Origin of the sequence: Paenibacillus sp. IHBB 3054 (assembly GCF_051594305.1) — a bacterium.
In the GTDB taxonomy this organism is placed as follows: Bacteria; Bacillota; Bacilli; order Paenibacillales; family Paenibacillaceae; genus Paenibacillus_AQ.
The window spans coordinates 56754-114424 of the sequence record NZ_JBOFBG010000007.1; the positions used below are offsets into that span (position 1 = coordinate 56754).

A 57671-nucleotide genomic window follows, 5' to 3' on the forward strand; every position below is an offset into this window, starting at 1 on the left:
CTGGTAATCCGGGAAGGGAGAGAAGATAACAATGACCAAACGAACCAAAGGAGATCTGGTGCTCGATATCTCCGTGTATGTCTTCCTGATCGCCCTGGGGATTATTATGCTTCTGCCGCTACTGAACGTGTTATCCAAATCGGTCAGTGAAGAATGGGCAATCACTTCCGGCAAGGTGGGCATCCTGCCTGTGGGATTCCAGCTTGACACTTTGAAGGAGGTTATTTCCTCCTCGATGTTCATACGCGCATTCTGTGTATCCATCGGTGTCACTGTAGTAGGAACGGCTATTTCGATTCTGATGACTGCACTTACCGCGTACCCGTTATCCAAGCGCAATCTGCCGGGGATATCCTTCATTATGGTGCTGTTCATCTTCACTATGCTATTCAACGGAGGACTGATTCCCAATTATCTGCTGATGCGCCAGCTGCATTTGATCAACAATCTGTGGGTGCTGATTCTGCCCGGGATGATCAGTGTCTTTAATATGCTGGTTATCAAGAGTTATTATGAGAGTCTTCCCGAAGCACTGGAGGAATCGGCACGGATTGACGGTGCCAAGACGTACACTATCCTGTTCCGGATCATCCTGCCGCTCAGCATGCCGGTTATCGCCACCATTGCCCTGTTCTATGCCGTGGGCTTCTGGAATGATTACTTTGGCCCGATGATCTATATCAACGATACCGCGCTTAAGACTTTGCAGCTGTATCTGCAGGATGTTGTAATGGATGCCAGTGCGGCCAATGCCGTGAACAAAAGCGTGGACGATCTCATGAATATGTCACCGGAAGGCATACGCGCAGCGACTGTGGTAGCTTCCACTGTCCCGATCCTGTTTGTGTATCCGTTTCTGCAGAAGTATTTTATCAAAGGGGTGCTGATCGGCTCTGTAAAAGGCTGAGCTTTGTCCCCGCAGCTTACGCTATGAAGCCGCTCTTTGACAGAGCGTTTCATATACAGCATCACCCCATATCATTGGAGGAGGGTTATAAGGATGAAATATAGAAAAGGATTGTCTCTCATGATGTGCACTGGGCTGCTGCTTGCAGCAACGGCCTGCGGTTCATCGGGCAACAATGGCAACAACGGCAACAATGAGAGCAAGGGAACAGAGGCTGGGGCAAAAGCTCCGGCGGCTACAACCGCTGCAGTAACTGAAAACGATTCCAAGCCTGAGCTGAAATCGCTCAATCTGTGGTCAAAGGATGATTACAATACTTATCCGCTTGCCAAGGTCATTGAAGAACAGACCGGCTACAAGGTGAAATACGAAATGCTTCCGGCGGACAAAGCGATGGATAAGCTTAACCTGCTGATTTCCTCCGGCGAGCCTTATGACATCATTACCATTTCCGGTGAAAAAGCTGTGTATACCGATTATGCCAAAATGGGTGCCCTGGTGGATCTGGGACCGCTAATTGATGAGTTTGGTCCCAATATTAAAGCATCCATCTCGGAGGCGTCCTTTGATGCCATGAAGGTAGAAGGCAAAATCTACGCTATTCCGAACAGTTCTTCGCAGTTTGCCGGGGCTGATCTGATGATCCGCCAGGATTGGCTCGACAAGCTGGGACTTAAGATGCCGACGACGCTGGATGAATTTACGGCAGTGCTCAAGGCGTTCAAGGAAAAAGATCCCGGCGGCAACGGCAGCAACGGCGCACCGATGTCAATTGACGGTGCGCTCGCAACAACAGCCAATATTACCGGTGCCTTCGGGATTGGCACAAGCTGGAACCAGGTCGACGGCAAGCTGGTGCCGACACCGCTGCACCCGGGATTCAAGGAATATTTAACTTATATGTCCGGTTTGTATAAGCAGGGTCTTCTGGACAAGGAATTTGCAGTAAACAAGGATGCTACCCTGAAGGAGAAGTTCACCAGCGGCAAGGTGGGTGTGATTCAGCTTCCCTGGTATGACATTCCGGGCATTGCCGATGCACTGGCTGCAAATTTCCCGGATGCCAAGTTTGCTTACCTTCCTGCCTTAAAAGGGAAAGACGGGCAAATGGGACTCGGGATGAGCGGCGGGTTCGACCGCATTACCTTTATTCCGAAATCTGCCAAACATCCGGAAGATGCGATTAAATGGATCAATGCCAAGCTGGAGAAAGAAACGTTCAAGCTGATCGCCATCGGAGAGGAAGGCAAACATCATACGTTTAAAGATGGCGTGTACAGCCCGATTCTGCCGCTGTTCACGGATGAACGGGGCAATGCCAGCAACTATCTGACCGGTATCGACGAAAAGCTGTATCCCATCTATTGGCAGGCCCGTGTCCAGAAGGATGCACGTCTGTTTGCCGGCTTCTCCTTCCTTAACAATGAGCTGCCAGCAGAGGCCAGAATTTCCGATCCGCTTGCGCTTGCTCCGTCCCTGCCGGAATATTCCAAGAGCAATGCTTCACTGGGTCAGATGATCAATGATTTTGCCGTCAAGGTAATCGTAGGTGAGGAGTCCCCTGATGCGGTAACAACATTTGTTGAAAAGTACAATGCAGCTGGCGGAGAAGCGAGTGTCAAAGAAGTTAATGACTGGTATGCGGCATCCGCTAAATAAAAGGCTGAGTATTTGGAGGAAACAGAATGAAAACCTACAGGATGCGGAGCAATGAAGTTCCGCTCCAGGACAATTGGGATGTGATCGTTGTGGGCGGCGGCCCTGCGGGCTGCACGGCCGCCGCTGCCGCCGCGCGTGAAGGGGCAAGAACACTGCTGATTGAAGCGACGGGAAGCCTTGGCGGAATGGGAACCTCGGGACTGGTGCCGGCATGGTGTCCATTCTCCGACATGGAGACCATCATCTATAGAGGGCTGGCGATGAAAGTATTTGAAGCCCTGAAAGCTCAGATGCCGCATGTTGACAAGGATGCGATGGACTGGGTGCCGATTGAACCGGAGAAGCTGAAGGTCATCTATGATGAGCTGGTTCAAGAAGCCGGTGTAACTGTATTGTTCCAGACCCTGCTTGGCTCTGTGGAAACCGGTGAAGACGGCAGAGTGGAAACACTGATTACAGCCAGCAAAAACGGCCTGCAGGCTATGCAGGCCAAGGTATATATCGACTGTACAGGAGATGCCGATGTTGCGGCTTGGGCAGGGGCGGAATACCTCAAGGGCGATACCGAAACCGGTGACCTCATGCCGGCCACGCATTGCTTCAACCTCGGGAATGTGGATGAATATGCTTATCTGAACGGACCGCTGCTGCATGGCAATAATAAAACCAGTCCGATCTATGACATTCTGCGGTCCGGCAAATATCCGTTGATCCCGGATTCGCATATCTGCAACAATATGATTGCTCCCCGTACGGTAGGCTTCAACGCCGGCCATTTATGGGAAGTGGACAACACGGATGCCTTTTCGGTATCGGCTGCCCTGATGCAGGGAAGGAAACTTGCCGCAGTTTACAGGGATGCGCTTGCCGAGTTTATGCCGGCTTCCTTCGGCAGCTCTTTTGTAGCCAGTACAGGTTCATTAATGGGAGTGCGGGAGACAAGAAGAATTACCGGGGATTACGTACTGAGTGTGGATGATTATGTGAACCGCCGCAGCTTCGCGGATGAAATCTGCCGCAACAGCTATTTCATTGATATCCATGGGACGGAAAAGGAAGAGAAGCAGGCTGGAGGCAAGCAGGAAGTCATTAAACGTTACGGTCCGGGCGAATCGCATGGCATTCCTTACCGTTGTTTGACCCCGCGGACGTTGAGAAACGTCCTGGTCGCCGGGCGTTCCATCTCCTGTGTGCGCGAGGTCCAAGGCAGTGTCAGAGTGATGCCGGTCTGTCTGGCCATGGGCGAAGCCGCCGGGATTGCCGCAGCACTGGCAGTGAAGCTTCCTGACAATGACGTGCATGCCGTGGATATCCCTACCTTGCGCAGACGTCTGCAAGAAGAAGGAGCATACCTGCCGGAGATAGCCGGGGCAGACGCCGTCAAACCGCACGATGAAGCGAAGAATGGTGTAGTTTAAAATGCCTCAGCCTCACCGAAATCTATTTGCGGATGGGCCTGCGATTGAACAGGAGCGCATTGATCTCGCCGCCGACCAGTATAATGATTGAACTGATGTACAGCCAGATCAGCAGGATCATGACGCCTCCGAGACTTCCGTAGGTTTTGGTGAAATCGCTGAACTGGTTGACGTAAATGGAGAAGAGAATGGAGGTTATGATCCAGCCGATGGTGGAGAACATCGCGCCGGGCATGACCTCTTTTAGCGTAAGCCTCCGGCTGGGTGCAATCCAGTAGAGCAGAGTGAACACGACGAACAGCACGAACAGCGGTACGATATATTGCAGCAGATCCCATACCTTCTGTAGCCCGTAGGGCAGATCAGCGAGCAGAAAAATCTGTGTCTTCAGCCAGCTCCCCAGTACGAGCAGCAGAATGCTGAGCAGAACAACAACACCGATGATCATGGTGGCCAGGAAAGCAATCCCCCGTATTTTCCAGAACACCCTGCTCTCATCAATATCGTAGGCGCGGTTAAGCCCTTTGATGATAGCGTTGATGCCCTTGGAGGCAGCCCACAGTGTGGCCAGCATCCCGAAGGACAGCAGGGCCTCACTCCGTCCCTCGGATACATCCTGCAGAATCTCTTCAATAATAGAGACGGCTTCGGCAGGCATGATCTGCTGCAGCTCCGCAATCCTGTCCTCGATAGAAATATGGGCGTAACCGATCAGCGTCATAATAAAGATCAGGAAAGGAAACAGGGAGAGAATCAGATAGTAAGTCAACTGCGCACTGATACCCTGCACATCGTCGAGTTTGATTTTTTGGAACAGCTGCTTCATAAAAGAGAACACACCTGCGGCATCCTTAGTCTTGTTCATAGTTCACTCCTCTACCCGCTTTTTCTTTTATGTTATGCATGTACATATTTTTAATATTAACATAACCGCAAATTTTCCAACGGTATGCCCATGGGTGGAGGGCTGAACCAAAGCGGAAACTCCAGATTGTGGATTAGACAAGAGGTGGAGCACAGTCTGCGGCGGCTGCAAACCGATTATATCAACCAGTACCAGCTGCACTGTCCAGACCCGCAGACTTCAGTGGAAGAGACGCTTGGCGTATTAACCGACCTTATTCGGGAGGGGGGATTCTCTTCTGCTCTTAATAACGGCAGGAATTTTCATGAAGCACTGACCTCCAAGAAATGGTTATCGCTCAATAGCTTATTTTACCCGTTACCATTATTTTGTTCGACTCCTTATCCCAGTAAATAGACTTTTCTAATGCCAGAATTGCATCCCGTAGTGGGAGGAGCGTTTCTCCATCTTTTGAAACAATCGTTTGATGTTTCATTGTAATGCTCTTAATAATTTCTTCCTCAGCTTGCTTTGATTGTATTTCAACTTTCTTCGAGTTAAAAAACCAGGCGTAAAATTCATCGGATGCTCCCTTTTCGGAAAAATGCGTAACAAAACTAACTGATTTTTCATCCTTAAATACCCAAGAATTCAATGCGTCCATCATACTTGAAAGGGTTTCAATACTGCAATAGACATGATTTTCCCTAATAATAAATTGAGATGCAGAATAATCAACTGAATTCGCCACGATATGGAGCGGAGTGGCCGCATAGATATTTGTTGTGGAAAACGGTAATACAAGTAGCAAGGATATAGCCGTTATCAACTTCTTAAACATCGTGTCACCTCACAAGTGTAATATCAATGTTTCCTCTAGGACTCAGAGATAGAGATTGTACGTCATTTTAAAAATAATGAGTGATGTCATAGCTATTTACATAGCGGGTTTTGTTTAATACAAGTATATACTTTAGCTCCAAAGACTTACAGACCGATCTAATTACAGGAAGGAGAATCATAATGAGTTTGCCGCTTACGGATTACAACAGAATTCGCAGCTGGTTTTACCGCAATGCCCGCCCTTTGGATCTCGCCAGATGGAGGTTCCATTTCGAAGAAGGGCCTTTGTCCGCAGTGTTGGAGGCCTTAGCTGCTTATCAGAATGAAGACGGCGGTTTTGGACATGCGCTTGAAGCCGACTCATGGAATCCAAACTCCACACCGATTCAGACAGCGACAGCGGTAGAGAAGTTACTGGAAGTTCATTTTGATGACCGGACCCATCCGATCGTTCAAGGGATGATGAGGTATCTGGACAGTGGAGCCGAGATGGATGAAGGTATCTGGAGGAATGTAGTGGACTCCAATAATGATTACCCTCATGCACCATGGTGGCATACGGATTCGAACAGCACTGCCCGCAGTATGTATAATCCGACAGCGATTCTGGCCGGGGCAATCCTCAAATTTGCCGACAGAGACAGCCGGCTCTATAAACAAGGCATGCAAATTGCCAAAGATTTGGCAGGCAGGTTTCTGGAGCATCCCGATATAGAGATGCATCCGCTGAAATGTGTGCTCACAATGCTGGAGTGTATCTCTGCCGCTAAGGTCGAGGAGCATTTCGCTTATCCGCAGCTAATAGTAGCTGCCAGAGCCCAAATCGCAGTGCTGCTGGCACGCGGAGCCGGGGATTGGAACGGATACAGCTGCAGACCTTCTGCATTTATCAAAACTCCGGATAGTTTGGGTGCGGCGGATCACGCAGCGTTGGTTCAACAAGAGCTGGACTACATATTGAGCACCCGAACTCCGGAGGGAGTTTGGAATTTGACTTGGAGCTGGGCTGCTTATGAGAAAGAATTTGCGGTCGCCGAAAACTGGTGGAAAGCGAGTATTGCGATTGAAAATTTGCTGCTTCTGCGCGATTTTGGTAGATTGGGCGGCTAAAAGGATTGTGATGAGGATATGGTGAAATCAGTCGAACTGACCTCCTAAAATGAAAAATGCAATAATTTTAGGAGGTCAGAATATATGAATTTCAATCACATTGTCATGGATAACTGGAGTAGAAAACCCTATTTTGAACATTATTTAAACAATGTCAGATGCACCTATAGCATGACGTCAAATATTGACATAACCCGTCTACTGTCAGAACTTAAGAGTAAGGGGATTAAGCTGTACCCGGTACTAATTCACATGATAACTACGGTGGTAAACCGCCATAGTGAGTTTCGCACATGTTTTGATTCTGAAGGCCGGTTAGGTTATTGGGACAGCCTGTCTCCTAGCTTTACAATCTTCCATGATGATGATAAGACTTTTTCAAGCATCTGGACTTTGTACGGTGAAGATTTTGGTGATTTCTACAGCCGCTATCTTGATGATATGAAGATGTACGGAAGTGTTAAACAATTTGCCGCTAAAGCGAACGAACCACCTAACACCTTCCCCATTTCTAGCATTCCGTGGGTCAGCTTCACGGGCTTTAACCTGAACGTGTATAACGAGGGAACCTATTTGCTGCCCATCTTTACAATGGGGAAATATTTTCAGCATGACAAAAAAATACTGTTGCCATTATCGGTACAATTCCATCATGCCGTTTGTGACGGCTACCACGCCAGTATGCTGTATAATGAACTGCAATTACGCGCAGATACCTATAAGGATTGGTTGCACAACAATTAAATTGCCATCATTTCCGCTAACGGGGATCGATAGTTAAAAATAAAGGGCTCCACATATTATTTCATAATATGAGGAACCCTTTATTTTTTTCAACACATCCTAGCCTGTACAGTTCATTATCAAGAGTTGCTGTAGGCAGGAACATACTCATGTTCATAAATGGCCTGCACTTTTTCCAGAACCTTGCGGCTCTCGGAGGCGAACTTCAGGTTGCTCACCTCGTCTTTGACGAGAAATACTCCGGGCACATGGCTGTGCTTGCCGAAAGCTGCTTTGTACAGAAGACCGGCCCCGTAGCTGGGATGGGGGAAGAACAGCTTGATAATCGGCTTCAGATAAAAAGGTAAACCCGATTTTTTGCCGCTGCGGATCGTATTATTGCCCCCCGGGTCTGCGCTGCGGATCATTATTCCTTCAGCGTCTAGCTGTGTGGAGATTTCTTTGGTCCAGAGTGAAAGCGCCATTTTGGAAGTAGCGTAGGGGCCGAACAGTTTTTTGAAGGATGACGGACGCTCCAGGGTATCCGGATTAAATTCCTTCAGTGTCAGAACCGCATTGGATGCAGTATTGATCACCGTTTTATGAGTTCCTTTCAGGAGCAGTCCTTTTAGTTCCATCATTATAATGTACGGGACCACTGTTTGCAGCTCAAAGTGCAGCTCCCGCCCCTGCTTGGAATAACTCAATTCCGCAAAGCTGCCGCCGGCGTTGTTGAACAGCAGATCGATCCGGAATTCAGCCGTGACAATCTCCCCGAGCGCTTTACCCAGACTATGAAAATCTGAAAGGTCCGCCTTATAAATCCGCAGCCGCTTGCTGCTTAGTGCTTCAAGGATAGGGGCATCATCTTCGGGAAATCCTGAGCGGATAAGTGCGATCACCTCCCAGCCTTCACCCAGCAGTTTGCGGGTCAGCTCCAGGCCAATTCCGTTGTTGGCTCCTGTAATCAGCGCGGTTCCGTGCTGTGTTTGTGTTGTCATAGCAATCTCTCCTCATAGTGCAGTAATAGTGGCCTTAGGCCTGACGGTGGATGATGCGCTCATTGTATAACTTGGAGCCGGCTCCAAGTCAAGGAGAGATGGGCAATTGAATAGATTAGGGGATTAGAAAAATGCAGAGGATGTCTGCTTTGTCCTTGCCGGGCGGCGGGTTCTTCCTTAGACTGATAAGGATTGGAAAAAGGAGGAACCTTAAATGAATCAAGTCATCTATTCCCCGTCAAAATATATTCAAGGCGGCGGTGAAATCTCGAAGCTGGGCGCTTATTGCAGACAAATGGGAGCCACAGGGGCTTATGCCATTGTAGATCCTTACATCCTCTCTACCTACGGAAATGATATCGTCAGCAGCTTTGACGCTGAGTCCATGCCGCTTGTTCAGCGTGAGTTCAAGGGAGAATGTTGTCTAAAGCTGGTGGAGCAAATTGTTGCGGAGCTGGACTTGGACGCGACAGGTGTAATTCTGGGCATCGGCGGCGGCAAAACACTGGACACGGCCAAAGCCGTAAGCCGTTATACCGGATTGCCGGTGGTCATTGTTCCGACAGTGGCTTCTACGGATGCGCCCTGCAGCGCCTTGTCGGTACTTTATTCGGAGGAGGGCGAATTTTACCGCTATCTCCCTCTGCTGCAAAGTCCCAATGCCGTAATCGTCGACGTAGATATTATTGCTAAAGCCCCTCCGAGATTGTTGGCGGCAGGAATGGGCGATGCGTTGTCCACTTTTTTTGAAGCGAGGGCTTGCCGTAATTCCGGCGCTGTGACCCATGCAGGGGGACAGAGCTCAATCGCCGCATTTGCGCTGGCGCGTGCTTGTCTGGATACGCTTCTCGCTGAAGGAGCTATGGCATTGGAGGATGCCCGCAAAGGAATAGCCTCGGCGGCTGTCGGCCATATCGTGGAAGCGAATATTTACCTTAGCGGCATCGGCTTTGAAAGCGGCGGACTTGCCGCCGCCCATGCCATTCATAACGGCCTGACTGTGCTTGAGGAATGCCGGCATATGCTTCACGGGGAAAAGGTGGCGTTCGCCACGCTGGCGCAGCTGATGCTGGAGCATGCAGCGGAGGAGGAGATCGCTGCCGTCGTTGCTTTCTGCCGGGAGGTCGGCCTGCCTGTAACGCTTAAGGAAATGGGCCTTTCTGGAATGGAGCCGGGGAAACTTATGACTGCGGCCCAAGCCAGCTGTGAGGCGGACAGCCCGATGGCAAATATGCCGTTTGAGGTATCCCCGCAGGATGTATATGATGCAATCATTGCCGCTGACCGCCGGGGGCAGCAGGCCGGATAACGATTGTTAATTATTGCGTACCTGTCCCGTACATATTTCTCCTTCAGGTTCCAAACAATGAGAACAATGGCACCATAGCATCGAAGGAGGAGATCCTCTTGAAAAAGAGCAATCATACGGGCAAACGCACCATTCTGTATCCATTCATTACTGTTGTCGCATTGATGACGGCGCTGGTTCCGGCCGCTGCAACTGCGTACGGAACATCTGCTGATTCAGTTTCACATCACGCCAGGGTAGCCATCATTGTCGATGATTTCGGCAATGACATGCGTGGTACGGAGGAAATGTTCAAATTGCCGGTTAAGATCACAGTTGCCGTAATGCCGTTTCTATCGACTACAGAGAAGGATGCACGGCGCGCACATGAGCTGGGCTTCGATGTGCTGGTGCATTTGCCGATGGAACCGAAGCAAGGCAAACCCGAGTGGCTGGGTCCGGGTGCGGTTCTGACCCGGATGAGCGATGCCGAGGTACGCAAGCAGGTCGAGGCTGCACTGGACAATGTTCCTTTTGCCGTGGGAATCAACAATCACATGGGCTCCAAGGTGACCGGTGATGAGCGGGTGATGGGCATTGTGCTGGCGGTATGCAAGGAACGCGGATTATTTTTTGTGGACAGCCATACGAATTACCGTTCGGTAGCCGGCAGAATGGCCCGGGAGATCGGATTGCCGCCCGTGGAGAATCATATCTTTCTGGACGATGTTCATACGGCAAGCCATGTCGTGAAACAAATGCGGCTGGTGCAGGAAAGGGCTCTGAACCAGAACTATTGTATAACGATCGGCCATGTTGGCATCCAGGGCAAAGAGACCGCTGCGGGCATCCGCAGCGGCATTGGCGAAATAAAGGACAGTGTCGAGTTTGTAGGCATTTCCGAACTGGTCCGGGACGAATGGCAATGGAACTCGAAGCCTACACTTCCATAAGATACCCGGCAATACCGTTAGCAATCGCTTCAGCAATTTCCTCTTGGCCCTGCGGACTGCAAAGCTTCTCGCGGTCGGTCGGGCTGCTCACAAATCCCGCCTCAACGATCACTGTTGTGGCGGTTATTTTATTGAGCAGATAAAACGGCTTGCCTTGCCTCGGGGTTTCTTTCACATCATAGAGATGGTTGAGCTGGTCCTGTATCGATCTCGCCAGCAGGAAGCTGCGGCCCTCCTTACGGTACAGCACTAGTGGCCCGTGTTTGGAAGGGGAAGCGGCCCAGTTAATATGAACGCTAACCACCACATTTGCCGGAAGCGTCTCGGCCAGCTCCTTGCGCTGGGCAAGGTCCCGCAAATGGCGGGAGGAGCTACGCAGCCAGCGGTTCTCATCGCTGGGGGCATAGTCGCCGGTCCGGTTAAGGATCGCATCAAAGCCGTCACTGCGCAGCAGCAGGAACAGCCGGCGGGAGATGGCGAGCGTGATATCCTTTTCAAGGATAGTGCCATATGATGTCCCCCCGTCAATTCCCCCATGCCCGGCATCAATCAGAATGATCCGCTGATCGTGGCCGAGCATATGCTGGCGCTCTTCTTTCGCCCCGGCTCCTGAAGGCACCGGAGACGCCTGCACAATTCCTGCATTTCTCAGGGGAAGCATAAGCAGCAGGGCGGATGACACGATAACGAACAGCCGGCGCAGTGTCCCGCTTCCCCGGGTGGTTTGGTTTCTGGTTTGGTTCAGGTAGTTCAAGTAGTTCAAGTGGATGACCTCCTTGTGCGGTAATGATCTTTTGACCGGACTGGATACTTTGTTAGATTGTGCTGGAACAGGCAAAGCTATACGAAAAGCAGTATCACGGTTTAGATATAGCTGTTCTAGAGCACACTAGGAACATGGATATCCAGACAGACAGAAGTCAAAGGTGAGTGCCCAAATTCAGCATTCAGTTTCAGGAGGTGGCGAAATGGCTTCCAGCGGTGATGAACTGGTGAAGTATATTACGGAAAAGGTAGTCGTTTATATCGAAGATCCGCGTGCCAGCCGGGCGCGGCGAAAGGCCGAGAAAGAGCCGTGGGCAGAGAAATGGTTTGGCATGCTGCCGCTGGGATGGTCGATCTGGCGGAGCAAATGGAGCCGGAACGACAAGAAATGATCCGGGTGCAAGTAGTACCGGCAAATCGCATGTACAGCTTGAACTGAAAACAACCTTCCAATATGCCCTATATATGGCACTGTGGAAGGTTGTTTTGTTGCATACTAGCAGGAAAGACGTTGTACTAACAAAGGGTAAGCTTAACGTTTTGAAGTTGTAAGCGCACCGATCACTGTTTTGCCGGCTAGAGGCAGCTGGTGCAGGGTACCGCTTTGTTGAAGCGCTGAGAGAGGAAGGTAACGTTTGCCTTTCGGACCCGCAGCGGCATATACGATGGCCGGACTGCTGCCGCTTGTCTTCCCGCTGGAACCGGCAGGCAGCCAGCTCTGATACCCCGTAATCATAAACGGCGCTCCGGTCGTATCGTTCCTGCCAGCAGACTGAAAGACGAGACTGCCGCTTTGATTCAGCAGAACAGTGAAGTTTTCTGCGCTGTCCAGCTTCAGCTTGGGGCTGGTCAGCCACTGCAAATCAGCGTATGGATCATCCAGACCTTCACTCCGGTAGGTCTGCAGGGGAGACCAGTCCGAGTCCAGCCCGGAGATTGTATTGACTCCATCTAACTGTACCTTCAGGACCTCCTCTGCTTTGTCTGATCTCCACGGCAGAACTTGCGGTACCGAAGCATTGATATATATATCCGTATGGTCGAGCGTTAATTTCCACACCGGGAGCAAAGAGGCGTAAAGAGCCGTCAGTTCAAGCTTTCCTGAATAATCTGAAGAGATGAGTTCCTCCTGCACCAGAAACTGGCGCAGATCAGTCAAGCTGTAAGGCAGCCCGGAGGTTCCGGTTCCGTATTCGCTAAGCATATAACCGCCTTGTTCTGTAGCCGAGACAATCAGGTATCCGATGCGCTGCTCGCCGTCCATGATATTAACAAGCCAGCTATGCGTGCCCGGTCCCAGCGGATAATAGTCGGTACGGGCTTCTTTCCAGCTTGTGAAGGGAGCATCGGCGGACAGCTTGCGGATGGTCAGCTTGGTGAAGTCCTGCAGCGATTCCGTTGATGGTTGCGTCTTGATTGCAAGTGAGGCCAGCGCATCATGGGAGACTGCTTGTGTGACAGTGACGCGGGTGTCCTTAGCGGCATAAACAGCCGGAAAGGCAGAGCTTGCCGACAGCCCGATTGTGCAGAGGCACAGAATGAGGAGGAAGCGGCCGCGACGACCAGGCACGGCCTTCCGCCTTGATTTTATAGTCATGTCGTCGTTCACCTTTCTTGGTCCAAATCAAATCATATTCATGGAACGGGTATAAATTAATTGTAGCGGACAAGCTCTAAAAAGGGTGTTGCATGCTGTCGCGCCGGGTTGCGGGAATTCCGCTGTTTTTTTGCCTGCTTTTAGCGAGCAGGGTCGCATTCTATGTGCTGCGCAGATGGAACAGGCCGTAAGTTACGGCAGAAACTGCAACCTGCAGCTCGTATTGCCAGGAGGTCTCCTTCCGGCGGCGGTTGTATTGCTCCTGGATCGCCAGCCGCTTCTCTTCGTCCTGCTCTTTGAGCAGCTCCTCATAATAAATGTCTACGATACTCAGCTCAAGCCGCAGCCTTTCCCTGGCTTCCTCCGCCCAGCTGTAGTCCAGTTTCGCAAGCTGTGAAGTCAAATAAGCCTCCAGCCGGTCGGCCCCGGCGGTAATTGTAAGCTCCGAGGGCTGGATGTGAATATTCTCCGGCAAGCGTGGAGTTAATTCCCGTGAATTCAGCTTCGTGCCAAAGTCGGCGGCAATGACCCCGCTGGTTAAGGAAATTCCGATAAAATGCAGCTCTTCCCGCTTCAGATCGCAAGTCATCTCTACTTTGTAACAGACGCCTAGCCACGGTTCATAGGCCGCAGAGAACAGCGTCATCCGCTGCCTGCTTCCCGGGTCCTCGAACAGCTGCAGACATTTGCCCTCATCACGCGCGGCGGCCCAGATCTGCTTCAGCCGCTTGCTGCCGTATATTATATCCTCGCGGCGGATCATGCCCGGTCCGATCCGCGGCAGTACCGGCACAACGCCGAAGTAGCGGGCGAGAATGCCGTCCTGCGGATCTGCTTCAGGGGAAGCCGCCCCTGCGGATGGCGGCTGCCCGAAACCGGCCGCCGGGCTGTCCGCGCCGGCTTCCATCTCTGCCGCGCCAAGGGTGCCGCCTGCGCCCGGCAGAAGCCCGGCCGCAGGGCGGCTTGCCGCGCCCCGCTGTGCCCGGGGCGGAGGAGCGGCCTGCGCGGCCAAGCTGTCGTACTTCTCCGGGTCGAAGACGAAGGTGAACGACAGCGTCTCCGGATCGACGCCGGTGCGTTCCACGAACCCCCAATAATAAGGCCGGTCGGTGAGCATCCGGTCGGCGCGCGGCGAGAGCTTCACTGTCACATGCAGCGGAGATACCTCAAGGATCGAGCACTCCGTTGCTTCCAGATAATCCATGACGTGCTTGCGGACTTGCTGCGGAGAAAGGGTCATCAGGTGGCCTCGCTTTCATTCTGTATGCCTTGGGTCAGCTCGCTGATGGATTCGCCGATGACGTCAAGTCCGCTGCGCAGCTCCTCGTCGCTGCGGGCTTCAAGCATGATTTTATAAAGGCTTTTCTCCAGCGATTCCTTTTTCTCGAAACGTTCCAGGATCACATCCAAACCGCCGATGACCATCTCGAACATGTTGATTTTCTCATGCAGCAGATGCAGGATATGCTCTTCGATGGTGCCTTCTGTGGAGAGGTTGTAGATGACCACGTCGTTCTCCTGGCCCAGACGGTGGACCCGGCCGATCCGCTGCTCGACCCGCATTGGGTTCCACGGCAGATCGAAATTGATCATATGGTGGCAGAACTGCAGATTGATGCCCTCGCCGCCGGCTTCCGTAGCAATCATCACCTGGGCCCGTCCACGGAAAAGATCCATCATCCAGTCCTTCTTGCCGCGGTTCATCCCGCCGGAGTATGACACACACTGCAGCCCATGTTCACGGAAGTACTGCAGCAGATATTCCTGTGTGGCGCGGTATTCAGTGAAGACGATAACCTTTTCATTCATTTCACGGATTAGCTCCATCGTTTTCTCCGCTTTGGTATTCGTCTTGACGGTGCGGATGCTCTGCAGCAGCTCCATCATCCGCTCCCGCTTCGGAGAATCGGCTGGCAGCTTTTTGATCAGGTTCACCAGGGTGATGAATACAGCATCACGGCTGCTGCATACCTCACGCTGAAGCGTAACCAGAGAGAGCATACTGCTGAGATTGCCGCCTGCTTCCTGATATTGGTCTTTGACAAAGGCGGTAACGCCGTCATATAATACCTTCTCTTCCGGTGAGAGCGTGAGCGGAATATTGCGGACCTTGCGCTTGGTGAAGTTCACCGGGCCCTCGCCGCGGCGGTTGCGGATCATGACTTTGGACAGCTCGCCCCTCAGCTGGACTTCATTCTTCGGCTGGCGTTTGTCCACGACGAAATTAGCGGCAAAATCCCCCTGATTGCCAAGCTGCCCCGGCTTCAGCAGGGTGATCAGGTTGAACAGCTCGCCGAGGTCATTCTGTACAGGAGTGGCGGTGAGCAGCAGGCAGTACTTTTTGCGCAGCTGCTGAACGAACTGGTAGTTGGTGGACTTCTTGTTCTTCAGCTTATGGGCCTCGTCGATAATCAGCATGTCGTATTCGCTGCCGAGTAGCAGTTCTTTATGCGGATCACGTTTGGCGGTGTCCATGGAGGCGACCACAATGTCATTTCCCCAGGAATAGGACTTCTTCTGTGCTACGGCAGTAATGCCGAATTTGGCGTTCAGCTCGCGTACCCACTGCAGGACGAGCGAGGCGGGAACCAGAATCAGTACTTTGCTTACCAGTCCGCGTACCAAATATTCCTTAAGCACGAGACCGGCTTCGATCGTTTTGCCGAGTCCGACTTCGTCGGCGAGAATCGCCCGGCCCGACATTTCAAAGAGTACCTTATGAGCGGTATCAAGCTGGTGGGGAAGCGGAGACAGTCCTGACAAATGCTTCAGGCATTGCAGCTCGTCGAAGCTGGTGACAAGGCCCGATTCTTCACCCTGCACAGCAAGCCGGGATAACCTCAGGTCTCCCCAAGGCCCGCCTTTCTCCAGTCTCGACTCCAGATCATGCAGCCAGTTTCGCTCAAAGGATAGGGGAACAGGCAGCAGCGGTACGGGTGTATTGACCTCTTGCGTCAGGGAATTGCGGGATAATTGCGTCATGTTGCAGCCTCCTCCGGCGCTGTATCATATCGAACTAGCGTAGAAGTAGTATGCGCGTAAAAGAGAGAATTCATAACCTGATATGGATTGCGAAAGAGTTGTGCATATTAAAGATTCACTCACCCGCAGATGAAACTTTTAGTTTCTGATTTTATAAAAAAACGAGCAAGAGTGAGAAAAGGCGTCATGAATGCCGATTTTTCGCCACGGGGCTTCTTATATCGAAAAAGACCTCCGATACAATATGTGGTATAGTTTAAAAGCTGACGCACACAATATATTGTTACAAATGCTTGAAATATTGATTTATCAGAGCATTTGACGGTTATTTGTTATTGACAAGAGGAACTTCCTTTGCACAAGCAGGGCAGCTGGAAGTTTTTGTTGTGGGTCACAAAACGTAAGCCCACATCATGGAACGGAAGATTTACATATCATACATCCGGGAGGTTTTTCTATTGAGTACAGTGAAACGCAAGCAGCGCCTTGAGGGCCTTAGCGAGAAAATATTTTTGGACCGGTATGCGTGGAAGGATGCGGACAGCAATAATGCCAAAGTAGGCGATGTTGTTCTCGTCCTGACCAAAGACGATCCCAAATTCCCTACCAAGGAAGTTGGCGAAATTGTGGAGCGCAGCGGACGGATTGTTACCGTGAAGACACGCAGTGGTGAACTGGTGAAATCGGATGTAGAAAAGCTTACGCTTAATATAGAGAAAACTCCGGAGGAAATGTGGGACCGGCTCGCAGCCGCCATGGCTTCGGTAGAGAAAACGCCTGAGCTTCAGGAAGAATGGACAGGCAAGTTCCGCTCCATTCTCGATGACTGGAAGCTTGTACCGGGCGGCCGGATCGCCGCAGGTGCCGGTGCCAGTGAAGAGCTGACGCTGTTCAACTGTTATGTAGTACCTTCGCCTAAAGACAGCCGTGGCGGAATTATGCAGACACTGTCGGAAATGACCGAGATTATGGCCCGTGGCGGCGGCGTGGGGATTAACCTTTCTTCGCTGCGTCCCCGCCGTGCCATCGTTAGAGGTGTGAACGGATCATCCAGCGGTTCTGTCTCCTGGGGCGGGCTGTTCAGCTATACGACCGGACTGATTGAGCAGGGCGGCAGCCGCCGTGGTGCGCTGATGCTGATGATCAATGACTGGCACCCGGATGTGGTTGATTTCATTACTGTAAAGCAAACTATGGGTCAAGTGACCAATGCCAACCTTTCAGTATGCGTCAGCAACGCTTTTATGAAAGCTGTTAAAGAGGATCTCGACTGGGAGCTCGTATTCCCGGATACGACTGACCCTGATTATGATACGATTTGGGACGGAGACCTTGATAAATGGAAAGCGGACGGCCGCCGGGTCATTCCTTACCGTACAGTTAAAGCACGCGATGTGTGGCATACGATTATTGAATCAGCCTGGAAATCGGCAGAGCCGGGCGTCGTATTCATGGAATACTACAACCAAATGTCCAACAGCTGGTATTTTAATCCGATTATCTGCACCAATCCGTGCGGTGAGCAAGGACTTCCGGGCTGGGGCGTCTGCAACCTGTCCGCCGTCAACCTTTCGAAGTTCTACGATGCGGAGAATCATGATGTGGACTGGGCCGATCTGGCGACGACTACCCGTTATTCTGTTCGTTTCCTGGACAATGTCATTGACAAGACGCCGTATCATTTCCCGGAAAATGAAGCCAACCAGAAGTTGGAACGCCGCGTAGGCCTCGGAACTATGGGTCTGGCTGAGCTGATGATCAAACTGAACATCCGCTACGGCAGTCCGGAATCGCTGGAGTTTCTGGACAAGCTATACGGCTTTATGGCCCGCGAAGCGTACCTGGCCTCAGCGGAAATTGCCGGCGAGAAGGGTTCGTTCCAGGCGTTCGATACCGACAAATATCTGCAGAGCGGATTTATGAAAAACATCACCGAAGTTTATCCGGAGGTGGGTGAATCCATCCGCAAGCACGGCATGCGCAACGTTACCGTTATTACCCAGGCGCCTACAGGCAGCACCGGTACAATGGTAGGAACTTCGACTGGTATTGAGCCTTATTTTGCCTTCAAATATTTCCGTCAAAGCCGTCTCGGCTACGACGAGCAGTTCGTGCCGATTGCACAGGAATGGCTGGAAGCCCATCCGGGTGAAGAGCTGCCTGATTATTTCGTAACTTCGATGGATTTGTCGGCTAAAGATCACATCCGTGCTCAGGCTGCCATTCAGCGCTGGGTGGACAGCTCGATCTCCAAGACCGCCAACTGCCCGTCAGACTTCACCGTTGAAGAAACTGCCGAGCTGTACGAAATGGCCTTCGATCTGGGCTGCAAAGGTGTAACTATCTACCGCGACGGCAGCCGCGATGTGCAAGTGCTGGAAACCACGAAGAAGGAAGACAAGAAAGAGGCTCCGGCAGCGGAAACGGCTGCACCGGAGGCAGTAGAAGCTGCACCGGCCAGCGCGGTTGTGGCAGCAAGCCCTGCGCCACAGGCCAATGCCAATGTTGTCGACAAGCAGTACAAGAAACGCCCGCAGGTGCTGCGCGGCGCAACCTATAAGATCAACACGCCATTCGGCATGGCGTATATCACTATCAACGACCTGGATGGCATTCCGGCAGAAATCTTCCTGAATGTCGGCAAAGCAGGCTCCGACGTCTTCGCCATGGCGGAAGCGTTGGGCCGTGTCTGCTCGCTGTTCCTCCGTTACGGCGACCACGGCGAGAAGGTAGAGCTGCTGATTAAGCATCTCAAGGGCATCGGCGGCTCCGGCGCCATCGGCTTCGGCGCGAACCGCGTCGAGTCCATCGCCGACGCGGTAGCGAAGGCACTGGAAACGCATGTGCTGAACAACGCACATGACGACCATGTGCCCGCTCCGATCGCGGCAACGCTGGAGCTGGAGGATTTCAACGAAGTGCTGAACGCCGAGCTGAAATCGAGCGTACCATCTGCGGCAGTAGCGGACGACGGCCACGGCGGCCATGCCGCACACAGCCATGGGGCGGTCTCCCGCGACCTCTGCCCATCCTGCGGCAGCGCCTCGCTGGTTAACATTGAAGGATGTAAGACCTGCAGCAACTGCGGGTATAGCCGGTGCGGGTAAGAAGTAGGGTTACAAGAAACCTAGAACGATTGTTGTGATGGATCATAAAAGCTCAAAAAACTCCACGACTCATGCGAAAAGTGAATAAAAATTAACTCCCCTGCCTACAGAAACTAATATTCTGTAGGCTTTTTATTCAGATTCCCTATTTATGATAAAGCGAAAACCAACATCTTGCGAATTGGATATCTAATAGAAATAAGTGTTAAAGGAAAATAAAGTTCTAGATTGAAAAGAACTCACGATACTTCATTAAGCTACCCTGAATATCATTAACGCTGGACACTCAAAAATAGCAATATGAAACTAAGCGCGGCTGACTTGTTTTTTTAAAAGCTGAGCCTTCATTTTGTATGAGGTGGATGGATGTTATGAAGCAGAGGGGTTGGATATTGTAACGGTAAAGCCTAGCTTTTCAAGCCTACGCACAGATTGTTTGACGATCATCTCTTGCTGCCTCGCCTCAAAATAATGGACCCCCAATCACGGTAATCTTCACCGCGAGTTAATAGATAATAAGCGACCTTGCGCGCTGCAATGCGTCGGTACTGTGCACCGAGATAGTTGTTCGATCCTCGTATGGAGTTAGGGTCAAAGCCTATTGTATTGGAATTATCCAAGGCTTTACTTACTTAATATCTTATAAGAAATTCTTGAAATTACAGAAATTTATCCAATAGGGGGATGCTATTATACAAATACAAATAAAGACGAGGTGATGATATGCAAGCGAAATTGGCAGCGGACGCCATTCCCCTCCCCAAAAAGCGGAATTCATGGATAAGAACGATAAAAAAGTATAAAGTGATGTACGCTCTCTTGTTCCCGGCATTAGTTTACTTTGCCGTATTCAAATACATTCCTATGGCGGGAATCATTATTGCCTTTAAAAACTATAACCTAGCTTTGGGACTATGGGATAGCCCATGGGTGGGATTTAAAAATTTTACAGATTTTATGAACGGCGTTTATTTCTGGGACATCATGAGAAATACGATTATCATATCACTGTATAAGCTATTGTTCGGTTTCTCAGCTCCTATCATACTTGCTTTGCTGCTCAATGAAGTTTATACCCAATGGTTTAAGAAAATCGTACAAACGATCACTTATTTGCCCCATTTTCTATCATGGGTCATTGTTTATGGAATGATGGTAGCATTATTAGCCCCAGGGGATGGTCTTTTTAACATGATTTTGAAGGAATTTGGTGTTGAACCCATCTCATTTCTAACGGAACCTGCCTGGGGCAGACTGCTGATCATTTTATCTGAAATATGGAAGGATATTGGATGGGGAGCTATATTGTACCTTGCAGCATTAGCTGGAATCGATCCAAGTTTATATGAAGCGGCCCGGATTGATGGCGCTTCCAAATGGAGACAGCTATGGCATGTAACACTTCCCGGCATTCGAGGAGTTATGATTCTGATGCTGATCCTTAAATTAAGCCATATTCTGGATGCTGGTTTTGACCAAATATTTATGTTTGCCAACAGCTTTAATCAGGAGAAGATCGACATTATCGACACATGGGTATACCGTGAAGGGTTGGAGCGTCTTAAGATTGGCCTGGCTACTGCAGTGGGATTGTTTAAAGCGGTCATCGGATTTGTTTTAGTGTTGGCAGCGAATAAGCTCGCCAAAAAATTCGATGGGCAAATTTGGTGAGGTGGTTATCAAAATGATCAATTTGACAATCGGGGAAAAAGTCTGGCAAGCAGTCGTTTATTCTATTCTTATTTTGTTATCCCTACTTTGCTTACTACCCTTTCTATATGTGGTTGCTGTTTCAGTGACGCCAGAATCGGAAGTGTTAAGAAGAGGAATTGTTATTATACCAGAATCCTTTACCTTTCTAGCCTATAAAGAAGTATTCATTTCTCATGGTATCGGGCAGGCGTATAAAATTACATTGTTTCGAACGATTGTAGGCACTGTGCTTAATGTGTTTTTCACGGTAATAGCGGCTTATCCGTTATCCAAAAAATATTTGCCGGGGCGAAGCCCATTTTTACTATTCATCGTCTTTACCATGATGTTTGGGGGAGGATTAATTCCGACTTATTTATTAATCCGCTCTCTGGGATTGCTAAACAGTCCATGGGTATTGATTATCCCACATCTCATTAGTGCATTTAATCTGGTGATCATTAAAGGCTTTTTCGAGCAATTGCCCGCTGAAATCGAGGAATCAGCGAGGGTAGACGGTGCAAGTGAACTTCAGTCGTTATGGCGGATCATTTTACCCCTGTCCTTGCCCGTCCTTTCCACAATTTCCTTATTTTACGCAGTCGGGCATTGGAACAGTTATTTCGATGCTATTGTTTATATCAATGATTCCAACTTAATGCCGCTTCAAGTTATCTTGCGCAACATCCTGCTTAACGTCGCAACACAAAGTGCTGATTCGCTTGCCAATTCTGGAGCTGTTAGTACGTTCGCTGTGCAAATGGCTGCAGTTGTCGTGACTACGGTTCCGATTTTGATCGTTTATCCATTTATGCAAAAGCATTTTACCAAAGGTGTGCTCTTGGGATCGGTTAAGGGTTAAAAAGCATTCCAACCTGAGTTGTTACGGGGAAACCGTGATAATATAGAAGCAAAGGAGAGGTCATTATGCAACGTAAAGCGATAACATTTGCTATTCTGACAGCAATAGTGAGTGTGGGAACGGTATTGTCAGGATGTGGCGAACAAAAAGAAGTTAAATCGACAGCTTCGAGTAATTCGCAAGGCGAGCCTAATCAGTTTGAAACCAAATTGAAAATCTCGATGTTTAACCAAGGTACTTTCAACGCTGCTGCGCCGATTCCTCCCCGTGAAGAAGATATCCAACGCCAAATGTTGGAGAAAGCAGTGAATATCGACTTGGAAATGATGATTCCTCAATCAGGGCAAGCAACGACTAAATTAAATACGCTCATTGCCGGCGGAGATATTCCAGATTTGATCTTCTTGAAGAGCCGGGCTGATTTGGCGCAATATTATGACCAAGGCGTTCTTGCGGATTTGACACCGTATCTGGATCAATTTCCTGAATTACAGAAACGTTTTAGCAACGACTCCTGGGAGGCGATGTCCTATCAAGGAAAAACCATTGGAGTTCCAGGTTATGATAATGTAAACGGTATCAGTCGAAGCTTCTTCATCCGCAATGATTGGCTGAAAAAGCTGAATATGGAAGTGCCAACGACACCTGACGAGCTATTCGAAGTTATGAAAGCCTTTACAGAGAAAGACCCGGACGGTAACGGCAAAAACGATACGTACGGATTCATAGGCGGTATGAATAAAGAAGGCAATCTGCAAACCTACGGCTTCGATAGTTTGATGTGGATGTTTGGCGTCAATCCTCCCTCAGCCATTGATGTGAAAGACAATAAACCGGTGTTCCTGTTCACCGATCCAAAAATGAAAGAAGCGCTCACTTATATCAATAAAATGATGGAAGCCAAAGTTGTAGATCCAGACTGGGTGACGATGAATACTCCCGATTTGTTGGACCAAAAGTTATTTAAGGGTAAAGTTGGCTTCATGATAAGAGATGCCCGCAGGCTGGAACCAGATTATCAGCAGAAAATGAAAGAAATCAGTGGAGAGGTGCCGGAATGGATCGTTATTCCTCCAATGATAGGTCCTTATGGTGATCAAATTGTAGAGAGAAAATCGTTCCAAGGCAATTCATGGGCCATATCCAAGAAAGCGGATAAGGACAAAATCATTCGTATCTTGTCCATGCTGAATTATCTCTTTTCGGACAAAGAAGCCTATCCGAATTTTGCATACGGAATTAAAGGGATTCATTGGGATTTGGTTGACGGCAAGATCAAAAATAAAACCTCCGAATTATCGAAGGAAATGAAAGATAAGTACCTATGGGTCGATCATTATAGAATGCCGCGTCGTGGTGATGATGCTGAGTACTTCAGCTTCCAGAATCCTAAGACGGCAGAAGCTTTTAAGAACAATCAGAAATACGTTACGGCTACTTTGCCCGGTAATTTATTGACTGAAGACCCGAGCGATTCATTGGCAGCTGACCGCCAACGTTACATTAATGAAAGCTTGGTCAAATTTATGACTGGCAAAGAACCTCTTTCCAACTGGGAGAATTTCCTCAATACACTGGAAACCAAGTTTGACATGCAGAGATATAAGGAGTCAGTAATCAAACAATTTAAAGAAGCAGGCTTAATCAAGTAAATCAAGTAGAAACGGCTTCGCCGTCCTTTTAAAGGACGGTACCGTTTCAGCGAGAAAGATAAGGAACATTTATGCGTGAAGCATATAAATTCTTATCTTTTAAACGAAGAGAGTGGCTGTAAATAGCCCCTCTCTTTATTGTCATATGTTAGTATTTGTTTAATACAGAATTTAAAAGGAAGATGATCGATGCGAAGAAGAATCAGCTTGCCTTTAAAATTATTTTTTATCGTGTTTGCATTTGTATTAAGCTGCATAATCTTGATAAGCCAATTGTCTTATCGCTATGTCCAAAAGGAAATAAGAACCACTGACATTTATTACACTAACCAAATACTTGACAAGATAGACCAGTATTTCACAGTTAATTTTTCCTCCTTCCAGACGATCCTGTTCTCGGTCGAGTCATCGGTGAAAGCCAACATTGACAATACGGACGTGATTAAAAAGCAATTAAGAGAGCTGTATGAACTCAACAGTAATTACGTCAGTAATATTTATTTGATCAAAAGCGATTTATCCATTCTAGGCGGAAGTACACCTACCCGAATATTCGATGAACCTTTATCTGAAAGAGAACCTTTGTTTGATGCAGCTGACAAGAACAGAAGGACTACATTTGTCAGTGATCCTTACAAATCTAAATATTCCGGCTGGACAGTTACGATGGTTCGATATCTGAACGGCGCTCCGTTTCCTATGGCCATTGCGGTAGATTTGGATCTAAATGCCATTGAAGAAACCTTGTTCAAGATTAATAAAAAAGAACAAATGAATTTGGCTCTAATCACCGCATCGGGAAAAATCATTGCCGGATTTTCGGAAAATAAAGGACCACTGAATATTCAAGATCATACTTTTTCAATCGGGGAAACGTCAGCGGAACAACTTCTGGATACTACAGAAACAAGCCTTCAACTGCATACTAAGGATGGTATTCCGGTCTCCCTTCTGAAAAAACCGACTGAGAAATTCAACTGGACCATCATCTCGATCAACGATGAATCACGCTTGAAAGCTGCTTTGTCCAGATTGGAAACCTATTATATCGGGCTTCTAGCTGCAGGTTTTCTCTTAAGCCTGTTCATTTCCTTTTTTATTGCCAAATATATAAGGACCCCACTCTATGCGCTAAAAACAAAAATGAAGCGGGTGGAGCAAGGCCTCCTAACAACTACTATATCAATTAACCGAAACGATGAGTTTGGAGATCTCTCCCTTGCATTCGATCGTATGCTGCAGCAAATTGTGGAACTGATTCGGGGAGCGGAGCTTCATAATGAACTTGAGCGGAAGCTTGAAATTCAAGTGCTGCAGTCTCAAATAAACCCTCATTTTCTGTATAACACGCTTGGTTCTATCAGCAATGTCATACGACTCGGACAAATAGAGAAAGTAGATGTGGTGATCGAGTCTCTCATTTCAATATTGGAATATGGGATAGCCGAAGCTTCGGAAGAAGTTTCACTACGTCAGGAATTGCAAAATGTATCGGACTATATCGCGATCCAGAATATCCGCTATAACAGGAACTTCCACTTGATTGAAAATATCGAAGCAGGGTTAATAGATTTTCCAGTTTTTCGAATGCTGCTGCAGCCCCTTGTGGAGAATAGCATCTTCCATGGTTATAACGGAGGGGGGATCGAAGGCCCAATTACTATTCATGCGTGCAGGGAGGGCGGCACCGTCATAATAGAAGTAGTTGATCAAGGCGAGGGTATTCCAACTGATAAAATAAAGCATATTTTAATTTCAGAACCAAGTGATGTGGAAGTGAAAAGGAAAAGAATCGGGTTAAATAATATTCATGGCCGAATCAGACTTCACTACGGAGAACAGTTTGGGCTCCAAATCATAAGCATACCTAAGGAAATAACCCGGGTTCGCGCCTTATTCCCAGCAGGCTTATTTAAAGGAGATGCATGATGGTGAGAGACTACACCTGCTTTATTGTTGACGATGAAGATCTAATCATTCAGAGATTGGAATTGTTTTTTAACGGGCTCTCCCATAGGGAAAGGCGATTTCACTTAGTGGGAAAAGCGAATAATGGGCTGAAGGGGATAGAGGAGATCGTAAAGCTTAAGCCGGATATCGTGATATCTGATATCGTTATGCCGCGAATGGATGGAATTTCCATGATTGAGCAGCTAAAACCAAAACTTCCCCATACCCAATACATTCTTTTAACCGCCTATTCATCTTTTGAATACGCCCAGAGAGCTATTCAAGCGAACGTATTGGAGTACATCGTTAAGGTTCCGCTTAGGGACGCGGATTTGGATCGAGCTTTAGGTAAGGCAGCCGGGATTTTAAATGAGGTTAAGAAAAGAGAAGTGGAATTTCAATCGTTAAACATATCCGTGCTTGAAAATAAATATAGAGTCCGCAAGCAATTTTTTAACGAGCTTATCAGAGGCGAAATTCCTTCTCATCGGGCATCGGATTTTGCCAATCGCATGCAGTTCCATTTCTTTCAAGGCAACTATTGCTGCTTCATTGTTGAAATGAATATGTATGAAAGTTTCCGAAACGAATATTCAGCGTCTGATCAAAACATCTTGAAATATGCGATTACGAATATAATCGAAGAAACTGTGGTGAATGGTGGCAGAGGTGTAGCTGCGGATCTATCCGATAATCGTTTTATTGGCTTTCTTTCCTGGGAAAATAATCGCAGCGATATGGACACAGAATATGCTTGCCATTCATTGGGTAGTCAAATCGTCTCCCATTTGCATCAATATTTGAATCAAAGGGTATCTGTCGCTTTTGGAGGTCCGCACCGAGGCTGGGAATCCATCAAACAAGCTTACACGGAAGCACAAAATGTGAGTGATGATTTCTATTATCATACAGAGAAAGTAGTAAAAACACCTATGCATCGCTTCCATTACCATAATGATAGAAAAGAAGAATTTCAGCAGAAACTGGCTGAATTTCTTGCTGGGGTGAAAAGAAAGGTTTCCAAGGAAGAGCTGGAGAAAGCATTTGCTGATCTGAACCAATTTGTTACGGACCATAAAATCCATAAGTCCATCATGGCGCCTATGCTACGAGACTTGTACAGAGACATTACTGTGAAATTTAAATCGGGGAACAAGTTGACGACGGAAGTAGCGGAGTTTCCCATAGAATTTATGGCTTTTCAGGAGCAGCTTGCCTATATTGGCGATTTCACCTTCGAATATGTACACGCAGGCCAACTTTTACATCGTGTAGAAATTATGAGTGCTATACGGTTTATAGAGAAAAACCTGACACAGAGATTAACGCTCGAGGCGATTGCCGAGGAAGTGAATTTAGCTCCATCGTATTTTAGCAGTTTATTCAAAAAAACAATGAACGAGGGCGTTATCAGCTACATCAATCGTAAAAAAATTCAATTAGCTCTCGAGCTATTAAATGTTCAGGATTATTCTTTATTGGAATTGTGCGAGGAAGTAGGAATTGTGAATGAAGGTTATTTTTGCAAATTATTTAAAGAATATACAGGTGATACTCCTAAGCAATATCGGATAAAAATGACACGGTATGAATCCAAATAACGTTGCAAAAAAATGTATAATTTTTTCGCGAAATCATGTAAAAAAAAGGGCTTCAAAAGGCTTAACATGATAGAAGGATCTAATCATGGAGGGTATCAAAATGGAGCTTATTAAAGCAGATGTAACCGTCGTAGGCGGAGGTATTGCCGGGATATGCGCTGCCATTGCTGCCGCACGCCAAGGGCTGCAGGTTTCACTTATTAATGATCGACCGGTTCTTGGGGGAAATGCGAGCAGCGAGGTCAGGGTTCATATCAACGGGTCGGCATATCTCGGAAACAGTCCATCCTATTATGCACGCGAGGGCGGATTGGTGGAAGAACTCAAATTGAAGATTTTTCACTATAATCCGTTATACAACAAGAAGCTTATGCTTACGCTTTCGGATACGGTCTTATTGGATATGGTCTATGGTGAGGCAAACATTTCTCTATTTCTGAATACATGCGTGCACGAAACGGGCATGGAGAACGGCAGAATTAAATGGGTGGAGGGCCTTCAATTAGCTTCCGAAAGAAAATTCCGTTTTGAAAGCCGAACCTATATCGATTGCTCCGGAGATGGAATTGTCGGATATCAGGCAGGGGCTCTCTTCCGATGGGGGAGAGAGGCGAAGCATGAATACAAGGAAGAATTGGCTCCTGAATTGGCGGACCATTACACCATGGGCGATACGATTCTGTTTCAAGCCCGTGACGTAGAATATTCCGTTCCATACCAAAGACCTGGCTTTGCGTATGATATTACGAAGTTGGCCTTTTTCGATAGTATCAGAAAAGGCTTAAACCATCGGGCTTTTCCAAGAAAAATCAACGGGCTTGGCGGATTGTGGTGGTTGGAATACGGCGGACATATGGATATTATCAAGAATAATGAAGACATCGCATTGGAGCTGCGAAAATTGGTGTACGGGATTTGGGATTATATCAAAAATAGCGGCGAATTTGATGATGTGGACAATCTCATCTTGGATTATGTATGCCCGATTCCAGGAAAGCGGGAGTCGAGGCGGTTTATTGGGGATCACATGTTGTCTCAGAACGATCTTACAGCAAAGCCGCATTTCGAAGATGCTGTATCCGTCGGTGGATGGTATATGGATCTACATGCTAATAAGGGCATCTACGATGAGGGGCCGGCTACAGCTTGGAATTTCGTGCCTGGATTGTACAATATCCCTTTCCGCAGTTTATATTCACGAAATATTCCTAATCTCATGTTCGCTGGTCGCAATATAAGTGCTACCCATGTGGCTTTCGGATCTACAAGGGTAATGGCAACCTGCGGTTGTATGGGGCAGGCGGTTGGAACGGCTGCTTCGTTATGCTTGAAATATGAGATAGACCCCGCGGCCATAGTCGAATCTCATATGGGGGAGCTGCAGGCGCTGCTGCTTCGAGACGGGCAAACGATTGTAGGGCTTCAAGAGGAATTGGATCCTTACTTCGCTGACGGTTTAACTATTCGTGCTTCGTCTCAGCGCTGCTATGACAATCTTCATCCATCCGAAGTGATTTCCTTGGAGAAAGGGTTATGTTTGGTCTTGCCGATTCAGACATCCGTGGCTGAAAGCGTACGGATCAAAATTAAAAATAGGTCCGAGCATTCGGAAACACTGCATGTGAAGCTGTTTGGCGGGGAACGGAAGGAAAATTATATTCCCACCAGCGAGTTGAAAGACTACCGCATGGTTATTGCAGCCGGTAATGACGACTGGATTACGCTAGACTTGAGCTGCAGGAAACCGGCTGACGACAAAATCTACATCGTATTGGAAGGTACAGCGAGCCTTGCCGTATACGGCAATGAAGAGAAAATGACAGGAGCTGTCAGCTTCTATTATAGACCGGAAGAGCCGTCCAGACTGAAGAAATTTAATAAGAGCATTTGTTTCAAGGATCTGTTACCATCCCAGAATATGTATAGTCCTGAAAATGTCGTTAACGGCTTCTCCAGACCTTATGGTCTGCCGAACGGCTGGATTTCTAAACGTACGGATGGACAGGAATGGTTGGAATTCTGTTTTGCCAGCCCCAAAAATCTGGACGAAATCCAGCTTGTTTTCAATTCGCAGCTGGATTTGGAGCATTTCAACGACCCGATTGAGTCCCTTATCCAAGATTATGATATGACCTTGACCTTAGAAGACGGAACTGAGAGGACAATCATAACTCGTGGAAATTATCTCACGTTGAATAAACATAAGATGGATGCAAAAGGTGTAACCCGAATCCGGATTAATTTCTGTGCAACTTATGGTTCGCCTTATTTTGAAGTGTTTGCTGTAAAATGGTTTGCTCCTAAAATCGATAAATGAGGACAGGTGAAGTCACGATGAAGGAATTATTCCCTCGTAAAGGGCTCCCCAATATAATTCAAAAATTGGAAAATGGGGATACCGTAACAATCGTCTATTTCGGCGGCAGTAATACGCGTTCTGAAGGCTACAGGGTCATGACGGCGGATTGGCTTCGTAAGCAATATCCTAAGGCGGATATCCGCTCTGTGAATGCAGGCATTAATGGGACAGGATCGGATTTGGGCTGTGCCCGTTTAGAGACAGATGTACTGCGTCATCGGCCTGATCTAGTATTTGTTGAATTTGTTGGTAATGATGGTGGAGATCCCGAATCCAAGGCGCGGATCGAAGGGATTGTCCGTCAGATCCGCAAGCGGAGCCGGTTTACCGATATCCTGTTCGTTTATACGCTGAAGGAGCGGGATGTGGCCTTATTTCAGTCTGGGGAATACCAGAAGGGGGCTCTAATGCAAGAGGAAGTGGCCGACTATTACGGTATTCCTTCGATTCATCTGGGCGTAGCCGTCAGTCACTTGGTGTCGGAGGGAAAACTCGTTTTTACCTCAAGGGAAGACGTGTCCATTTCCGGAGCCGTTGTTTTTACACATGATTCGATCCATCCGACTATTCCCGAAGGACACCAGATTTACACGGATACGATCACCCGGTCATTTGAGAAAATTAGAGAACTTCAAGATCATCCGGGAAGGTCAGTACATCACTTACCTCAGAATCCGTTGGTCCCGGCTAATCCTTGGGAGTATGCGACCATGCAGTCACTGGATAGTCTTACCGATTTTTCCGCAGGATGGTCTTACATGACTCCCGATGATTGTGCTTTAGTGCGCGAGTACAATTGGTTGTTTCCCGGCCTGTGGCGAGCAGTCGATCCTGGAGAGGCTATTACGGTGCAGTTCGAGGGAACCCACATCGGGTTATTCGATATCGGGGGGCCGGATTCTGGGAGATTGAAGGTGTCGGTGGATGGTGGGGAACCCTTTGTTGTCGATCGATTCACACTACACAACGATCATAATCGTAATCAGTATGTATTTTTGCCGGAGCTCCCGAATGGGAAACATACGGTTCGCTTCGAAGTCGATACCGAGAAGACAGACAAAGCGGCTGTGTTTGAGGCATGCGGCAATGAACGAAGTATTGAGCATGTTCGGCAGCATCCAGATTGGTATGATCAAACGGTGATCCAGCTTGGGAAGTTGTTATTGGTGCAGCCGCCATTATAATTAATTATTAGGTTTGTCTACTTGGAAGACCTACATCATAACTGACTGCAGTTGAGCGGTCAGTTATGATGTAGGTTTCTTTTTTACTTAAAATCTTATAAGAAATTCTAGGAATTAAGAAATTTCATGGTCATGTGACATGCTAAGATTGTACTAGATTAACCATATTCCTCCTTCGGAAATAACTGAGGCTATAAGCACAGAAAGTTTGAGTTAGAAATGTCATTTATATGACAAGGAGGGTTGGTCAGTGGACTGGTTAAGCAAAAAACATGGGTAAAAGCGGATGAACTTTATACCAAAAGCGTAAAGTCAATAATAAAGGGAGCCGGAATTTCCCTCATATTATTGGGTCAATACCTTGCCGGAACATGTATATCCCTGAAATTACGAAGTGGGTAGCTTATTTTAAAGACCCCAGCATTGAGTATGTGGCTAAGAGCTTTATTGCAAAGGTAAATGCTAGGGATCTTCTTAGGTGAACTAAGGGTTAATTTGCTACAGCCGCCAGATCAATTCAGCAAAGTTTTAACAGGCTCTGTTTGACAAAAGACATGGCTTTGGGTATCTTGGTACTAGAAAAACTAATTAAGTACCAATGTGAATCGGGAGGAGTTTTAATATGGACAATATTTCAATAACACATGGCAATCCCAAATCGGCGTCCGGAGGCAGACTCATAGGGATGGCACTGGATTATATGGCCTATCCGCTGATCGGAACGGCAGATAAAGCATTAATTGAGAACACCCTGCAAAAATTATGGGGACTCGGAAAGAACCGTTTCAGCCATCAATATGCTTTTGAAGCAAGACTGGACAACAGAACGATAGGGATCATCTCCTGCTACCCGGTATCTGTGATGGATAAGTTGGTTTGGCCCACTGTCCGGGAGCTAATCAAACTGCGGAAATGGAATCTCATCAAGCATTCGCTGCTGCATTTGCAGGAGCTCTGGTCTACGGTAAGCTTGAATGAGGGAAGAGCGGATGAATACCATATCGGAGCATTGGCAGCATTGCCGGAAAGCCGGGGGTACGGGGTTGGTTCGAAGTTAATTCATTATGCAGAGGAACAAGCCAGATTAAGCAACTACGGCAAATGCTCCCTGACCGTCAAGCAAGAGAACTTCCGGGCAATCAAGCTGTATGAGCGGCTGGGATACCAGATTATGGATTCCATAGAGAAAAAACCGTATTATTTGTACCGTATGGTAAAACCCCTTCCGCGTATCCTTACATGAGTGTTAAGGTATAGTCAGTAAGCTGGATGAAGGGTGGACTGGCAAGGACATGGACAATAGGGTCTATTTGAAAATTTTAAAATGCTTTGGAGCCAAAGGCACGCGGTTTACCACGGAGGATCTGGCGAGAGAACTGGGCACGAGCAAACGTACAGTGTATGCCTACTTTTCGAGTAAGGATGAAATGATAGAGAAAACGATTGATTTTGTCTTTTCGCAGATTATCCAATCGGATACAGACATCCTGGAAAATACAGGGCTCCCGATTCAGGATAAAATCAGACTTTATTTTCAGAATATTCCCGACGCCTATTCGATTGGCACGATCATCAGGCATATGGATGACCTTCAGCGGTATTATCCCCGGCTCTACGAGAAGGTGAATCATCACCTGGATACGATTTGGGATGGCGTCATTGCACTGGTGGAGGAAGGGATAAACCGTGATGAACTGCAAAAGGTGGACACCGTAATTCTCAAGCTCATGCTGAATGAGACTCTGAGAAAGCTGCTGGACTATGAGTTTATTGCGGGCCATCAGGTTAGTTTCGAGTCCGGCATCAAGGCGATGAGTGATATTGTTTTATATGGCCTGATCAAAACAGACCCTCCTAAATCAATTGGGTAGTAGAAGGCGTCCATTATAATGTAGAGAATGGAAACCGGGTAATTCCTGAGGATGTGAAAGGCCGTGTAAAGCTCCGGATGAATAAAGAAGAAAAACATAATTCTCTTTTATAATTGGAGAAGTAGGGACGACCCTATAATGTGAGACAAATCAAAACACCTTCAAGAGAATGTACCCTTGTTGTAGGGTATGAATGGGAGATGATCTTGGGGTGTTTTTGTGTTGGTAACGGCAGCTCCCGGTATTATTCATTTTGTGCTATTCATTATTAGCATTGTACTAACTGCGAAATGCTAATCTACTCTACAATATGAATATTAGTTCAACGAGGAGGCAGTTGCAGAATGAAACTTAAAACGGTGAGAAGCAAAAGCATGTTTGATGAGAATTGGAGCTTTCACAAAGGGGATATCCGGATTCCCTACGCAGTCAAAGGTGGTATGACCGGCGGTATTACCGATGCGAGCTCTCTGAAGGAGGGGGAGTGGCTGGATATCGCTTTTAACGATAAAGGGATGGGCGAACAGCAGCTTGAATGGAGTTCTGTGAATCTGCCGCATGACTGGTGTGTAGAGCAGCAGTATGTTCAGGATGAACTACTGGGTGCAAGGGACGGCAGCCATGGTTATTTGCCGGGCGGGATAGGCTATTACCGCAAAACCTTTGAGCTTCCGGCAGAGGCTGCCGGGAGCAAGTGGACAGTCCGCTTCGACGGCGTTTCCGGTACCAGCATCGTATGGGTCAACGGTCATCTGATCGGCTCGCATCATGGCGGTTATATAGGTTTCAGTTATGATTTGTCGGATGTTCTCCGTTATGGGCACGAAGGCAGAAATGTCATTCTCGTCAAAGTGGATGCAACAGAATGCGAAGGCTGGTGGTATGAGGGCTGCGGCATTTACCGACATGTCTGGCTGGAGAATACAGACCGCCTGCATGTGGCCGAATACGGCACCTATGTAACGACACCGGAAGTTACCAAAGAACAGGCTATGGTCAATATCCGCACCCGCATCCTCAATGATTACACAGAGGGCCTTCCAGTATCCCTGCGCACGGTGATATATGATGGTACCGGATTGCTGGTCTGTGCTAAAATGGAGGACGCCTATGCGGACTGGCACACCGAGACGGAACTGGAGCAGATTTTCGAAGTGGAGCAGCCTATGCTCTGGTATCCTGAATCACCATATCTGTACAAGGCAGAATCGACTGTCATATATGAAGGAAAAGAGCTTGACCGGTATGAGACGGTGTTCGGCATCCGCACCATCCGCTTCGATGCAGATGAAGGGTTCTTTCTGAACGAAGAGCCGCTGCTGATTAAAGGGACATGCAATCATCAGGATTTCGCCGGGGTCGGCGTGGCGCTGCCGGACAGCCTGATCGAATATAAGCTCAGACTGCTTAAAGAAATGGGCTCTAATGCCTATCGTAGTGCACATCATCCGCCGACTCCCGAGCTGCTGGATATGTGCGACCGGATCGGTATGCTGGTCATGGATGAGAACCGCAAGCTTGACAGCAGCCCTGGCGGCCTGAGCCAACTGAAGCGGATGCTCTACCGGGACAGGAATCATCCTTGTGTGATCATCTGGAATCTGGAGAATGAGGAGGTTTTGGAAGGCACCGTAACGGGCGCCCGGATACTCAAGACGCTCGCAGATACTACCCGCCGGATAGATCCTACAAGGCCGACCTCTGCTGCGATGAACCACGGCTGGAATGAGAATGGCTACAATGATGCGGTAGAGATTACAGGCTACAATTACGGGCACCGGGAACACCTCAACATTGATATCCGCGACCACGAGCAGTATCCGGAGCGTCTCATGATCGGTAGTGAATGTGCCAGTTATACCGCAACCCGGGGAATCTATGAAGATGATCCGGTAAGGGGCTACTGCTCCGAATATGGCACGAATATTCCTTCATGGGGATGCACCCCGCAGCAGGCGTGGAGTGATCTTGTGAATAACCGCTTTTTGACTGGCGTCTTCATGTGGACCGGGTTCGATTACCGGGGAGAGCCTACTCCATATCTGTGGCCGTGTGTGAACTCGCATTTCGGGCTGATGGACACCTGCGGGTTCCCTAAAGACAGCTATTACTATATGCAGGCGGTCTGGAAGGATGAGCCGATCGTTCATTTGCTTCCGCATTGGAATTGGCCCGGGTCGGAGGGGAATCGGATCGAGGTGCGCGTGTTCTCGAATACCGATACGGTGGAGCTGAGCCTGAACGGCAGAAGCCTGGGTGAACAGCAGGTGGACAAGACCGGGTATTTAACTTGGGAGGTCGTATATGAGCCCGGAGAGTTAAAAGCTGTCGGAAAACGCGGCGGTCATGTGATTGCCGAAAAGGCTGTTGTTACAGCAGGCCAGCCATATCAGATTTGCTTGTACCCTGATCGGCTGGAGGGTCAAGCGGATGGTTTGGATACGATTCCGGTTCGGGTTGCCATCCTGGATGAACAGGGACATATCGTTCCGGCGGCCGACAATGAGATCCGCTTTGAAGTGACGGGCGCCGGGTCTCTGCTCGGTGTAGGCAACGGGAATCCAAGCAGCCATGAGCCGGACAAGTCTTCGATCCGGCGGGCTTTTAACGGCTGGTGCTTGGCCTTGATTCAGACTTCATCATCAGCAGGCTCCATTAAGGTGAAAGCCGTATCAATGGGACTGGCAGCGGCGGAAGTAGTACTAGAGGCAGCACCCGGGAAACCTTTATTTCCGGCCAGTGGAACGATAATATAGACATAACGAATTCCATACAGAGGATGTCTCGCGAATGATGCCTAAGCTGAAGATGAAGAAATATATGCCTTTCACTTACAAAATGATGATCCCTTACTTGCTGCTAGTTCTCTTGACCGATGTATTCATCGGTTACATCTCTTATTCGATGCTGACCGATTCAAGGACAGAAATGGCAGAGTCCAACATCAGGACGGGTTTGGAGCAGGCCAGGAATAATATCCGCTATCAGATGGATGAGATACAGCGGATGTCGGACAACATGTTCGGAAGCCAGCAGTTGCAGCGTGCGCTTGAGCTGAAGGGGACACCGTTTGAGATTTATCTGACGATGATCGATGATATTATTCCCCAGATTACCTCCCCCCTGCAGCTGTTCGGAAACAAGATCCGCTTCATGCTCTATACACCGAACAGTGATCTCAATATTATATCAGGGGATAACCTGGATGAGCCGATCTATGATAGCGACTATTATATTCTGCCCATCCAGGATATCACCGGCAGTGAGTGGTACCGGTCTCTTAAGGATTCGATGCGGGATAATTTATGGCTGCAGATTGATACAGACCAGAAGCTGGACAATCTCTCTCATGTCCGCAGGCTGGTCAGCTTCAGTGATAACAAAACGGTGATCGGGTTTGTGCGTATTACCGTTTCCCTGGAGGATCTGTTCGGCGGCTTCGATACGTTCCCCGTGGAAGAGGGGATTACTCTGCGGCTGGTGGAAGAGAATACCGGGTCCATTCTGTTCCAGCGAGGAACAGCCATATATGACGATGGACGTGAGAACTTTCTAAGTTTGCATGCGCAGATCCCGGGCAGTGATTTCGTAATTGAAGCCATGGTTCCGCAAAAGTATCTAACCCAGGATGCTGGCCGGCTGCGTAAGGTGATTATTGCAGTCTGTACGCTCAGCTTCCTCGTCATGACCTTGATCGGATATGTGGTGGCTCGTATTTCCGGACGCAAGATGAGCCGGATCGTAGGCTTGGTGCGTTCCTTCCAGGAGGGGAATTTCCAGAAACGGATTCGCTTCTCTGGTAATGATGAATTTGTGCAGATTGCGGATTCATTCAATGACATGGCCGCCAATATTCAGGGGCTCATCAACAGCGTCTATGTGCAGGGGATCCAGAAGAAGCAGGCCGAGCTGGAAGCCCTGCAGGCACAGATTAATCCGCATTTCCTCTATAATACGCTTTCGACCATAAGCAGCCTGGCTAATCTGGGCGAAATCGCCAAGGTCACGGAGATGGTCGAGGGACTGTCGCGTTTCTACCGGCTGACGCTGAACCAGGGCAATGTGTACATTGAACTGGAGAAGGAGCTGGAGCAGGTGGAGACATACCTGGAAATCCAGCGGGTTAAATATGCGGATGCATTCACTCTGTATGTCGATGTGGACGAGGAGATTATGCATATGCAGGTAATTAAGCTGGTGCTGCAGCCTTTTGTGGAGAATATCTTCAAGCATGCCTGGTTTGGTGAGTCGATCGCTATCCGTCTTACGGGCCGGAGAGTCGGCGGCAGTATTGAGCTTAAGGTTATTGACAATGGCATCGGCATGCGACCCGATGATATCAGGAAAATGATGCAAGGGCCAAACCATTCCGGTGGTTATGGGGTTAAAAATGTGCATGAGCGGATTAAGCTCAGATACGGGGACATGTACGGCGTGACCATTGCAAGCATTTACGGGGCAGGCACAACGGTTCAGCTTCTGCTTCCCGCCGGGCTTCAGGACAGCGAGGAGATTGATGAGCAGTTCCGCTGATGAATTACGAGGTTGCATCATGTACAAGCACGGGAGGAAATAATTTCGATGAGTATCAATGTATTGCTGGTAGATGATGAAGCTGTCGATTTGGAGTGGTTGCGGCGCAGAGTGCTGGCAAGCTCGCTCGATATTGCAGTAGTGGGGACAGCGAATAACGGATTCAATGCGCTTAAGGCCATGGAGCAAGTACGGGTAGATATCATCCTGTCCGATATACGTATGCCCATTATGACCGGAACAGAGTTTGCACGCAGGGCTAAAGTGATCCATCCCAAGATCAAAATTGTCTTCATCAGCGGCCATGAGGATTTCAGCTATGCCAAGGAGGCCATTCAGATCAATGCCTCCGGTTATTTACTGAAGCCTGTTAAGGACAAGGATCTGTACGAAATGCTGGGGTCCTTGTGTACAGCCATAGAACAGGAGCGGGAGCAGAACCGTTCCTTAAGCGAAGCACTGTCGCTTGTGAACAAGGAGCTTATCTTACGCTGGTTCGATGAAACCTCCCCTGAACCCGCTGAGCCGCATCTGCGCAGCGCCTTGATTCCGTTGTTGCTGAAGGGGGCAGCGGCGGCAGTTGTAGAGATTGATGATCTGGAATGGAAGATGCGTGATTTGTCCGAGGAGGATGCACGCGTGAAGACGCGGCAAATGGCCGGATTGATTAAGTCCATTGTTGAGAATGCCAAGATGGGTACACTGATTGCCGCTTCGCATCACCGGTTTGTAATTCTCTGCAATCTCCCGCAGGACAGCTTCCTGAATCTGCTGGAGGAGCTTATCCGCAAGGTGGCAGAGTCTTCTCTTTGCACAGTGACTGTCGGCGTCGGTCAATATGCCCAGGAAGAGGCGGGGCTGCATGAATCTTATCAGCAGGCGCAGGCTGCACTCAGCGCGAAATGGCTACTCGGCAAAAATCGCCTGATCCGTGATAGTATGGAGCCTTCGCCGCGAGAGACACCGGGCGTCCGCATTGAACAAACTGTAGAACAACTGCTCGAGGCTATCATTCAGTATGACCTGGTGGCGATCGACGACCATTTGCTGGAGCTGTTCACGAGTGCCAGCAAGAAGGATGTCTATGAGCTGATAATCCGCATCACCTCCAAACTCCATGCAGATTTGCAGCAGCAGAACGAGAATCTATATGAGCTGCTGCAGTGGGAATCTCACCAGCCGGATATTCTGTTCCAGTTCGAGACGATTCACGACATTCTATCATGGATGAGACGGAGGTTCTTCGAACTGTCAGAGCTGCTGTATGTGAAGCGGCAGCGGCAGAAGCGCAGGCTGATTGATGAGATTATAAGCTATGTGGAGGAGAATCTGGAGAAAAAGATTACCTTAAAAGAGGTGGCCGCCCATTTCAGCTTCACACCGAATTATTTAGGCTATCTGTTCAAGGAAGATTACGGACTGCCTTTCAATGAATACGTGAAAGAACGCAAGACCAGCCGGGTATTCGAGCTGCTGAGTGATCCTACACTTATGATATATGAGATTGCCGAGCGCATGGGCTACAAGAACCTTATTTATTTCAACCGGCAGTTTAAGCAGATTACAGGTATGACGCCGGGAGAGTATCGTAAAAAGCATAAAGTATAGCCAATAGAACGTTGCCCAGGTCGATCATCGGCCCGGAGGCGACGTTTTTGTATTTTTAGGAAAATATATATTTTAACTATCGTTGGAAAAGTATTAGTATTTGTTGACATGCTCAATCCACAAGAGATGAATGCTTCTTTATACTAAATACATAGAGAAATTGAGAGATGGAAAGGGGATTCGAGATGAAACTGAAACAATATGGCTTCTGGCACAAAGTAAAGAAGCATAGAACTTTGCTTCTTATGCTGACTCCGGCGGTGTTGTTTTTCCTGTTGTTTGCATACGTGCCTATGGCGGGAATTGTGCTGGCGTTTAAGCAATACAATTATAGCGATGGTATTTTTAACAGTCCATGGAACGGACTGGACAACTTTAAATTTTTCTTTGGTTCCGGTGACGCCTGGCGCGTAACACGAAACACAGCGCTATACAATATTGCTTTTATTGTTGTAAACAATGTGCTGCAGATTTTTGCGGGCATCCTGCTGTTCGAGGTTGCAGGCAAATGGTTCCGTAAGATTACGCAAACAATACTGTTCCTGCCTTACTTCATTTCCTGGGTAGTAGTTGGAGCCATTGCCTACAACCTGTTTAACTTCGATGTTGGTACCGTTAATGTATTGCTTAAGGGGTTAGGCATGCAGCCGGTTGATATTTACAACACTGCAGCCTACTGGCCGGTTATTCTTGTAGTTGTGTCAGCCTGGAAAGCGCTGGGATACGGAACAATCATGTATCTGGCGGCAATTACCAGTATTGATACCGAAATGTATGAAGCAGCTGAAATTGATGGTGCGAATATATTCCAGCGCATCATGAAGATTACAATTCCGAACCTGATCCCTACGGTGATCATTCTGGTGCTGCTGGCTATCGGCAACATCTTCCGCGGCGATTTCGGGATGTTCTACAACATGGTCGGCAACAATGGCCTGCTCTTCTCATCGACCGATGTTATCGACACCTTCGTGTTCCGTTCCCTGACGACTTCCAATGAAATCGGAATGTCTGCTGCGGCCGGGTTCTATCAGTCGCTGCTGGGCTTTGCGACTATCATGCTCGCCAATTACGCAGTACGCAAATACGATAAAGATCGTGCTTTATTCTAGGAAAAGGAGGTAGCCCAATGAGTTCAACTACTGCAAAGATCCAAACACCAAAGGTACGCAAACGTGTCAACACAGACCGGCTGATACTGTCAATCATCGGATACTTGACGCTTACAGTACTCGCTATATTCTGCATCTTTCCTTTCTTGCTGGTGGTATCGGCCTCGCTAAGTGAAGAGAGCTCCATTATCGAGAAAGGTTTCCAGCTTATCCCGTCTACCTTTTCCACGGAAGCCTACAGCGTACTGTTCAAGTATCCGGCTGATATGCTCAGAGCTTACGCTGTGACGATCACCGTTACGCTAATCGGTACCTTGTTTGGATTGTTTCTGACTTCCATGACAGCATATGTGCTATCCCGAAGAGACTTTGAATGGCGCAGCCGCTTCTCGTTCTACTTCTTCTTCACTACGTTGTTCAGTGGTGGGTTGGTGCCTTCGTATCTGTTGATCATCAACTTCCTGCATCTCAAAGACACGCTAATGGTGTTGATTCTGCCGATGCTGATGAACGTGTTCTACATTATCGTCATGAAGTCGTTCATGAGCAGCATCCCTGATGCGATTACGGAATCCGCCAAAATTGACGGAGCAGGCGATTTCCGGATCTTCATGCAGCTGATTGTGCCTTTGTCCAAGCCTGCACTGGCTACCATCGGCCTGTTTATAGCCTTGGCTTACTGGAACGATTGGTACAACGCGCTGCTCTATATTTCGAAGTCCGAATTGATGCCACTTCAGTACTATCTCTACAAAATGCTGGGCAATATGGATGGCATGCGTAAGGCGATGATGGCCTCGGGTGCGGTTGTAAATACTGATTTGCCAACCGAAGGCTTGAAGATGGCGATGACGATTGTGGCCACAGGACCGATCCTGCTTGCTTATCCATTTATTCAAAAATATTTTGTACAAGGTCTCACTATTGGTGCTGTCAAAGGATAATCCCGGGGCAACCCGGTTATCAATATATAATCTAACCAACTATTTCATTAGGGGGCAACACTTGTCATGACAAACAAGAAAAAGAAACTCACAGTTACGCTGGCAACGATGATGACACTGGGGACCATCCTCAGTGCATGCGGAGGCGGTAACAATACCAACAATACAGCTGCGGAAGCAACGAATACAGGAGCAACCACTACAGAAGGAGCAGCCACGAATTCCGGCGCTCCTGATACTTCCAAAGAGGTCAAGCTGAAAATGATACTGGTCGGCGGCCAACCTGGCGATTACGACAAAGTATTCGGAGAGCTGAATACCAAATTAAAAGAGAAAATCAATGCTACTGTAGAAACAGAATTTCTGGACTGGTCGGACTGGACACAGAAGTATCCGCTGAAATTTGCCGCCAATGAGGATTTTGACCTCGTTTACACAGCTAACTGGGCTTTCTATAACGATCAGGCGCTTAAAGGTGGATTCATGGAGCTAACTGATGATATGCTGTCCAAGTATATGCCGCAAACCTGGGAAGCTATGCCTAAAGTGAACTGGGAGCAAGCGAAAGTCGATGGCAAACTCTACATGGTTCCGAACAATAATGTTGAGGTTACCGACAAGGTTGTATTATATCGGGAGGATTTGCGCAAGAAATACAATCTTCCAGAAATTAACAGTCCTGAAACCTACGCCAATTACTTGAAAACGGTTGCTAAAGAAGAAAAAGGCATAACCGCTTTCGGAGCTAAGCCTGCTGATGGCTGGAAGTTTCATGAGTTAGACCAAACACTGCTGGAGCAGAATAACAACTTCAACCTGGTGGATGCGAACCTTCTGCCGTTGGCTTACAAGCTGGATGATGCTTCCGGTAAAATATTCAACATTTATGATACTCCAGAATTCACATCATTGCTTAAATATTATAAAGATCTGGCCGACAATGGCGCATGGTCCAAAAACGTAGTCAGCAACAAAAATGATGTATGGCAGGATATCAAAGCAGGGAAGATTTCCTCTTATGCCCATAACCTGGGTACTGTAGCCGCTAACCTTTCCGAAATGCGCCGCGACAAACCGGATGTGGAACTGGGAATTGCCGATCTCACTCCGGACAAAAAGAAAATCGCCGCGATCTCAACACAGAACGGCATGTCAATTCATGCAACCTCGGAGAATCCAGAACGTGCTCTGATGCTGATCGATCTGCTGCAAAATGACAAGGAAATTCACGACTTGACTATGTATGGTATCTCCGGAACTCACTATAATCCTGAGGGCGATAAAAAGTTCACTGCAGGCCCTGCAGCTGCTAACTACACTGGCTTCTCGAACTGGGGCTGGAATTCCCCGCTGAATCGTCAAGATGCAGCTTATCCGAAGGAAGCTGACGATATGTTCAACACCTGGCAGTCCAGCATTTATCACTTCCCGCTGGAAACCTTTGTCTTCGACACAGCAAAAGTGAAGAATGAAGTGGCGAATATCGGTAACGTAATGCTGCGTTACGCCATACCGCTGGAGTACGGATTGATTGATGATATCGAAAAAGGCCAGGCTGACCTGATCAAGCAGCTGAAATCAGCCGGCATCGACAAGGTCCAGACTGAAATGCAATCGCAAATTGATGCCTTCCTTGCAGCACAAAAAAAATAGCTGAATAAGAGGCTTCCGGGCTGTGATATGCTCCCCATATTGTTTACGTGTTACGATACGCCGTACCTACCAAGGACAAATAATGACCATGAACGATTTTTCCGCCGGACCAAGATGCGTTACCGCCGAATGACGGGGCTGCGCAGTTGGAATCGCTACATCTGGCGAAATGGAGAATTTGTTGTTTGGGTCGAGGATGCCTTGAAACAAGAGAATCTCTTGAATCGGCTGAGCTGTGTGGAATATGAGTGTTACCTTCGCGAACGTAAGGGATGGGAATCCCGACTTCTCGAAGGTAACAAACGCCTTCGCTTCCGCCGAGACCCTAACCGTTATTTACAGTGTCTCGAAAACCGTGTTTGTTTGTTAATTGGGCAGACCTAGAAAAAAAACAACAGGGCAATTTTATCGCCTGTTGTTTTTTTATATAGACAAATGCAGGAGGTATACAAAGTTACTAATAGATGACGTAGAAGGTTGATCCAGTTGATTGATTAGAACTAATTAAATTTAATTCAATCTTGTAGTAACCATATAGTTTAGTTATTAAGGATTCCTTATTGTTCAATTGTCCTAAGTAAGTTCGGTTATTATATTGATCAATAGCATGTACAGTGCAAATATCTCCAAACTGACCATTTAACACGACTTTTATTTGCCCATTCATGTAAATAGGTACGGTTTGCTGTCCAACCTGTGCCCATTCTGTTCCTTGTAAAGTAACATTGCCTAAGGGTTGCGTTTCTTGTGACAGCAACGTGTTGTTTGTAACAGCTTCTTCAGCGAAAATTGCACTTGTAGGTGCTAGAACCATCATTAGAGTAGCAAAACTAGATACTGTTATTTTTTTTATATGATTCAACGTAAACATCTCCTTTAGATATATATTGAATTAAATAATTTAGCCATCCTCAGTATGTGCTTTTTTTCACGAGTAATATAAAAAAATATTTAGTTATCGTTTAATCGAACTCAAACTTTCAATTAAACTAATTCCGAGAAAAAACTAAAATACGAAAAAAAATCAAAGTAAGTTAGATGCTACTAAACTTTATTTTTCATGTCACACGCCCCTTTGGGAAACATGAGTTATATTACAATCAAATACTAGCATATATTGCAATAAAATTCAATATTATTCCACTTATTTTAGAATGGTAAGCGTTATGTCAGAGTGCTAGTAAATGATGTTGAGCAACAGGTTAAGCGTAATAGATTGGTTAGGAAACGATCTTAATTGTCTAGCCGCTATATAAAAAAGCGTTCAGGTGGTGGTCATAGCTCCGTCAAGTAGACAATAAAAAAAGAGTTCTTTATTAAGCGGCGACTTTTTTCCGGAATTCAATCGGGGAAAGGTCGCCGAGTTTGTACCGGGCTTCGAAATCCAGCTTCCCTCCCCGTGCAAGTTTGGATTGAGCTTTTTTAGATATTCTACCTGTGCTTTCAAATAGGCATTTTCCTCTTCGGCACTGCTAAAATGCTTCTTTGTCCAGCGTCCCCGGTAATCCCCAAAACCCTCTCCATTTTGGTTTTTACGTACCCATGTGATAATCTGGATTTCGCTTTTAATACCAAACTTCTCCATGATCCGGCTGTACGCCCAACCTTCTTCCACTCGCAGACGAACAGCTTCTTTCTTCGTGTCCTCACTGTATCGATTAAATGTTTGACCTTTCTTTGCTCGCATAGTAAAAATCCGATAAGGGTACCGCGTTTATTGGCTTTATTCAAGGCAGTGCCTCAGTGCTCGGTGGCGTCGTTTTTTCTCTCGCCATGGGAAGAGGAGTGGCTTTCTCTTTGGCGACAACTTTCGTCTATGGAGTTCTTTTGCTGGTGATTACAGCTACCTACTACAAAGAACCTGTAAAAATAAATCGAAGACATCAAGAAGAATAAGAAAGGTAGGAACTGAAAATGAATCAAAAAGAAAGAATGCTTGCAGGACTCCCGTACAAAGCTTGGCTGGATGGATTAAGTGATTAGGCATCACTGTATGTCCAGTTCATAGGGGCAGGAATTGAGCACTAAATAGGTGGAAATGGACCAAGGTCGGGTTATAGGCTGAACCATCGTGCAGTACAGGTGACTAACTTTTGGGCTGGGTATAACTGGGCTAACGATGGTTGTGGCTGGAAATGAAGGTATTATACAATTTGTGGTGGAAGAAAAACCCAAGAAGAGGAGAAAATATATGAAACCAACAAATTGTAAACGACCCAGACAGGTCATCCTGGTTAGTGTCTTAATCGCAGGCCTAGTCCTGTCATCTTCGGGCTTACCTGCTTATGCGGCGGTCACTCCAAATAACAATCAGGCCCAAACCCAAAGCTTGGCTGAGAAAGGGACAGCAACCTCTGCACTGCCTCCGATCACAGATAAATCCGTAGAGGAATTTGCAGATGCCTTTTTTGCCCGCACTGATGTGAAGAAGAAGCTTACGGGGGCATTGTTTGTAGTTGTAAAGGATGGCAAAGTCCTGCTTAACAAAGGATATGGTTACTCAGATGTGGTTTCCAAAACACCAATCAATCCTGACACTACCCAATTTCGAATGGCATCCATCTCCAAGCTGTTTACGACTACAGCGGTGATGCAGCTTGCCGAACAAGGCAAGATAGACTTGGATCGTGATATCTCTGCCTATATGAATGGAGTTGCGATCCCCAATCAGACTGGCGTTCCCCTTACGACAAAAAACCTGATGACCCACACAACAGGTTATGATTATACTGATTTTTCTGGTAATACTCCAGGTGTTTCTCTCCAGGATTATGTGAAAAATAACGTGCCTACGGTAAAAATGAAACCTGGCGAGGCCTACCGGTATGATAATGTGGCTTTTGTACACCAGGGATATATCGTAGAAAATGTAGCTAAAACTGACTTCAATACTTACGTAAAAGAAAACATATTTAAGCCGCTTGGCATGACACATAGTGACTTTTTATTATCGCCACAAGTCCAACAAACTCTTGCAAAAACCTATGATGATACAGGTAAAGAAATCGCTGTATATCCTAATTATCCTGACGTAGATCCCAGTGGCAGCATGTTCTCTACCGGTAGTGATATGGCCAAATACATGCTCGCTATGTTAGATGGAGGCAAGCTTGGTGATGGCCGCATTTTGAAGGAAAAAACGACAAATACAATGGAAGCCTATAAATACGGTATTAATGACAGCCTACCCGTGATGTCTTATGGTTTTGAAGTTATGCATCATCATCTTTTCAATGGTCAGAAGGTCATTGGAAAAGGTGGTGACCTTCCTGGTTTTCACTCCTGGCTGTGGATGGTGCCGGAGCAAAAGGTAGGCGGCGCCATGATCATTGTCAACGGTGAAGCGCTGGACCCCCGCGATGAGATATTTGGCTCATTTATGGATCAATTCTATCCTGAACAACATAAGGCTGTTACACCAATTAAATCATCCAAGGAAAGCTTGGCCAAGTTTGAAGGGAGATTTCAAGATTTGAGAATCCCTCTGCTTAATGCAGAAGTGAAAGCGGGTGAGGATGGAACACTTATTATTAAGGATGCAAAGGGAACTCATAAGCTTCAACAACTAGAGGCGTTGTTATTTGAGGATGAACAAGGTGTAAAGGCAGGCTTTAAGGCAGATGAGCATGGTGAAATTGAATACATGTATTACAACTATCCGGATTGCTTCCTGAAAAAAATGCCTGTGCAGTCTCCCTTCTCTGATGTATCTGCCGATAGTCCCTATGCGGCTTCGATTGACCAATTAAATCAACAGCAATTTCTGAATAAAAATGCCGCGAATTTCTTTAGACCGGAAGAAGCAATGACACGTGCAGAATTTGTGCAATTATTAATGAAAGTTGTCGGGCTCCAGCTATCTAAAGACCCAGTAATATTTAAGGATGTAGTAGGGCATGATTTGGCACAAGAGATTCAATCTGCAGTTCTGTATGCAGGGTTAAAAGGGACACAGGATGGCCGCTTTGAGCCAGACCGTGCCATTACCAGACAAGAAGCGGCTTCTATTCTTTGGAGATTCATTCAATCCAATGTATCTGCTCAGGCGCCGCAAGCCAAGCTGACGGGAACGTTGCCGGCACCTTGGGCTTCAGAAGCAGTGCAATTTGCAGCCGCTATGCAGCTCTATGGGCCTGAGGTGAAGGTGGATGCTAATGGCGCTGTTGGTTATGAGCCAACCCGCCCCATGCTTCGTCAGGAAGCCGCCGTCATGTTTGATACTTTTTGTAAAAAAATTCCGGTATTGTTATACGGAGTGGAAGGTTAATTAGAAAGCTAGTCAGATCGTTACCTAATTATTGAGTTACTTAATCATTGAGTTACTCAGTTCAATACTCAACCCCTTTGTGCTGGTATTAAACTTACGCACCTTTCTTGTTGGCATGGTTAGTCGCACTTCCATGATACCCAACAAGCAAGGTGTTTTTTTGTCAATACGAGTAAATATTTTGAATTCTTCTGACGCCCTCAAGGGTGACAATTTCCAGGTGCGAAAGTTGGATAAACATGAAATAAATATTTTTAAGACTACTAATTAAAAATTTTTGTGATATAATCGTAATAATTACGATTAATAATTTGGAGTTGAATGCCATCATACGTTATCTGTTGCAGCGCTTGCTGCAGATGATCCCCGTGCTGTTAGGCATCTCTTTCATTACCTTTGCGTTGATGCACTTAACGCCAGGTGATCCGGCGGAGATTATGCTGCGTGTTGACGGCATTAAGCCTACACGTGAAGCTATTGAAGCGACCAGGCATATACTTGGTCTGGACGGTCCTATACATATGCAATACTTTCATTGGTTGTACCGGGTGCTCCATCTCGATTTGGGGATATCTTACAGCAGCAGCCGTCCCGTATTCACGGAGCTAATGAATCGTTTCCCGGCCACAATGCTGCTCAGCGCCTGTTCCTTATTGGCTGCAATTCTTATTGCCCTGCCTCTTGGAGTGGGCTCAGCACTGTATCCGGGGAGACTGCCCGATCGACTGGGCAGAGTAGTCGCACTGATCAGTGTTTCAATGCCAGGGTATTGGCTTAGCCTGCTCCTGATTTATTATGGTGCAGTGAAGCTTAAAGTGTTTCCTGTTACGGGAATGGAGGGGGCTGCCAGTGTAATTCTGCCTGCATGTACACTAGGCTTTGGTATGGCAGGAGTCTACATCCGTTTGATTCGTTCCAGTCTGCTGAACGTTCTGGGCAAGCCGTACATCACGGCAGCAAGAGCCAAGGGACTGCAGGAATGGAGAATTATCAGTGGACATGCACTCCGCAATGCACTTCTACCGAGTCTTACCCTCCTTGGTGTTAACATAGCAGGGCTGCTCGGCGGCTCTGTTATTGTTGAAACTATATTTTCCTGGCCGGGAATCGGCAAGTATGCCATCGAGTCTATTTTTGGGAAGGACTATATTGTCATTCAGGGTTATGTATTATTGATGGCTGTTGTCGTTGTCCTGATTAATCTGGCAGTGGATCTGCTGCATCTGCTGCTGGATCCTCGAATCAGGCTGCGGTGAAGCTGTAGAAGGAGCCGCTTGTCATGTTTCGTATTAGCTTATTTAAGAATACAGGAGCCCGGTTGGGAGCGGGCATAGTGCTCTTATTCATTTGTATAGGACTCTTCGCCCCCTGGCTGTCACCCTCCGATCCGCTGCAGATTCACATGGAACATAAATTGAGCATGCCTTCCTGGCAATACCCGCTCGGTACCGATCATCTGGGACGCTGTGTCTTATCCCGGCTGATCTATGGAACCCGGACATCCCTGTATTATTCATTCATAGTGCTGATCGTTGTTTTTGCGATCAGCATTCCGGTTGGCCTTATTGCCGGTTACGCTGGCGGAAAGATCGATCACTTGATGATGCGGATCATCGACATCCTGCTTGCTTTTCCGAGCCTGATTCTATCCCTTGCCATTGCAGCCATGCTGGGCCCCAGTATGAAGAACCTGTTAATTGCATTTGCCGCAGTGTGGTGGACGGGGTACGCCAGAGTAATCCGCAGCATGGTGCTTGAAATTAAGGAAAGCGGATATATCCTGGCGGCCAAAGCGTCAGGCACTTCCCATCTGCAAATCGTACTCAGGCATATCCTGCTGAACGCTGCCCGTCCCATTCTGGTTCTTGCTTCTATGGAGGTGGGTACAATTATGCTCTCGATTGCAGGTTTGTCTTTTCTGGGTTTGGGAGCCCAGCCGCCAACACCGGAATGGGGGATTATGCTGAACGACAGCCGCGCCTACATTCAGACGCAGCCGCGTCTAATGCTGTTCCCCGGACTGGCGATAATGCTTGCTGTCCTGGGCTTTAATCTGCTGGGGGAGGGCTTGCGCCGGTCAGAGCATGATTCCGGTACTATAGGGAAGTGGGGATTCAGAAGATGATGGAAGGACCTGCATTGCTGAAAGTCAGTCATTTACGTACCAGCTTTCATACAGGGAGTCGAAAAGTTACGGCTGTGGATGATGTCAGCATCGAAGTGAAGCCGCAGCAAATTGTAGCACTTGTCGGTGAGAGCGGCAGCGGCAAAAGTGTTACGGCAATGTCCATCTTAGGATTAGTAGACCCGTCAGGCATTATTGAGAGCGGAGAAATCCGGCTGGGAGGCAACAACCTTCTGGAGTGCTCCAGCCGCCAGTTAAGGAAGCTCCGGGGAACAGAAATGGCTGTTATCTTTCAAGATCCCATGAATGCGCTGAATCCGGTGCTGACTATTGGCAGGCAGCTTATGGAGACGGTTATGCTGCACAAGCGGGTATCGGGAAAAGAAGCTAAGGCGCTTGCCTTGAGGCAGATGCAGCAAGCAGGCTTGGCCGAACCTGAGCGGCTTTTCAATAAATATCCTTTTCAGATCAGCGGTGGTATGTGTCAGCGGGTAATGATCGCCATCGCACTGGTCTCCGGTGCACGCCTGCTTATTGCAGATGAGCCTACAACAGCACTGGATGTAACCATTCAAGCCCAGATTCTCAAAGAGCTGGACAGAATTAGATGGGAGAACCATGTCGGTATCTTGCTGATCACACATGACCTCGGCGTTGTAGCTGAGCTCGCTGATTATGTATATGTGATGAAATCCGGGAAGATCGTGGAATCGAGAAACGTGTTTGAACTCTTTTCGAATCCAGTGCATCCATATACTAAGTATTTAATGGAATGCAGATAACAACTGTAATAACACATGAATTCAAAGAAGGTGGGAGCTATGAAGCTGTTGGAAGCGGTATGCCTGAACAAAAGGTATAGTGCGGAAAGGGGGTGGTTCACGCATAAGGCCAAGAGTGTTCAAGCCGTGAACAATCTGTCACTCAGTCTTGAGGCCGGTGAAAGCCTGGGACTTGTGGGTGAAAGCGGGTGTGGTAAAAGTACTTTGGCCAGAATTCTGCTGGGGTTGGAGAAACCGTCCTCCGGAAGGGTTCTGTACAGAAGCACGGATTATACGGATTGGAGCCACAGCAAGATGCGTATGATCCGCAGCAATATGCAAATGGTGTTTCAGAATAGTCTCGCTTCCTTCAACCCTTTGTTTACGGTAGAGCAGATTATCGGCGAGCCGCTGCGAAACTACGGAGCGGGCAAGGCCGAAAACCTCAGGGAAACGATCGCAGACACGCTCGATCTTGTGGGTCTGGAGCAGCGGCATATCCGCCGCTATCCGCATGAACTCAGTGGCGGCCAGCAGCAGAGGGTAGGGATTGCCAGAGCGATCGCGCTGCGGCCGGAGCTGATTGTATGTGATGAACCCTTCTCGAGTCTGGATGTTACCTTGCGGAAGCAAATGATGGATCTGCTGCTGGAGTTGAAGCATAGGCTGGGATTATCCTATGTTTTCATTACACATGACTTGTCTGTTGTAAGCCGTTTGTGCGACAGTGTGGCTGTGATGTATCAAGGGGCAATTGTGGAGAAGCAATCGGGTGTGCATATCATGCAGCAAGGGAGCCACCCTTATACACGAACATTGCTGTCATCAGTACCAGTGCAGGACCCCAGGTTAAGAAAGAAAGTCTAAGCAGAGCTTGGCACTACAGCCGTTCTGATGATGTTAAATTGAGAAGGGGAGTACTGGGAATGAGAACGAATTCAAAGACAAACAGCTTATTAACACAAATATTATTCTTAATGCTTCTTGCGGTAATTATGGTGACATCAGGCTGCAGCAACAGCAACAACAATAGCAGCACTCCAACGGCCGGTTCGAATAACACTGCCAATAATGAAGCCGCACAAGCAGCCAACGCTCCGGACAAGGTAATCACTGTTGCTATATCGGCTGATGCTGGTATGGATCAGCTGGACGCCGGTGCCTATAAGGGCTCGATGAATGTGCATGCGATGATATATGACGGTTTGGTGGAGTATGGAGAAAAGGGCGAAATCCTGCCGGCTCTTGCGGAGTCCTGGGATATTTCCGAAGATGGAAAAGTATATACTTTCCATCTCCGCCAAGGAGTCAAATTCTCAGACGGTACGGAGTTTAATGCTGAAGCTGTTAAATTCTCCTTCGAACGCTGGATTAAAGATCCGGCCAATTCGTTGAATGTGGCTACAGCGATGCAATCTATTGATGTTGTGGATGAGCATACGATTACCATGACCTTCACCAAAGCTTATTATCCCTTCCTGACGGAGCTTTCCTTTGCAAGACCAGTACGGATGATCAGCCCTTCAGCGGTGGAGCCAGCAGGAGATGTTACCGGCAAATTCATTAAAGCGATTGGAACCGGGGCATGGATGGCCGAGAGCTTCACAACCGATCAGGAAGCCGTACTCGTCAGAAATCCCTATTATTGGGGAGAAATGCCGAAGCTGTCCACAATCATTCTGAAGGTCATTCCTGACCCGCAATCCAGAGTACTGGCGCTGCAAAGCGGGGATATAGACATTGCCGGGGGACAAATGGGTAAGATTCCGGTTGAAAGTGTACCCGTGATCGAAGCGGCTTCGTCACTGACTTTACAAAAAGCACCTGGAACAAACTCTCATTTCATGATCTTCAACTACAATACACCTGTTCTTCAGGATCTGAATGTGCGCAAAGCCATCAATTTGGCAATTAACAAAAAAAGTATCGTCAATGATCTGATGGATGGTATCGGCAGTGAAGCTAAAGGGTTGTTCCCACTGACTGTTCCTTATGTGACGGACTCCAATAATACCTGGTACGGCTTCGATCCGGCGGAAGCGAAACAGCTTCTTACGGATGCAGGTTATAGTGATTCAAACGGAGATGGAATTGTCGAGAAGGCTGGTACGCCGCTTGAGCTGAACTTTGTACTGCAGCAGGCTGAATTTCCGGAATGGAAATCGATCAGTGAGCTGGTTCAGTCCGAACTCAAAGAGATTGGGATTGCTGTGAATCTTCAGGTTCTGGAGCCTAATGCCTATTACGATGCCTTATGGACAACCAAAGCTTATGATCTGATCATGTACCGGACCTACGATGATGCATATAATCCGCATGCGTTCCTCCTATCTCTGTTCCATGAAACTGAGGAAGCACCTGCTGTGGTCTGGTCAGATGCTGGACTGGAATCACTGATTGACACGGCCGTAGGTACAACCGATCTGCAGGAACGCCAAAGCGCTTATGACTCTATTTTCACCAAGCTGTACCAGGAGGCCATGTTTGCTGCTATATACTTCCCCGATGATATCCTTGCAGTGAACAAGAGAGTAACAGGGTTCAAAGCCGGGTATACGACCTTCTCGCCAATCTTCTGGAATCAGCTCGATATAGGTGGAGAATGATGTTGAGAGAAATTTCAAAGTACTGGACCTCAAGCTCGGAGAGTTATGACAAGGTCATACAGACCCAATTCCGCAGCAAGACAACCATTAACCTGTGGAAGCAGCTGCTTACTAAAGGCTTGGGAGTCAAGTCCCGGAAAAAGGTGCTGGATGTGGGAACGGGGCCCGGTTTTTTCTCCATCCTCTTATCGCAGATGGGACATCTGCCTACAGCCGTTGATGCATCTCAGGGGATGATCAATAGAGCTTCACAGAATTTTGAACGTTTTGGATACAAAGTTCCTGCTTATGTCGGCGATGCTGCGGATTTGCATGCTGAGCTGGACGACAGCTTTGATGCAGTGGTTTGCCGGGATGTGGTATGGACGCTGCCCGATCCACAGAAGGCTTATGCCGAGTGGTACCGAATTCTGAAGCCTGGAGGGACCCTGATTATTTTTGACGGTAATTATTTGTATAACGAGAGCAGGACTTTATTTCGCAGACTATGGTATGCCTTGTCTTGGACACTGATTCTGCTTACAGAGAAGAGAATCCGGCAACGGAGTAATCAGGATAAAAGCATGCTAAGCGAGCTGCCGTTTGTTAATGTACTGCGGCCTGAGGCTGATGAGAAAGCGCTGATACGGGCCGGATTCCGCAGTATAGATTTTCAGCGGAACTTTATTCCTGCCCGTGCGATGCCGCTGAATTATTTGAAATACGGCTACCAGAATGTAAACCGGTTCATGATTATAGCCAAGAAGGAGTGAATGATACATGAGTATCCAGCAGGAAGTAGAAACATATTGGGAAGGTGAAGCAGAGCTGTATAGTGAAGGCATTCAGCGGGAACTGAACGGATTCCAGCGGGAAGCATGGCTGAAGCTTATCCTGGCGAATGCACCGCAGAAGGATAGACTGCATGTTCTTGATATTGGCTGCGGCCCCGGCTTCTTCTCTGTGATTCTCTCCAGTGCCGGGCATCTGGTCACTGCGGTCGACTGCACAGACAATATGCTGGAAGAAGCGAGAGCACATACCAGACGGGAAGGTGTCACCGTTACTTTCCGCAAGATGGACTCACACAAGCTGGACTTTGCAGCGGAGAGCTTCGATCTGATCGTATGCCGCAATGTCACCTGGAGCCTTGCCGATCCGCAGTCAGCGTACAAGGAATGGAGAAGAGTACTCAAGCCGGAGGGAAGGCTGCTGGTTTTCGATGCCAACTGGAACCGTCATCTTTGGGACGAAGAGATGCAGTTGAAGCATGCCGAGGATCAGCAGGCCTACATAGACCGGGGCTTTGGTGAGCTTCCGCATCACAAGGACATAGAGGAGACTGACCGTCTGAGCCTTTTATTGCCGCTGACCAGAGAGTGGCGTCCGGAGTGGGATGTACGGACCCTCAAGGAAGAGGGCTTCTCCGCTGTATATACAGAAGAGAACCTGAACGCCAAAGTACTGGATGAGAAGCAGCAAGTATTGAACCGTTCAACACCGATGTTCATGATTTGCGCCGAGAAATGATAATGAGCAGCTATAATAATATACAAAAAGCAGCGATTCTCTAAAGGAGAGTCGCTGCTTTTTGTATGGAATTTTCGCTTTCAGCTCAATCTTGGCAACGTCCAAGTTGGAGGGTTGTCCATTGAAGTTACACTATAGCGCCCTCGGTTCAAGTCCCACGGGCAGGTTAGTTCCAATTAAAGGTAAGTGTTCTTTTATGACGAATAATACTAAAGGTATCGTTCTAGAGAGGTTGTCCATTGAAGATTTTGATATCATAAACGATTGGTGTACCTCGGCTGGTGTAACCAACATGCTTTTTCAATTTTCAATCAACACAATAAATTAACAGAGCAGAGAGGTGATCCTTTTGACAAGGAAAAGATTTGTAACTGTTCTTACATTGCTTATAGTTTTATTATCTGCTTGTGACACATCAAGTGATACAGAAGTAGTAAAGAATGAAGAATACAACTTAATGATTACTAATAATAGCCCGTTGGATTTAAAAAGCGTAGTTGTTACTGTTAAACAAAAAGATACCACGCTAATTAATTCTTTAATCGATAGTAATATCAAACTTGGGGAAGTTGCGAAGTTCCGGGTGGAAGATGGGAAACAGACATTTAAGATTACATTAAATCCGAAGGAAAATTACTCGGTGAGTAAAGAATTTAACGAAGTATTTGGTAAAGGGGAAATTGTTGAATATCAAGTAATAATAGAAGAAAACGAAGTAACAATAAAAAAAATTAAAGCCAATGAGTAGTTGGGCTGAGGGTGTTCACTGAAATGTATTTATTTCACACAAGAGTTTCAATATGACGGACACGGCAGCATTCCTTTCCGTAATAATAATATTTATCTAATCTTTAGGTTCAGTTTAGAGTGTATAAAGATTGGAACGCTATATTAATACAAATAAGCTGGATAGAGCAGGAGATGGCAGATGAAAAATGTAAATAAATTTCTTACTATAGGTAAAGCAATACTGCTGGTCCTTGCAATCATTTATGTGGGTTCTTTAGTGGATTTTATTTTTAAACCCTTTAAGGCGCTGACCGGTGTGATCCTCATCCCGATGCTGTTAGCCGTTTTTTTCTACTATATCTTGCGGCCTTTAATTCCTCTGCTGGAAAAGTGGAAATTGAAGCGAACACCGGCGATCCTTCTGATTTACCTTTTCTTGTTTATCATTGTAATGGCATTCTTTGGGGGTGTCTGGCCTCCCTTGAAATCGCAATTGATAAATCTGGTGCAAAATGCGCCTCATCTTTTCAATTTATTAAACGATAAAATTGTGGAGTTGGAGAAGACAGGATTTTTCTCGAAAATTTTCCCCGAAGATTTCAGCCTGCTCTCCCAATTAAATGAATATTTAAATAAGGGGTTCACTTTATTAACCAGTTATGTCACAGGGTTATTTTCAGCGGTCTCCAACTTAGCGATTATCCTGTTTACCTTTCCAATTTTGTTGTTCTATATGCTTAAGGAGGGCGACAAATTCGGGAAAATCATCGTAAGAGCTGTTCCTAAACGTTTTCGCGGGAAAACCAGTACAATTACAAAAGAAATCGATGCCGCGCTCAGCAGCTATATCGTTAGCAGAGTTATCGTTAATCTGGCGCTGGGTGTCCTGATGTATCTCGGATTCCTTTTGATAGGGTTACCTTATGCTCTTGTATTGACGCTGATTGCCGTCATTATGAACTTTATTCCTTATTTTGGGGCCATCATCTCATCTGTTCCTATTGTGATTGTAGGTCTGGTTGAATCTCCTGCTGTGGGATTGTGGGCTTTGGTTATTATCCTGTTGGCACAGCAGGTTCAGGATAACATCATTTCACCGTTGGTCTTTGGCAAAAGCCTTGATATTCATCCCATTACCACAACAGTTCTTGTGCTGGGAGTGGGGAATTTCTTTGGATTCATTGGCATGCTGATCATTATTCCTGTGTATATGGTCATCAAAATTTTATCTAAGCATACGTATCATTTGTTCTTTAAAGAAAAATGGGAGGGACTATAGTTCGTATAAATCGAAGGAGGCGATGGGATGAACAACTTAAATAACGGATATAGAGGTAATATTACGATTTCAAATCGGGCCATATTGAAGATTGCCGGCAAGGCGATTCAGGAAGCGGAAGAAGTGAAGGCGCTTATGGAAGGCAAAACAAAACGCAAAAACAGAGATGACTTCTATAAAGCTATTGACCTCCAGATAAACGGGGGAGAGCTGGCGGTTCACATATTTCCGATTTTTGTGCTCGGAACTCCTCTTCACCAGCTTGCGCAGCTTTTGCAGCAAAAAATTAAGAGCAGCCTTGAAATACTGACTGGATTAAAAGTGTCACAAGTGAATGTAACCGTGGTTGGCATTATACCGGAGCAAATTTGATTTTTTCAATAAAACAGCGGCAGTCGAGGACCTTGTTTATCGTCCTTGGCTGCCGCTATTTTTTTTGGAGCTATAAAGAATGAACTTAATAACTACACAAAAGGGCAAAAGTAGCGAAGGGGAATTTTGGAACTGTAGGAGCGATAGCGACCGCCTTTGTCACCGGATTTCCACCGCATCAAGCGGGTTAAATCAAGAAATCTGGGGACAACAGCGGCCGGAAGTCCAAATATTCACCGTAGTTACGTCCTCGCCAAAATAGGGAAATCTTAAATTCATCTATATAGATTATTTTTGTAAACTAATCTTAAAAACGGTTGATTCCTTCCCGGGGTTGGCCAGTTCCAAAGTTCCGCCCATTCTTTCCGTATTTTTCAGGGCTATAGCCAAGCCTAAGCCGGTTCCTCCAGATGCCGTTCTGGCTTCATCTCCCCGCACAAAGGGATCGAAAAGGGTGGATCTGAGTTCTTGAGGAATCCCCACACCATTATCGGCAATTTCAATGACCATTCGGGTGGCCTGGGGAATGAGTTCAATCCGAAGATTCGTTCCGGGCGGATTATAAGTCAGAGCATTGGTGATCAGATTATAGACCACTCGTGACAGCAGTTCAGGATCAAAGAGCGCATAAACATCCTGATCGGGTACTTGGATCTGAAGCGTAAACCGCTTTTGTTCGATTTCTCCATACGAATCGGCGATAATTTCCCGTAGGAAGTCGCCAAGCTCGTGATGCCCTATTTTCAACAGGAAATCCGGCGAATCTGTTTTGAGCAGTTCCATCATATTTTGAATTAATTTAGTGACTTGGGAGGACTTATTGTGAATATATGACAGATATTTTCGCTGTCTTTCCACATCCTCGACGCGGCCCTCATACAGGGCTTGCGCATAACCCTGAATGCTGGTGACCGGGGTCTTCAGATCATGAGAGAGGTCCATCATCATCCGCTGCTTGCTTTCTTCCGCCAGCCGCGTAGCCTTGGTAGTTTTCTCAATCATATCTGCCATGTAGTTGAACGTTTCAGCCATTTGCTCGAATTCCTGCTCTGCATGGACAGAGATCCTGGTGCTGTAATTGCCTTGGATCATTTCCTTTAATCCTTCGTTAATTGTTTTGAGCGGTTTGAGAATTCGCCGGGCTACAGAATAGCTGTAAACAACAATCAGCACCAGAAGCACCATCGCTCCAATCAAAATATAGAAGGTAACCGAATGGTTAAAATAAGACATAAACGGGTAGCTGTTAATGGAGATGTCAATACGGTCCCGTGGGATTTTCAGCAGCAGCCAGTCTGTCGAACCAGGGCCCGGGTAGCGGGACAATGAATAGTAATAATCCTGACTTCGATCATTCTCAAGCAGCTTATACAATTGTTCCTCTGAGTAGCTAATCATCTGATCCTGTTTATTTCCGATCACTTCTTTGATGAGCTTGCTTCCGTCCAAGATTTCAAGCCAGCCCCGGCTGCGCAGCAATTTCTCGGTTTCCGGTCCGGATTTGGGATTATTCAAATATTGGCTTGCCGTGACCTTTAAATCCGGATCTGCAAGTTGATAATCCTTTAGTTTTTGCGTCACATCCAGTTGTATAAACAAATAGGCGCCAAGCGAAATGACAAGAACAATGACAAGAAAACGTAAAAAGTCAAAGGCAAGCGACGTCTGCAGCGGCCGTTGGTTTCTAGTTCTCCACAGGCGCATTAATTTTGTACCCCAATCCCCGGATGGTTTTCAGATACTCAGGTTTCTTGGAATCCAACTCAATCTTCTCACGGATGTTGCTGATATGTACCATGATACTG

The 57671-nt window shown here is 47.4% G+C and carries 47 protein-coding genes and 1 pseudogene (2 of these 48 cut by a window edge); 37 read left to right on the forward strand and 11 right to left on the reverse strand.

The window, feature by feature from the left end:
• The 4 genes from ACQ76X_RS10670 to ACQ76X_RS10685 form a co-directional block, all read left to right on the forward strand.
• Nucleotides 1–7: the 3' end of an ABC transporter permease gene (locus ACQ76X_RS10670; protein ID WP_342440358.1), read on the forward strand. 905 nt of this gene lie to the left of the window's left edge; only the last 7 of its 912 coding nucleotides appear in the window; its start codon lies off the left edge, out of view; it ends in the stop codon at nucleotides 5–7.
• Between the two features lie 24 nt (nucleotides 8–31).
• Nucleotides 32–907, forward strand: coding sequence for a carbohydrate ABC transporter permease (locus ACQ76X_RS10675; protein WP_038589718.1), 876 nt, complete (start codon nucleotides 32–34; stop codon nucleotides 905–907).
• A gap of 93 nt (nucleotides 908–1000) precedes the next feature.
• Nucleotides 1001–2566 (forward strand): extracellular solute-binding protein, encoded by a 1566-nt coding sequence (locus ACQ76X_RS10680; protein ID WP_438493612.1) that lies wholly within the window; start codon nucleotides 1001–1003, stop codon nucleotides 2564–2566.
• A 26-nt stretch (nucleotides 2567–2592) separates the two neighbouring features.
• Entirely contained in the window at nucleotides 2593–3984 is a 1392-nt protein-coding gene (locus ACQ76X_RS10685) for an FAD-dependent oxidoreductase (protein WP_438493614.1), read from the forward strand.
• A 22-nt stretch (nucleotides 3985–4006) separates the two neighbouring features.
• On the opposite strand, the gene ACQ76X_RS10690 is transcribed toward ACQ76X_RS10685, so the two are convergent.
• On the reverse strand, nucleotides 4007–4849 hold the full coding sequence (locus tag ACQ76X_RS10690; protein WP_438493616.1) for a YihY/virulence factor BrkB family protein: 843 nt from the start codon (nucleotides 4847–4849) through the stop codon (nucleotides 4007–4009).
• A gap of 90 nt (nucleotides 4850–4939) precedes the next feature.
• On the opposite strand from ACQ76X_RS10690, the gene ACQ76X_RS10695 reads away from it, so the two are divergent.
• Entirely contained in the window at nucleotides 4940–5245 is a 306-nt protein-coding gene (locus tag ACQ76X_RS10695) for an aldo/keto reductase (protein WP_438493618.1), read from the forward strand.
• Here ACQ76X_RS10695 and ACQ76X_RS10700 read toward each other — a convergent pair.
• The gene (locus ACQ76X_RS10700; protein WP_438493620.1) at nucleotides 5187–5669 is read right to left on the reverse strand and encodes a hypothetical protein; all 483 of its coding nucleotides are present in this window, start codon (nucleotides 5667–5669) and stop codon (nucleotides 5187–5189) included. The genes ACQ76X_RS10695 and ACQ76X_RS10700 overlap by 59 nt on opposite strands.
• Before the next feature lie 182 nt (nucleotides 5670–5851).
• On the opposite strand from ACQ76X_RS10700, the gene ACQ76X_RS10705 reads away from it, so the two are divergent.
• Complete coding sequence (locus ACQ76X_RS10705) at nucleotides 5852–6781, forward strand: hypothetical protein (RefSeq protein ID WP_438493622.1); 930 nt, start codon at nucleotides 5852–5854, stop codon at nucleotides 6779–6781.
• Between the two features lie 84 nt (nucleotides 6782–6865).
• The gene (catA, locus tag ACQ76X_RS10710; protein WP_438493624.1) at nucleotides 6866–7525 is read left to right on the forward strand and encodes a type A chloramphenicol O-acetyltransferase; all 660 of its coding nucleotides are present in this window, start codon (nucleotides 6866–6868) and stop codon (nucleotides 7523–7525) included.
• 119 nt (nucleotides 7526–7644) lie between these two features.
• Here catA and ACQ76X_RS10715 read toward each other — a convergent pair whose 3' ends face one another.
• Complete coding sequence (locus ACQ76X_RS10715; protein WP_438493626.1) at nucleotides 7645–8505, reverse strand: SDR family NAD(P)-dependent oxidoreductase; 861 nt, start codon at nucleotides 8503–8505, stop codon at nucleotides 7645–7647.
• Between the two features lie 214 nt (nucleotides 8506–8719).
• Between ACQ76X_RS10715 and ACQ76X_RS10720 the strand changes: the two genes are divergently transcribed.
• Nucleotides 8720–9814 (forward strand): glycerol dehydrogenase, encoded by a 1095-nt coding sequence (locus ACQ76X_RS10720; protein WP_438493628.1) that lies wholly within the window; start codon nucleotides 8720–8722, stop codon nucleotides 9812–9814.
• A gap of 98 nt (nucleotides 9815–9912) precedes the next feature.
• Nucleotides 9913–10746: a divergent polysaccharide deacetylase family protein gene (locus tag ACQ76X_RS10725; RefSeq protein ID WP_438493630.1), complete on the forward strand. Its 834-nt coding sequence runs from the start codon at nucleotides 9913–9915 to the stop codon at nucleotides 10744–10746.
• Here ACQ76X_RS10725 and ACQ76X_RS10730 read toward each other — a convergent pair.
• The gene (locus tag ACQ76X_RS10730) at nucleotides 10733–11509 is read right to left on the reverse strand and encodes an N-acetylmuramoyl-L-alanine amidase (protein WP_438493632.1); all 777 of its coding nucleotides are present in this window, start codon (nucleotides 11507–11509) and stop codon (nucleotides 10733–10735) included. The two genes, ACQ76X_RS10725 and ACQ76X_RS10730, sit on opposite strands and share 14 nt — an antisense overlap.
• A 205-nt stretch (nucleotides 11510–11714) precedes the next feature.
• Between ACQ76X_RS10730 and ACQ76X_RS10735 the strand changes: the two genes are divergently transcribed.
• A complete protein-coding gene (locus ACQ76X_RS10735) occupies nucleotides 11715–11903 on the forward strand; it encodes a YqzE family protein (protein WP_038589726.1) in 189 nt (62 codons plus the stop codon).
• Nucleotides 11904–12043: 140 nt separating this feature from the next.
• On the opposite strand, the gene ACQ76X_RS10740 is transcribed toward ACQ76X_RS10735, so the two are convergent.
• The 3 genes from ACQ76X_RS10740 to ACQ76X_RS10750 form a co-directional block, all read right to left on the reverse strand.
• Entirely contained in the window at nucleotides 12044–13108 is a 1065-nt protein-coding gene (locus ACQ76X_RS10740) for a hypothetical protein (RefSeq protein ID WP_438493634.1), read from the reverse strand.
• Nucleotides 13109–13268: 160 nt separating this feature from the next.
• Complete coding sequence (locus ACQ76X_RS10745) at nucleotides 13269–14348, reverse strand: YqhG family protein (RefSeq protein ID WP_438493635.1); 1080 nt, start codon at nucleotides 14346–14348, stop codon at nucleotides 13269–13271.
• Nucleotides 14348–16090, reverse strand: coding sequence for a DEAD/DEAH box helicase (locus ACQ76X_RS10750; RefSeq protein WP_438493637.1), 1743 nt, complete (start codon nucleotides 16088–16090; stop codon nucleotides 14348–14350). Before ACQ76X_RS10750 ends, ACQ76X_RS10745 begins: the two co-directional genes overlap by 1 nt.
• Before the next feature lie 413 nt (nucleotides 16091–16503).
• Between ACQ76X_RS10750 and ACQ76X_RS10755 the strand changes: the two genes are divergently transcribed.
• The 16 genes from ACQ76X_RS10755 (at nucleotide 16504) to ACQ76X_RS10830 (ending at nucleotide 42218) form a co-directional block, all read left to right on the forward strand.
• Nucleotides 16504–19197, forward strand: a complete 2694-nt coding sequence (locus ACQ76X_RS10755; protein ID WP_438493639.1) for an adenosylcobalamin-dependent ribonucleoside-diphosphate reductase — start codon at nucleotides 16504–16506, stop codon at nucleotides 19195–19197.
• A gap of 723 nt (nucleotides 19198–19920) precedes the next feature.
• Nucleotides 19921–20868 (forward strand): ABC transporter permease, encoded by a 948-nt coding sequence (locus ACQ76X_RS10760; protein ID WP_438493641.1) that lies wholly within the window; start codon nucleotides 19921–19923, stop codon nucleotides 20866–20868.
• Between the two features lie 13 nt (nucleotides 20869–20881).
• The gene (locus tag ACQ76X_RS10765; protein WP_438493643.1) at nucleotides 20882–21751 is read left to right on the forward strand and encodes a carbohydrate ABC transporter permease; all 870 of its coding nucleotides are present in this window, start codon (nucleotides 20882–20884) and stop codon (nucleotides 21749–21751) included.
• A gap of 65 nt (nucleotides 21752–21816) precedes the next feature.
• Nucleotides 21817–23403, forward strand: coding sequence for an extracellular solute-binding protein (locus tag ACQ76X_RS10770; protein WP_438493645.1), 1587 nt, complete (start codon nucleotides 21817–21819; stop codon nucleotides 23401–23403).
• Nucleotides 23404–23592: 189 nt separating this feature from the next.
• Nucleotides 23593–25332 (forward strand): sensor histidine kinase, encoded by a 1740-nt coding sequence (locus tag ACQ76X_RS10775; protein WP_438493646.1) that lies wholly within the window; start codon nucleotides 23593–23595, stop codon nucleotides 25330–25332.
• Complete coding sequence (locus ACQ76X_RS10780; RefSeq protein ID WP_438493877.1) at nucleotides 25332–26954, forward strand: response regulator; 1623 nt, start codon at nucleotides 25332–25334, stop codon at nucleotides 26952–26954. The genes ACQ76X_RS10775 and ACQ76X_RS10780 overlap by 1 nt, the downstream gene beginning before the upstream one ends.
• Before the next feature lie 100 nt (nucleotides 26955–27054).
• Nucleotides 27055–29271: an FAD-dependent oxidoreductase gene (locus tag ACQ76X_RS10785; RefSeq protein WP_438493648.1), complete on the forward strand. Its 2217-nt coding sequence runs from the start codon at nucleotides 27055–27057 to the stop codon at nucleotides 29269–29271.
• Between the two features lie 17 nt (nucleotides 29272–29288).
• On the forward strand, nucleotides 29289–30497 hold the full coding sequence (locus tag ACQ76X_RS10790; RefSeq protein ID WP_438493878.1) for a GDSL-type esterase/lipase family protein: 1209 nt from the start codon (nucleotides 29289–29291) through the stop codon (nucleotides 30495–30497).
• 622 nt (nucleotides 30498–31119) lie between these two features.
• On the forward strand, nucleotides 31120–31740 hold the full coding sequence (locus ACQ76X_RS10795) for a GNAT family N-acetyltransferase (RefSeq protein WP_438493650.1): 621 nt from the start codon (nucleotides 31120–31122) through the stop codon (nucleotides 31738–31740).
• A 49-nt stretch (nucleotides 31741–31789) separates the two neighbouring features.
• The gene (locus ACQ76X_RS10800; protein WP_438493652.1) at nucleotides 31790–32368 is read left to right on the forward strand and encodes a TetR/AcrR family transcriptional regulator; all 579 of its coding nucleotides are present in this window, start codon (nucleotides 31790–31792) and stop codon (nucleotides 32366–32368) included.
• A 344-nt stretch (nucleotides 32369–32712) separates the two neighbouring features.
• Nucleotides 32713–35124 carry a beta-galactosidase GalA gene (gene galA / locus ACQ76X_RS10805; RefSeq protein ID WP_438493654.1) on the forward strand — a complete coding sequence of 804 codons (2412 nt, stop codon included), beginning with the start codon at nucleotides 32713–32715 and terminating at the stop codon, nucleotides 35122–35124.
• Nucleotides 35125–35158: 34 nt separating this feature from the next.
• A complete protein-coding gene (locus tag ACQ76X_RS10810) occupies nucleotides 35159–36901 on the forward strand; it encodes a histidine kinase (protein ID WP_438493656.1) in 1743 nt (580 codons plus the stop codon).
• Between the two features lie 48 nt (nucleotides 36902–36949).
• A complete protein-coding gene (locus tag ACQ76X_RS10815; protein WP_438493658.1) occupies nucleotides 36950–38509 on the forward strand; it encodes a response regulator in 1560 nt (519 codons plus the stop codon).
• Nucleotides 38510–38694: 185 nt separating this feature from the next.
• The gene (locus ACQ76X_RS10820; protein WP_038589770.1) at nucleotides 38695–39621 is read left to right on the forward strand and encodes an ABC transporter permease; all 927 of its coding nucleotides are present in this window, start codon (nucleotides 38695–38697) and stop codon (nucleotides 39619–39621) included.
• A gap of 17 nt (nucleotides 39622–39638) precedes the next feature.
• Nucleotides 39639–40565 (forward strand): carbohydrate ABC transporter permease, encoded by a 927-nt coding sequence (locus ACQ76X_RS10825; protein ID WP_438493660.1) that lies wholly within the window; start codon nucleotides 39639–39641, stop codon nucleotides 40563–40565.
• A gap of 66 nt (nucleotides 40566–40631) precedes the next feature.
• Nucleotides 40632–42218 (forward strand): extracellular solute-binding protein, encoded by a 1587-nt coding sequence (locus ACQ76X_RS10830; protein WP_438493661.1) that lies wholly within the window; start codon nucleotides 40632–40634, stop codon nucleotides 42216–42218.
• Between the two features lie 457 nt (nucleotides 42219–42675).
• Here the strand turns inward: ACQ76X_RS10830 and ACQ76X_RS10835 are convergent, their stop codons facing one another.
• Nucleotides 42676–43080, reverse strand: coding sequence for a hypothetical protein (locus tag ACQ76X_RS10835; RefSeq protein WP_438493663.1), 405 nt, complete (start codon nucleotides 43078–43080; stop codon nucleotides 42676–42678).
• 466 nt (nucleotides 43081–43546) lie between these two features.
• Nucleotides 43547–43905 (reverse strand): annotated as a pseudogene (locus ACQ76X_RS10840) (transposase); the annotation flags it as partial.
• Between the two features lie 504 nt (nucleotides 43906–44409).
• Between ACQ76X_RS10840 and ACQ76X_RS10845 the strand changes: the two are divergent.
• From ACQ76X_RS10845 to ACQ76X_RS10895, 11 genes are all read left to right on the forward strand, one after another.
• On the forward strand, nucleotides 44410–46485 hold the full coding sequence (locus ACQ76X_RS10845; RefSeq protein ID WP_438493665.1) for a serine hydrolase: 2076 nt from the start codon (nucleotides 44410–44412) through the stop codon (nucleotides 46483–46485).
• A 317-nt stretch (nucleotides 46486–46802) separates the two neighbouring features.
• Complete coding sequence (nikB, locus tag ACQ76X_RS10850) at nucleotides 46803–47741, forward strand: nickel ABC transporter permease (RefSeq protein WP_438493667.1); 939 nt, start codon at nucleotides 46803–46805, stop codon at nucleotides 47739–47741.
• A 23-nt stretch (nucleotides 47742–47764) separates the two neighbouring features.
• Nucleotides 47765–48610, forward strand: a complete 846-nt coding sequence (gene nikC, locus ACQ76X_RS10855) for a nickel transporter permease (protein ID WP_438493668.1) — start codon at nucleotides 47765–47767, stop codon at nucleotides 48608–48610.
• The gene (locus tag ACQ76X_RS10860; protein ID WP_438493670.1) at nucleotides 48607–49392 is read left to right on the forward strand and encodes an ABC transporter ATP-binding protein; all 786 of its coding nucleotides are present in this window, start codon (nucleotides 48607–48609) and stop codon (nucleotides 49390–49392) included. The genes nikC and ACQ76X_RS10860 overlap by 4 nt, the downstream gene beginning before the upstream one ends.
• A gap of 39 nt (nucleotides 49393–49431) precedes the next feature.
• Nucleotides 49432–50238 carry an ATP-binding cassette domain-containing protein gene (locus ACQ76X_RS10865; protein WP_438493672.1) on the forward strand — a complete coding sequence of 269 codons (807 nt, stop codon included), beginning with the start codon at nucleotides 49432–49434 and terminating at the stop codon, nucleotides 50236–50238.
• 59 nt (nucleotides 50239–50297) lie between these two features.
• Nucleotides 50298–51977, forward strand: a complete 1680-nt coding sequence (locus ACQ76X_RS10870; protein WP_438493673.1) for a nickel ABC transporter substrate-binding protein — start codon at nucleotides 50298–50300, stop codon at nucleotides 51975–51977.
• Nucleotides 51977–52729: a methyltransferase domain-containing protein gene (locus tag ACQ76X_RS10875; protein ID WP_438493675.1), complete on the forward strand. Its 753-nt coding sequence runs from the start codon at nucleotides 51977–51979 to the stop codon at nucleotides 52727–52729. The genes ACQ76X_RS10870 and ACQ76X_RS10875 overlap by 1 nt, the downstream gene beginning before the upstream one ends.
• Nucleotides 52730–52736: 7 nt before the next feature.
• Nucleotides 52737–53486, forward strand: coding sequence for a class I SAM-dependent methyltransferase (locus tag ACQ76X_RS10880; RefSeq protein ID WP_438493677.1), 750 nt, complete (start codon nucleotides 52737–52739; stop codon nucleotides 53484–53486).
• A 349-nt stretch (nucleotides 53487–53835) separates the two neighbouring features.
• Entirely contained in the window at nucleotides 53836–54234 is a 399-nt protein-coding gene (locus tag ACQ76X_RS10885) for a hypothetical protein (protein ID WP_438493679.1), read from the forward strand.
• A 180-nt stretch (nucleotides 54235–54414) separates the two neighbouring features.
• The gene (locus ACQ76X_RS10890; RefSeq protein WP_438493681.1) at nucleotides 54415–55494 is read left to right on the forward strand and encodes an AI-2E family transporter; all 1080 of its coding nucleotides are present in this window, start codon (nucleotides 54415–54417) and stop codon (nucleotides 55492–55494) included.
• A gap of 27 nt (nucleotides 55495–55521) precedes the next feature.
• Nucleotides 55522–55866 carry an Asp23/Gls24 family envelope stress response protein gene (locus ACQ76X_RS10895; protein WP_438493683.1) on the forward strand — a complete coding sequence of 115 codons (345 nt, stop codon included), beginning with the start codon at nucleotides 55522–55524 and terminating at the stop codon, nucleotides 55864–55866.
• 288 nt (nucleotides 55867–56154) lie between these two features.
• Here the strand turns inward: ACQ76X_RS10895 and ACQ76X_RS10900 are convergent, their stop codons facing one another.
• Complete coding sequence (locus ACQ76X_RS10900; protein WP_438493685.1) at nucleotides 56155–57570, reverse strand: sensor histidine kinase; 1416 nt, start codon at nucleotides 57568–57570, stop codon at nucleotides 56155–56157.
• On the reverse strand, nucleotides 57551–57671 hold the end of the coding sequence (locus ACQ76X_RS10905) for a response regulator transcription factor (protein WP_379145166.1). It continues 590 nt past the right edge of the window; only the last 121 of its 711 coding nucleotides appear in the window; its start codon lies beyond the right edge, outside the window; its stop codon occupies nucleotides 57551–57553. The genes ACQ76X_RS10900 and ACQ76X_RS10905 overlap by 20 nt, the downstream gene beginning before the upstream one ends.

What these genes read in the sequence shown, in the direction of transcription:
- ACQ76X_RS10675 (WP_038589718.1), top strand. Translation starts at nt 32, where the DNA reads ATGACCAAACGAACCAAAGGAGATCTGGTGCTCGATATCTCCGTGTAT.
- ACQ76X_RS10680 (WP_438493612.1), top strand. Translation starts at nt 1,001, where the DNA reads ATGAAATATAGAAAAGGATTGTCTCTCATGATGTGCACTGGGCTGCTG.
- ACQ76X_RS10685 (WP_438493614.1), top strand. Translation starts at nt 2,593, where the DNA reads ATGAAAACCTACAGGATGCGGAGCAATGAAGTTCCGCTCCAGGACAAT.
- ACQ76X_RS10690 (WP_438493616.1), bottom strand. Translation starts at nt 4,849, where the DNA reads ATGAACAAGACTAAGGATGCCGCAGGTGTGTTCTCTTTTATGAAGCAG.
- ACQ76X_RS10695 (WP_438493618.1), top strand. Translation starts at nt 4,940, where the DNA reads ATGGGTGGAGGGCTGAACCAAAGCGGAAACTCCAGATTGTGGATTAGA.
- ACQ76X_RS10700 (WP_438493620.1), bottom strand. Translation starts at nt 5,669, where the DNA reads ATGTTTAAGAAGTTGATAACGGCTATATCCTTGCTACTTGTATTACCG.
- ACQ76X_RS10705 (WP_438493622.1), top strand. Translation starts at nt 5,852, where the DNA reads ATGAGTTTGCCGCTTACGGATTACAACAGAATTCGCAGCTGGTTTTAC.
- catA (WP_438493624.1), top strand. Translation starts at nt 6,866, where the DNA reads ATGAATTTCAATCACATTGTCATGGATAACTGGAGTAGAAAACCCTAT.
- ACQ76X_RS10715 (WP_438493626.1), bottom strand. Translation starts at nt 8,505, where the DNA reads ATGACAACACAAACACAGCACGGAACCGCGCTGATTACAGGAGCCAAC.
- ACQ76X_RS10720 (WP_438493628.1), top strand. Translation starts at nt 8,720, where the DNA reads ATGAATCAAGTCATCTATTCCCCGTCAAAATATATTCAAGGCGGCGGT.
- ACQ76X_RS10735 (WP_038589726.1), top strand. Translation starts at nt 11,715, where the DNA reads ATGGCTTCCAGCGGTGATGAACTGGTGAAGTATATTACGGAAAAGGTA.
- ACQ76X_RS10740 (WP_438493634.1), bottom strand. Translation starts at nt 13,108, where the DNA reads ATGACTATAAAATCAAGGCGGAAGGCCGTGCCTGGTCGTCGCGGCCGC.
- ACQ76X_RS10745 (WP_438493635.1), bottom strand. Translation starts at nt 14,348, where the DNA reads ATGACCCTTTCTCCGCAGCAAGTCCGCAAGCACGTCATGGATTATCTG.
- ACQ76X_RS10750 (WP_438493637.1), bottom strand. Translation starts at nt 16,090, where the DNA reads ATGACGCAATTATCCCGCAATTCCCTGACGCAAGAGGTCAATACACCC.
- ACQ76X_RS10755 (WP_438493639.1), top strand. Translation starts at nt 16,504, where the DNA reads ATGGAACGGAAGATTTACATATCATACATCCGGGAGGTTTTTCTATTG.
- ACQ76X_RS10760 (WP_438493641.1), top strand. Translation starts at nt 19,921, where the DNA reads ATGCAAGCGAAATTGGCAGCGGACGCCATTCCCCTCCCCAAAAAGCGG.
- ACQ76X_RS10765 (WP_438493643.1), top strand. Translation starts at nt 20,882, where the DNA reads ATGATCAATTTGACAATCGGGGAAAAAGTCTGGCAAGCAGTCGTTTAT.
- ACQ76X_RS10770 (WP_438493645.1), top strand. Translation starts at nt 21,817, where the DNA reads ATGCAACGTAAAGCGATAACATTTGCTATTCTGACAGCAATAGTGAGT.
- ACQ76X_RS10775 (WP_438493646.1), top strand. Translation starts at nt 23,593, where the DNA reads ATGCGAAGAAGAATCAGCTTGCCTTTAAAATTATTTTTTATCGTGTTT.
- ACQ76X_RS10780 (WP_438493877.1), top strand. Translation starts at nt 25,332, where the DNA reads ATGGTGAGAGACTACACCTGCTTTATTGTTGACGATGAAGATCTAATC.
- ACQ76X_RS10785 (WP_438493648.1), top strand. Translation starts at nt 27,055, where the DNA reads ATGGAGCTTATTAAAGCAGATGTAACCGTCGTAGGCGGAGGTATTGCC.
- ACQ76X_RS10790 (WP_438493878.1), top strand. Translation starts at nt 29,289, where the DNA reads ATGAAGGAATTATTCCCTCGTAAAGGGCTCCCCAATATAATTCAAAAA.
- ACQ76X_RS10795 (WP_438493650.1), top strand. Translation starts at nt 31,120, where the DNA reads ATGGACAATATTTCAATAACACATGGCAATCCCAAATCGGCGTCCGGA.
- ACQ76X_RS10800 (WP_438493652.1), top strand. Translation starts at nt 31,790, where the DNA reads ATGGACAATAGGGTCTATTTGAAAATTTTAAAATGCTTTGGAGCCAAA.
- galA (WP_438493654.1), top strand. Translation starts at nt 32,713, where the DNA reads ATGAAACTTAAAACGGTGAGAAGCAAAAGCATGTTTGATGAGAATTGG.
- ACQ76X_RS10810 (WP_438493656.1), top strand. Translation starts at nt 35,159, where the DNA reads ATGATGCCTAAGCTGAAGATGAAGAAATATATGCCTTTCACTTACAAA.
- ACQ76X_RS10815 (WP_438493658.1), top strand. Translation starts at nt 36,950, where the DNA reads ATGAGTATCAATGTATTGCTGGTAGATGATGAAGCTGTCGATTTGGAG.
- ACQ76X_RS10820 (WP_038589770.1), top strand. Translation starts at nt 38,695, where the DNA reads ATGAAACTGAAACAATATGGCTTCTGGCACAAAGTAAAGAAGCATAGA.
- ACQ76X_RS10825 (WP_438493660.1), top strand. Translation starts at nt 39,639, where the DNA reads ATGAGTTCAACTACTGCAAAGATCCAAACACCAAAGGTACGCAAACGT.
- ACQ76X_RS10830 (WP_438493661.1), top strand. Translation starts at nt 40,632, where the DNA reads ATGACAAACAAGAAAAAGAAACTCACAGTTACGCTGGCAACGATGATG.
- ACQ76X_RS10845 (WP_438493665.1), top strand. Translation starts at nt 44,410, where the DNA reads ATGAAACCAACAAATTGTAAACGACCCAGACAGGTCATCCTGGTTAGT.
- nikC (WP_438493668.1), top strand. Translation starts at nt 47,765, where the DNA reads ATGTTTCGTATTAGCTTATTTAAGAATACAGGAGCCCGGTTGGGAGCG.
- ACQ76X_RS10860 (WP_438493670.1), top strand. Translation starts at nt 48,607, where the DNA reads ATGATGGAAGGACCTGCATTGCTGAAAGTCAGTCATTTACGTACCAGC.
- ACQ76X_RS10865 (WP_438493672.1), top strand. Translation starts at nt 49,432, where the DNA reads ATGAAGCTGTTGGAAGCGGTATGCCTGAACAAAAGGTATAGTGCGGAA.
- ACQ76X_RS10870 (WP_438493673.1), top strand. Translation starts at nt 50,298, where the DNA reads ATGAGAACGAATTCAAAGACAAACAGCTTATTAACACAAATATTATTC.
- ACQ76X_RS10875 (WP_438493675.1), top strand. Translation starts at nt 51,977, where the DNA reads ATGTTGAGAGAAATTTCAAAGTACTGGACCTCAAGCTCGGAGAGTTAT.
- ACQ76X_RS10880 (WP_438493677.1), top strand. Translation starts at nt 52,737, where the DNA reads ATGAGTATCCAGCAGGAAGTAGAAACATATTGGGAAGGTGAAGCAGAG.
- ACQ76X_RS10890 (WP_438493681.1), top strand. Translation starts at nt 54,415, where the DNA reads ATGAAAAATGTAAATAAATTTCTTACTATAGGTAAAGCAATACTGCTG.
- ACQ76X_RS10895 (WP_438493683.1), top strand. Translation starts at nt 55,522, where the DNA reads ATGAACAACTTAAATAACGGATATAGAGGTAATATTACGATTTCAAAT.
- ACQ76X_RS10900 (WP_438493685.1), bottom strand. Translation starts at nt 57,570, where the DNA reads ATGCGCCTGTGGAGAACTAGAAACCAACGGCCGCTGCAGACGTCGCTT.